53 protein-coding genes (1 of these 53 only partly in view) are annotated in these 56,688 nt (G+C 73.3%); 36 read left to right on the forward strand and 17 right to left on the reverse strand.

Translation table 11 applies throughout. The features are described 5' to 3' along the window. Positions 1-1,097 carry the 3' portion of an HNH endonuclease signature motif containing protein gene (locus tag BLU42_RS02065; protein ID WP_172825733.1) on the forward strand. Its footprint begins 259 nt before the window's first position, so only the last 1,097 of its 1,356 coding nucleotides appear in the window; its start codon lies off the left edge, out of view; it ends in the stop codon at positions 1,095-1,097. Positions 1,098-1,135: 38 nt separating this feature from the next. On the opposite strand, the gene BLU42_RS21565 is transcribed toward BLU42_RS02065, so the two are convergent. Next, positions 1,136-2,401, reverse strand: a complete 1,266-nt coding sequence (locus BLU42_RS21565) for an LCP family protein (protein ID WP_091072970.1) — start codon at positions 2,399-2,401, stop codon at positions 1,136-1,138. 172 nt (positions 2,402-2,573) lie between these two features. Here BLU42_RS21565 and BLU42_RS02075 point away from each other — a divergent pair, with 172 nt between their 5' ends. Both BLU42_RS02075 and BLU42_RS02080 read left to right on the forward strand, forming a co-directional pair. After that, positions 2,574-4,106 carry an LCP family protein gene (locus tag BLU42_RS02075; protein ID WP_231918401.1) on the forward strand — a complete coding sequence of 511 codons (1,533 nt, stop codon included), beginning with the start codon at positions 2,574-2,576 and terminating at the stop codon, positions 4,104-4,106. A 58-nt stretch (positions 4,107-4,164) separates the two neighbouring features. Continuing rightward, the gene (locus tag BLU42_RS02080; protein WP_091072973.1) at positions 4,165-5,160 is read left to right on the forward strand and encodes a glycosyltransferase family 2 protein; all 996 of its coding nucleotides are present in this window, start codon (positions 4,165-4,167) and stop codon (positions 5,158-5,160) included. 24 nt (positions 5,161-5,184) lie between these two features. On the opposite strand, the gene BLU42_RS02085 is transcribed toward BLU42_RS02080, so the two are convergent. Then, positions 5,185-6,132, reverse strand: a complete 948-nt coding sequence (locus BLU42_RS02085; protein ID WP_231918402.1) for a zinc-binding dehydrogenase — start codon at positions 6,130-6,132, stop codon at positions 5,185-5,187. Positions 6,133-6,250: 118 nt separating this feature from the next. On the opposite strand from BLU42_RS02085, the gene BLU42_RS02090 reads away from it, so the two are divergent. The 13 genes from BLU42_RS02090 (at position 6,251) to BLU42_RS02150 (ending at position 20,417) form a co-directional block, all read left to right on the forward strand. After that, positions 6,251-6,886 carry a TetR/AcrR family transcriptional regulator gene (locus BLU42_RS02090; RefSeq protein ID WP_091072978.1) on the forward strand — a complete coding sequence of 212 codons (636 nt, stop codon included), beginning with the start codon at positions 6,251-6,253 and terminating at the stop codon, positions 6,884-6,886. Positions 6,887-7,142: 256 nt separating this feature from the next. Next, positions 7,143-7,532: a tautomerase family protein gene (locus BLU42_RS02095; protein WP_091072981.1), complete on the forward strand. Its 390-nt coding sequence runs from the start codon at positions 7,143-7,145 to the stop codon at positions 7,530-7,532. A gap of 112 nt (positions 7,533-7,644) precedes the next feature. Beyond that, on the forward strand, positions 7,645-8,721 hold the full coding sequence (iolC, locus tag BLU42_RS02100) for a 5-dehydro-2-deoxygluconokinase (protein WP_091072984.1): 1,077 nt from the start codon (positions 7,645-7,647) through the stop codon (positions 8,719-8,721). 8 nt (positions 8,722-8,729) lie between these two features. Continuing rightward, positions 8,730-9,641 (forward strand): Cgl0159 family (beta/alpha)8-fold protein, encoded by a 912-nt coding sequence (locus BLU42_RS02105; protein WP_091079107.1) that lies wholly within the window; start codon positions 8,730-8,732, stop codon positions 9,639-9,641. Continuing rightward, positions 9,638-10,519: a 5-deoxy-glucuronate isomerase gene (iolB, locus tag BLU42_RS02110; RefSeq protein WP_091072986.1), complete on the forward strand. Its 882-nt coding sequence runs from the start codon at positions 9,638-9,640 to the stop codon at positions 10,517-10,519. Before BLU42_RS02105 ends, iolB begins: the two co-directional genes overlap by 4 nt. Continuing rightward, complete coding sequence (gene iolD / locus BLU42_RS02115) at positions 10,520-12,421, forward strand: 3D-(3,5/4)-trihydroxycyclohexane-1,2-dione acylhydrolase (decyclizing) (RefSeq protein ID WP_091072989.1); 1,902 nt, start codon at positions 10,520-10,522, stop codon at positions 12,419-12,421. 47 nt (positions 12,422-12,468) lie between these two features. After that, complete coding sequence (locus tag BLU42_RS02120; RefSeq protein ID WP_091072991.1) at positions 12,469-13,386, forward strand: TIM barrel protein; 918 nt, start codon at positions 12,469-12,471, stop codon at positions 13,384-13,386. After that, complete coding sequence (locus tag BLU42_RS02125; protein ID WP_172825734.1) at positions 13,383-14,393, forward strand: Gfo/Idh/MocA family protein; 1,011 nt, start codon at positions 13,383-13,385, stop codon at positions 14,391-14,393. Before BLU42_RS02120 ends, BLU42_RS02125 begins: the two co-directional genes overlap by 4 nt. Next, the gene (locus BLU42_RS02130; RefSeq protein ID WP_091072993.1) at positions 14,390-15,280 is read left to right on the forward strand and encodes a sugar phosphate isomerase/epimerase family protein; all 891 of its coding nucleotides are present in this window, start codon (positions 14,390-14,392) and stop codon (positions 15,278-15,280) included. The genes BLU42_RS02125 and BLU42_RS02130 overlap by 4 nt, the downstream gene beginning before the upstream one ends. A gap of 56 nt (positions 15,281-15,336) precedes the next feature. Beyond that, positions 15,337-16,830, forward strand: a complete 1,494-nt coding sequence (locus BLU42_RS02135; RefSeq protein WP_091072995.1) for a CoA-acylating methylmalonate-semialdehyde dehydrogenase — start codon at positions 15,337-15,339, stop codon at positions 16,828-16,830. A gap of 75 nt (positions 16,831-16,905) precedes the next feature. Beyond that, positions 16,906-17,934 (forward strand): LacI family DNA-binding transcriptional regulator, encoded by a 1,029-nt coding sequence (locus BLU42_RS02140; protein WP_091072998.1) that lies wholly within the window; start codon positions 16,906-16,908, stop codon positions 17,932-17,934. A gap of 107 nt (positions 17,935-18,041) precedes the next feature. Then, the gene (locus BLU42_RS02145; RefSeq protein WP_091073000.1) at positions 18,042-19,232 is read left to right on the forward strand and encodes a Gfo/Idh/MocA family protein; all 1,191 of its coding nucleotides are present in this window, start codon (positions 18,042-18,044) and stop codon (positions 19,230-19,232) included. A 183-nt stretch (positions 19,233-19,415) separates the two neighbouring features. Further along, a complete protein-coding gene (locus tag BLU42_RS02150; protein WP_091073003.1) occupies positions 19,416-20,417 on the forward strand; it encodes a sugar phosphate isomerase/epimerase family protein in 1,002 nt (333 codons plus the stop codon). A gap of 15 nt (positions 20,418-20,432) precedes the next feature. Here the strand turns inward: BLU42_RS02150 and BLU42_RS02155 are convergent, their stop codons facing one another. Continuing rightward, the gene (locus tag BLU42_RS02155; RefSeq protein WP_091073005.1) at positions 20,433-21,230 is read right to left on the reverse strand and encodes an IclR family transcriptional regulator; all 798 of its coding nucleotides are present in this window, start codon (positions 21,228-21,230) and stop codon (positions 20,433-20,435) included. 165 nt (positions 21,231-21,395) lie between these two features. On the opposite strand from BLU42_RS02155, the gene BLU42_RS02160 reads away from it, so the two are divergent. The 3 genes from BLU42_RS02160 to BLU42_RS02170 are packed head-to-tail and all read left to right on the forward strand — an operon-like array spanning position 21,396 to position 23,792. Beyond that, a complete protein-coding gene (locus BLU42_RS02160) occupies positions 21,396-22,811 on the forward strand; it encodes a sugar porter family MFS transporter (protein ID WP_091073008.1) in 1,416 nt (471 codons plus the stop codon). A 38-nt stretch (positions 22,812-22,849) separates the two neighbouring features. Next, complete coding sequence (locus BLU42_RS02165) at positions 22,850-23,209, forward strand: universal stress protein (protein ID WP_091073010.1); 360 nt, start codon at positions 22,850-22,852, stop codon at positions 23,207-23,209. 34 nt (positions 23,210-23,243) lie between these two features. After that, a complete protein-coding gene (locus BLU42_RS02170) occupies positions 23,244-23,792 on the forward strand; it encodes an acyl-CoA thioesterase (protein ID WP_091073013.1) in 549 nt (182 codons plus the stop codon). A 60-nt stretch (positions 23,793-23,852) separates the two neighbouring features. Here BLU42_RS02170 and BLU42_RS02175 read toward each other — a convergent pair whose 3' ends face one another. Continuing rightward, positions 23,853-24,254: a universal stress protein gene (locus BLU42_RS02175; protein WP_091073016.1), complete on the reverse strand. Its 402-nt coding sequence runs from the start codon at positions 24,252-24,254 to the stop codon at positions 23,853-23,855. Positions 24,255-24,759: 505 nt separating this feature from the next. Between BLU42_RS02175 and BLU42_RS02180 the strand changes: the two genes are divergently transcribed. From BLU42_RS02180 to BLU42_RS02190, 3 genes are all read left to right on the forward strand, one after another. Beyond that, entirely contained in the window at positions 24,760-25,752 is a 993-nt protein-coding gene (locus tag BLU42_RS02180; RefSeq protein WP_091073018.1) for a substrate-binding domain-containing protein, read from the forward strand. A gap of 68 nt (positions 25,753-25,820) precedes the next feature. Further along, positions 25,821-26,885 (forward strand): ABC transporter permease, encoded by a 1,065-nt coding sequence (locus BLU42_RS02185; RefSeq protein WP_091073020.1) that lies wholly within the window; start codon positions 25,821-25,823, stop codon positions 26,883-26,885. 3 nt (positions 26,886-26,888) lie between these two features. After that, the gene (locus tag BLU42_RS02190; protein WP_091073022.1) at positions 26,889-27,704 is read left to right on the forward strand and encodes an ATP-binding cassette domain-containing protein; all 816 of its coding nucleotides are present in this window, start codon (positions 26,889-26,891) and stop codon (positions 27,702-27,704) included. Between the two features lie 164 nt (positions 27,705-27,868). On the opposite strand, the gene BLU42_RS02195 is transcribed toward BLU42_RS02190, so the two are convergent. Next, the gene (locus tag BLU42_RS02195) at positions 27,869-28,171 is read right to left on the reverse strand and encodes a TfoX/Sxy family protein (protein ID WP_197680583.1); all 303 of its coding nucleotides are present in this window, start codon (positions 28,169-28,171) and stop codon (positions 27,869-27,871) included. A gap of 79 nt (positions 28,172-28,250) precedes the next feature. Here BLU42_RS02195 and BLU42_RS02200 point away from each other — a divergent pair, with 79 nt between their 5' ends. Next, positions 28,251-28,523: a hypothetical protein gene (locus BLU42_RS02200; protein WP_091073024.1), complete on the forward strand. Its 273-nt coding sequence runs from the start codon at positions 28,251-28,253 to the stop codon at positions 28,521-28,523. Between the two features lie 18 nt (positions 28,524-28,541). On the opposite strand, the gene BLU42_RS02205 is transcribed toward BLU42_RS02200, so the two are convergent. Further along, positions 28,542-29,252, reverse strand: coding sequence for a TIGR03089 family protein (locus BLU42_RS02205; RefSeq protein WP_157719724.1), 711 nt, complete (start codon positions 29,250-29,252; stop codon positions 28,542-28,544). An 85-nt stretch (positions 29,253-29,337) separates the two neighbouring features. Between BLU42_RS02205 and BLU42_RS02210 the strand changes: the two genes are divergently transcribed. Beyond that, positions 29,338-30,417 carry a mannose-1-phosphate guanylyltransferase gene (locus BLU42_RS02210; RefSeq protein WP_091073029.1) on the forward strand — a complete coding sequence of 360 codons (1,080 nt, stop codon included), beginning with the start codon at positions 29,338-29,340 and terminating at the stop codon, positions 30,415-30,417. Between the two features lie 306 nt (positions 30,418-30,723). Here BLU42_RS02210 and BLU42_RS02215 read toward each other — a convergent pair whose 3' ends face one another. From BLU42_RS02215 to cofD, 3 genes are all read right to left on the reverse strand, one after another. Then, complete coding sequence (locus tag BLU42_RS02215) at positions 30,724-31,545, reverse strand: DUF3105 domain-containing protein (RefSeq protein ID WP_091073031.1); 822 nt, start codon at positions 31,543-31,545, stop codon at positions 30,724-30,726. Between the two features lie 225 nt (positions 31,546-31,770). Further along, positions 31,771-32,685, reverse strand: a complete 915-nt coding sequence (locus BLU42_RS02220; RefSeq protein ID WP_091073034.1) for a coenzyme F420-0:L-glutamate ligase — start codon at positions 32,683-32,685, stop codon at positions 31,771-31,773. Next, on the reverse strand, positions 32,682-33,665 hold the full coding sequence (cofD, locus tag BLU42_RS02225) for a 2-phospho-L-lactate transferase (protein ID WP_091073038.1): 984 nt from the start codon (positions 33,663-33,665) through the stop codon (positions 32,682-32,684). Before cofD ends, BLU42_RS02220 begins: the two co-directional genes overlap by 4 nt. 49 nt (positions 33,666-33,714) lie before the next feature. Here cofD and BLU42_RS02230 point away from each other — a divergent pair, with 49 nt between their 5' ends. The 4 genes from BLU42_RS02230 to BLU42_RS02250 all read left to right on the forward strand — a co-directional run bounded on the left by BLU42_RS02230 (position 33,715) and on the right by BLU42_RS02250 (position 40,635). Next, a complete protein-coding gene (locus BLU42_RS02230) occupies positions 33,715-34,404 on the forward strand; it encodes a hypothetical protein (protein ID WP_157719725.1) in 690 nt (229 codons plus the stop codon). Between the two features lie 496 nt (positions 34,405-34,900). Further along, positions 34,901-35,155 (forward strand): WhiB family transcriptional regulator, encoded by a 255-nt coding sequence (locus BLU42_RS02235; protein ID WP_197680721.1) that lies wholly within the window; start codon positions 34,901-34,903, stop codon positions 35,153-35,155. 366 nt (positions 35,156-35,521) lie between these two features. Then, the gene (locus BLU42_RS02240) at positions 35,522-38,860 is read left to right on the forward strand and encodes a glycosyltransferase (protein WP_091073046.1); all 3,339 of its coding nucleotides are present in this window, start codon (positions 35,522-35,524) and stop codon (positions 38,858-38,860) included. Next, entirely contained in the window at positions 38,860-40,635 is a 1,776-nt protein-coding gene (locus BLU42_RS02250) for a DUF5719 family protein (RefSeq protein WP_157719726.1), read from the forward strand. The genes BLU42_RS02240 and BLU42_RS02250 overlap by 1 nt, the downstream gene beginning before the upstream one ends. A gap of 53 nt (positions 40,636-40,688) precedes the next feature. On the opposite strand, the gene BLU42_RS02255 is transcribed toward BLU42_RS02250, so the two are convergent. Then, the gene (locus BLU42_RS02255) at positions 40,689-41,129 is read right to left on the reverse strand and encodes a metallopeptidase family protein (protein WP_091073052.1); all 441 of its coding nucleotides are present in this window, start codon (positions 41,127-41,129) and stop codon (positions 40,689-40,691) included. A 70-nt stretch (positions 41,130-41,199) separates the two neighbouring features. On the opposite strand from BLU42_RS02255, the gene BLU42_RS02260 reads away from it, so the two are divergent. The 5 genes from BLU42_RS02260 (at position 41,200) to BLU42_RS02280 (ending at position 44,856) form a co-directional block, all read left to right on the forward strand. Next, entirely contained in the window at positions 41,200-41,562 is a 363-nt protein-coding gene (locus tag BLU42_RS02260) for a DUF3499 domain-containing protein (protein WP_172825841.1), read from the forward strand. Positions 41,563-41,638: 76 nt separating this feature from the next. Continuing rightward, on the forward strand, positions 41,639-43,000 hold the full coding sequence (manB, locus tag BLU42_RS02265) for a phosphohexomutase domain-containing protein (RefSeq protein ID WP_091073056.1): 1,362 nt from the start codon (positions 41,639-41,641) through the stop codon (positions 42,998-43,000). A gap of 19 nt (positions 43,001-43,019) precedes the next feature. Further along, positions 43,020-43,511 carry a hypothetical protein gene (locus BLU42_RS02270; RefSeq protein WP_091073058.1) on the forward strand — a complete coding sequence of 164 codons (492 nt, stop codon included), beginning with the start codon at positions 43,020-43,022 and terminating at the stop codon, positions 43,509-43,511. A 72-nt stretch (positions 43,512-43,583) separates the two neighbouring features. Next, positions 43,584-43,790 (forward strand): Trm112 family protein, encoded by a 207-nt coding sequence (locus BLU42_RS02275; protein WP_172825735.1) that lies wholly within the window; start codon positions 43,584-43,586, stop codon positions 43,788-43,790. A 37-nt stretch (positions 43,791-43,827) separates the two neighbouring features. Then, the gene (locus BLU42_RS02280) at positions 43,828-44,856 is read left to right on the forward strand and encodes an SIS domain-containing protein (RefSeq protein ID WP_091073062.1); all 1,029 of its coding nucleotides are present in this window, start codon (positions 43,828-43,830) and stop codon (positions 44,854-44,856) included. 8 nt (positions 44,857-44,864) lie between these two features. Here BLU42_RS02280 and BLU42_RS02285 read toward each other — a convergent pair whose 3' ends face one another. Continuing rightward, on the reverse strand, positions 44,865-45,956 hold the full coding sequence (locus tag BLU42_RS02285; protein WP_091073067.1) for a saccharopine dehydrogenase NADP-binding domain-containing protein: 1,092 nt from the start codon (positions 45,954-45,956) through the stop codon (positions 44,865-44,867). Positions 45,957-46,047: 91 nt separating this feature from the next. Between BLU42_RS02285 and BLU42_RS02290 the strand changes: the two genes are divergently transcribed. The 3 genes from BLU42_RS02290 (at position 46,048) to ahcY (ending at position 49,337) form a co-directional block, all read left to right on the forward strand. After that, positions 46,048-46,626: a TetR/AcrR family transcriptional regulator gene (locus tag BLU42_RS02290; RefSeq protein WP_091073069.1), complete on the forward strand. Its 579-nt coding sequence runs from the start codon at positions 46,048-46,050 to the stop codon at positions 46,624-46,626. Between the two features lie 178 nt (positions 46,627-46,804). Then, positions 46,805-47,827 carry a cation diffusion facilitator family transporter gene (locus tag BLU42_RS02295; protein ID WP_407940246.1) on the forward strand — a complete coding sequence of 341 codons (1,023 nt, stop codon included), beginning with the start codon at positions 46,805-46,807 and terminating at the stop codon, positions 47,825-47,827. A 73-nt stretch (positions 47,828-47,900) separates the two neighbouring features. Continuing rightward, the gene (gene ahcY, locus BLU42_RS02300; protein WP_091073074.1) at positions 47,901-49,337 is read left to right on the forward strand and encodes an adenosylhomocysteinase; all 1,437 of its coding nucleotides are present in this window, start codon (positions 47,901-47,903) and stop codon (positions 49,335-49,337) included. 237 nt (positions 49,338-49,574) lie between these two features. On the opposite strand, the gene BLU42_RS02305 is transcribed toward ahcY, so the two are convergent. The 6 genes from BLU42_RS02305 to BLU42_RS02330 all read right to left on the reverse strand — a co-directional run bounded on the left by BLU42_RS02305 (position 49,575) and on the right by BLU42_RS02330 (position 56,576). Beyond that, a complete protein-coding gene (locus BLU42_RS02305) occupies positions 49,575-51,419 on the reverse strand; it encodes a putative nucleotidyltransferase substrate binding domain-containing protein (protein ID WP_091073075.1) in 1,845 nt (614 codons plus the stop codon). 76 nt (positions 51,420-51,495) lie between these two features. Continuing rightward, positions 51,496-52,215, reverse strand: a complete 720-nt coding sequence (locus BLU42_RS02310; RefSeq protein ID WP_091073078.1) for an SDR family oxidoreductase — start codon at positions 52,213-52,215, stop codon at positions 51,496-51,498. 75 nt (positions 52,216-52,290) lie between these two features. Further along, a complete protein-coding gene (locus BLU42_RS02315) occupies positions 52,291-53,334 on the reverse strand; it encodes an NADP-dependent oxidoreductase (protein ID WP_091073080.1) in 1,044 nt (347 codons plus the stop codon). Further along, positions 53,331-53,978, reverse strand: a complete 648-nt coding sequence (locus tag BLU42_RS02320; protein ID WP_091073082.1) for a TetR/AcrR family transcriptional regulator — start codon at positions 53,976-53,978, stop codon at positions 53,331-53,333. The genes BLU42_RS02315 and BLU42_RS02320 overlap by 4 nt, the downstream gene beginning before the upstream one ends. Before the next feature lie 127 nt (positions 53,979-54,105). Then, a complete protein-coding gene (locus BLU42_RS02325) occupies positions 54,106-54,963 on the reverse strand; it encodes a glutamate ABC transporter substrate-binding protein (RefSeq protein ID WP_091073084.1) in 858 nt (285 codons plus the stop codon). Positions 54,964-55,001: 38 nt separating this feature from the next. After that, complete coding sequence (locus tag BLU42_RS02330) at positions 55,002-56,576, reverse strand: amino acid permease (RefSeq protein ID WP_091073087.1); 1,575 nt, start codon at positions 56,574-56,576, stop codon at positions 55,002-55,004. Positions 56,577-56,688 lie beyond the last annotated feature (112 nt).

Below are 56,688 nucleotides of genomic sequence, written 5' to 3' on the forward strand. Positions count from 1 at the left end.
TGACTTCGGCGCTGCGCCTGTCGCGGGGCGAGGCGGCCCGGCGGGTGCGGGCTGCCGAGCAGCTCGGGTCACGGCGCTCGGTGACCGGGGAGCCCCTGGCGCCGCTGCGGCCCGCGCTCGCCGCGGCACAGGAGGCCGGGGACGCGAGCCCGGAGCAGGTCGACGTGTGCCTGCGCGCCCTCGCGACCGTCGATCATCGTGGCTTCGACCCGGTCGAGGTCAGCGCGGCGGAGGAGCTGCTGGCCGGGTTCGTGGTCGCGTTCGCCCCGAAGCCGCTCGCCGACCTGGCCCGGCAGGTGGTCGAGCGGGTCGACCCGGACGGGACCCTGCCCGCCGACGAGGTCGACGCCGAGCGGCGCCACCTCACCCTTCGGACCGCTCGGGACGGGATGTGCGTGGGCGAGTTCCGGCTGACCCCGACCCTCGGGGCGAAGCTGAAGGCGGTCCTCTCACCCTTGGCGGCACCGCGGAACAGCGTGGTGGGTGAGGTCGATGGCCGGTCGGTGACCGAGGTCGACCCGCGCCACCACGGCCAGCGCCTGCACGACGCCCTTGAGAACGTGTGCGACCGGCTGCTGCGCTCGGGAACGCTGCCCGACTCCGGCGGCACACCGACGAGCGTGATCGTCACGGTCGGGCTCGACGAGCTGCAGCAGCGCACCGGCACGGGAGTCACGAGCGACGGGAATCGTCTGAGCGCGGCCGCGGTAGCGGACCTCGTCGAGCAGTCCGTCGTCCACCCCGTCGTCGTCGAGGCGAAGGGCGTCGTGCTCTCGATGGGACGGACGAGTCGGCTGGCGACACCGGGTCAGACGATGGCGCTCATCGCGCGAGACGGTGGGTGCAGCTTCCCGGGCTGTGAGCACCCACCGGAGTGGTGCGAGCGCCACCACGTCGTCGCGTGGGTCGACGGGGGCCGTACGGATCTGGACAACCTGACCCTGCTGTGCCGCTACCACCACCGACAGTTCCTGGCCCGGGGCTGGACGTGCCGGATGATCGAGCGGCTCCCGACCTGGACCCCACCACGATGGGTCGACCCGCAGCAGAGACCGTTGCGCAACACCCGCATCACCACACGCCACCTGGTCTGCTGATGCGGAGCCGCACTGCTGCCGTGCGTGTGGAGACTCCGCTACTGAGCGAACTTGGCGAGCTTGGAGGTGTCGCCCTTGGCGATCTGGCCGAACATGTCGTCCGCCTTCGACGCGTCCCACAGCACCGCCGAACCCACCGGCGAGGCGTAGCCCGGGTTGGCCACCGGGACGGTGAGGGTCAGTCCGTCGCCCGCGGAGACGGTGCGCAGCGCGAGGCCGGCCCGCGCCGTGTCGACGATCGTGGTGTCGTCGCCGACCTTGACCGCGGAGGCGGTCGCGGTCGACAGCTCCCAGTAGCGGCTTGGGTTGAGCACGGTCGCCGGCGAGGCGGCCTTCGCGGCGACGGCCGACAGCATCGCGCGCTGCCGCTCGACGCGGCCGAGGTCGCCGCGGGGGTCGGCCTTGCGCATCCGGACGTAGCCGAGGGCCGTCGTCCCGTCGAGGGTCTGGCAGCCCTTCTTGAGGTCCAGGTGGGAGTCGCGGTCCTTGATCGCCGACGGGATGCACATCCGGATGCCGTCCAGCGCGTCGATGACCCCGACGAAGCCCCCGAACCCCACCTCGGCGTACCCGTCGACCCGCAGGCCGGTGGCCTGCTCGACGGTCTGCACCAGCAGCTCGGGGCCGCCGATGGCGTACGCGGCGTTGATCTTGTTCTGCCCGTGCCCGGGGACCGTGACGTAGGAGTCGCGCGGGAGCGAGATGAGCACCGGCTTCCCGGTCGGCGGAGCGTAGACCAGCATGATCGTGTCGGTGCGCTGACCCGCGACGTCGCCGGTGCCGAGCTTCTTCTGCTGCGCCTTGGAGAGCCCCTCGCGGGAGTCGGAGCCGACCAGCAGGAAGGTCTCGCCCGGCTGCTCACCCGGCCGCTTGCCGCTCGGGGTGTCGTCGACCCGGCCCACCTGGTTCCACGCGTACGCGGGCACCCCCACGAGCCAGACGAGCGCGACGAGCAGCAGGACCAGGAGCGTGCGGAGGACGGTCCGTACCGGGCGCCGGCGACGCGGCCGCTTCGCGCCCCCGCCCGCGGGGACCCCCGGACCGCCCGGCCCGACCGGACCCGAGGGGCCGTACGGGTCGCCCGGTCCGCCGGGCTGCACGGGGCGGCCAAAGGGGGACGGGTACGCCGGCGGCACCGGTCGGGCGGGAGCCGGGGGAGCGGCGACGGAGGAGCGCGGCGGCACCCCGCCGGCGCGGCTCTCGGGCGGCGACGGCAGGGGCATGACGCGCGTGGGCTCGGGCTCCGGCCGGCTGCGCTCGCGCCCGTAGAGCCAGTCCAGGTCGTCCTCGCGGCGGCTGGGCATGACCTCGAGGCTACCGGCGCGGGGGTGCTCCGGCGTCAGACCGCGGGCCCTCCCGGAGGCAAGCCGCGTCGGACCGGCGTGGCACACCCAGGGCTGGCCCGATGCCTGCCCATACTGACGGACGGCCCGCTCCGGCGGTCCGTCCACGCCGTCGGCAGAGAGGCTCCACCCGGTGTCCAGCACCTTGACGCCCGAGCGCGAGGCCCACCTCGACGAGTCCCTCGACGGCGCCGAGCGCGACCGTCTGATCACCGACTCGCTGCAGACCTCGCAGCGCCGAGCCGAGGGGGTCAAGCTCCGTCGCGGGCTGACCTTCCTGCTCATGACCCTCGTGCTGCCGGGCTCGGCGCAGGTCGCCGCCGGCAACCGCCGCGTCGGCCGCTTCGCGCTGCGCATCTGGGCGGCGATCTGGGTCCTCGCCCTGCTCACCGCGCTCTTCCTGCTCGCCTGGCACACCGCGGCGATCACGGTGCTCACCGGCTCCGCCACCCTGCGCGTGGTGCAGGTCGCGCTCGTCGTGCTCGGCATCGGCTGGGCGCTGCTCTTCCTCGACGCGTGGCGGCTGAGCAACCCGCCGGACCTCGCCCGGCGCCACCGTCTCGGCTTCGCGCTGCTGAGCCTGGGCCTGGCCTTCGCCGTGGCGGCGGGCCTGGTCGCCTCGGCCAACGTCGTCTCCGCCCAGCGTGAGCTCGTCAGCACGGTGTTCGCCGGCGGTGGTGACGAGGCGGCCAAGGACGGCCGGATCAACGTGCTGCTCATGGGCGGCGACGCCGGCGCGGACCGCACGGGGCTGCGACCCGACAGCATGACGGTGGCGAGCATCGACCAGGTCACGGGCCGCACGGTCCTGGTCAGCCTGCCGCGCAACATGGAGCGCGCGCCCTTCCCGGCGTCGTCGCCGATGCACGCGAAGTTCCCCGACGGCTTCCGCTGCGCCGACCACAGCTGCATGCTCAACGCGGTCTACACCTATGCCTCGGAGCACAAGAACCTCTACCCGGGCGTGAAGAACCCCGGGGCCCAGGCGACCAAGGAGGCGATCGAGGGCGTCACCGGCCTGACGATCAACTACTGGGCGCTGATCGACCTCAAGGGCTTCGAGGACCTCGTCGACGCGGTCGGCGGCATCACGATGGACGTCTACCGCAAGGTCCCGATCGGCGGCGGCCACGCCAAGCTCTACGGCTACGTGGAGGCGGGCAAGGACCGTCACCTCGACGGCCGCGAGGCGCTCTGGTTCGCCCGGTCGCGCTCGGACTCCAGCGACTACGACCGCATGGTCCGGCAGAAGTGCGTGATGAACGCGATGCTCAACCAGCTGGACCCGATGACCGTGCTGACCAAGTTCAACGGCATCGCCTCGGCCAGCAAGGAGATCGTCGCCACCGACATCCCGAGCTCGCAGATCTCGACGATGCTCGACCTCGCGCAGAAGGCGAAGTCGAAGCCGGTCGGCAGCATCGCCGTCGTCCCGCCGCTGATGAAGGACTCCAGCAACCCGAACCTGCCGAAGATCCGCGCGGCGATCGGCGACCAGATCGCGAAGTCCGAGGCGATGGACCAGCCCAAGCCGTCGGCCTCGGCGGCACCGGCGGGCGGGGCCTCCACCAGCGCGCCGAAGAAGAGCAGCACCAGCGCGAGCTCGTCGGACCCGGGCAAGAAGGGTGCCGACACCTCCAACCTGTCGAAGGTCTGCTCGGCCTGACCTCGGCAGGGGGTAGAGGACGGTCAGGCGCGGCAGGCACGACAGGCGGGGTGGAGCGATGAGCAGGGACTGGCCCGGCGTCAGCGTCGTCATGCCCGTGCTGAACGAGGAGCGCCACCTCGGCGCGGCGGTCGCCGGCGTGCTGGCCCAGGAGTACGCGGGTGAGCTGGAGGTCGTGCTGGCCGTCGGCCCGAGCCGGGACCGCACCCGGGCCATCGCCGACGCCATCGCGGCGGAGGACCCGCGCGTGACCGTCGTCGACAACCCGGCGGCACGGACGCCGCACGCGCTGAACCTGGCCATCGGCGCCGCGCGGCACGACGTCATCGTCCGGGTCGACGGGCACGGCATGCTCGCCGACGGCTACGTGCGCCGAGCGGTGGAGCTGCTGGAGGAGACCGGCGCCGCCAACGTCGGCGGGGTGATGGACGCGCAGGGCTCGACGCCCTTCGAGGAGGCCGTCGCCGCGGCGTACACGACGAAGCTCGGGCTCGGCGGCAGCGCGTTCCACCTCGCGGAGTCGCAGGCCGGCCCGGCTGAGACGGTGTTCCTCGGGGTCTTCCGCCGCGAGGCGCTGCGCGCGGTCGGCGGCTTCGACGAGACGATGCACCGCGCCCAGGACTGGGAGCTGAACCACCGCCTGCTGGCGAGCGGCCGGCTCATCTGGTTCTCCCCGGAGCTGCGGGTGACCTACCGGCCCCGCTCGAGCGTGCGGGCCCTGGCCAAGCAGATGTACGACACCGGCAAGTGGCGTCGCGAGGTCATCCGCCGCTACCCCGACACCGCGAACGTGCGCTACCTCGCCCCGCCGGTCGCGACGCTGGCCATCGCCGCCGGCACGGCGGCCGCGCTGGTGGGTTCGCTGACCGGCTCACCTCTGCTCCGGCTCGGCTGGGCCGCGCCGGGCGGGTACGCCGCCGTGATCCTCGGCGGGTCGGCCGTCACCGCGCGCTCGATGTCGGACGCCGCCCGCGTACGCCTGCCGCTGGTCCTCGCCGTCACCCACCTGTCCTGGGGTGCCGGCTTCCTCGTCGGCCTGCGCCGTCGGCCCTGACCGCCTGCCCGAGAGCCGGTGGCCTCAGGGCACCAGCACGATCCGGCCGAAGACCGAGCCCTCGTCCATCCGGCGGTGGGCCTGCGCCGCGGCCTCCAGGGGCAGCACGTCGTGGACCACGGCGTGGAGCTCGCCCCGCGCCGCAGCGTCGAGGGCCTCGGCACGGGCCGCCCGCAGGTCGGCCCGCGCGACGGTGTCCAGGCTGAAGGTCGAGAACGACCGCGACTGCCGGAACGCGGCCAGCAGGCGCGCGCCGAAGTCGGCCGGCGGCATGCCGCCCACCACGCCGACCAGGACGTGGCGCCCGTTCGGCGCGAGGCGGTCGAGGAAGTCCGGCAGGTCGGGTCCGCCTACGACGTCGACGACCAGGTCGTACGCCGCAGGCCCGTCGCCGGCGCCGCGGCGATCGAGCACGTGGGTCGCGCCCAGGGCGCGCAGCCGCTCGCCGCGGGCGGGCGAGGACGTGGTGACCGCCACCGCGGCGGCGCCGGCCCGGACCGCGAGCTCGACGGCCGCGATGCCGAGGCTGCCCGCCGCCCCGCGCACGAGCACCGACCCGCCGGGTGCGGCGTGCCCGTGGGCCAGCGCGAAGCGGGCGACGGGGACGGCGCTGCCGAGGGTCACGGCCGCGACCGCACCCAGCCCCTCCGGGAGCGGGACGACGTCCTCGAGGCGGGCCAGGGCGCGCTCGGTGTAGCCCCCGCCGGTCCCGGTGAACGCCCACACGCGCCGTCCCACCCAGGTCGGGTCGACCCCGGCACCGACGGAGACCACGGTGCCTGCGACCTCGCTGCCCGGGACGAAGCCGGGGGAGAACCCGAGCCCGCCGATCGTGCCGCGCCGGATGACGGCGTCGACCCCGCCGACGCCCGTGGCCTCGGTCGCGACCAGCACCTGGTCCTCGCCGGGCGCCGGCTCCGCGACCTCCACCACCTCCAGCCCGTCGGGGTCCCCGAAGCGTCTGACCTGCACCGACCGCACCGCTGCCTCCGTCCTGCCACCCGGCTGCCGGGGTGGCTACGCTGCGACCGTAGGTGGACGCACCCGTCCACTTGGTCAAGCGAGGACGATCGGGCGGCGGACGCCTCAGATGCTGCGGGCGGACGCCCGCGACAACCGCGACCGGGTGCTGTCGGTCGCGCGGACCCTCTTCGCCGAACGGGGCCTCGGCGTCACGATGCGCGAGGTGGCGAGGAGGGCCGAGGTCGGGCCCGCGACGCTCTACCGGCGGTTCCCGACGAAGCAGGAGCTGGTGGACGCCGTCTTCGCCGACGAGGTCCGGGCCTGCCGGAGGATCGTCGAGGAGGGCTGCGCCGACCCGGACGCGTGGCGCGGCTTCTGCTCGGTGGTCGAGGGGCTGAGCGTGCTGAACGTGCGCAACCAGGGCTTCGTCGCCGCGTTCACCTCGGTCAGGCCGGACGTCGAGGTGTTCAGCGCGCACCGGGCCTCGTCGCTGCGGATGCTCGACGGCCTGGCCCGCCGAGCCCAGCGGGCGGGCCGGCTGAGGCCGGACTTCGTGCTCGACGACTTCGTCCTCGTGCTCCTCGCCAACCGCGGGATCGCCGCCGTCGCGGGCGTGGAGCGGGACGCGGCGGCCCGCCGCTTCGCCGCCCTGGCGCTCGAGGCGTTCAGCGCCTCGGGCGGGACCCGGCTGCCCCCGGCCCCGAGGCTCGTCGCCGGTGCCGTTCGTACACGAACAGGACCGGACCCAGCACCGCGAAGGTGATCAGGAAGCCGACGATGCCGACGTAGACGCTGTCGGTGCGCCAGACGACGTACGCGCCCACCGACGCGCAGACCAGGGACAGCAGCCAGAGCCGCCCCTGCTGGGCCAGCTCGCGTCGTCGTCCGGGGTCGAGCTCCATGCGGCTCCTTCGGCGTCGTCCCGGCGGTCGCCGGGCCCCCGATCGTACGGGGCGGCCTTGAACCCCCCGCGCTGCTCCTGCTAGTTTGTCCGAACAAACTTCGGGAAGGGGCGGGCCGTGCCGCTGGTCAGGATCGACGTCGTCGAGGGTCGGGAGCCGGCCGCGCTGCGCCGCCTCGCCGACGTGGTGCAGGAGGTGCTGGAAGAAGTCTTCGCGGCCCCGCCGCTCGACCGCTACCAGGTCGTCGACGAGCACCCGGCGCGGAACCTGATCCTGGCCGACACCGGGCTCGGCTTCCAGCGCACCGACGACCGCGTCCTCGTCCAGGTCTTCCAGCAGGGCCGCACCGACGAGCAGAAGCAGGCCCTGTACGCCCGCCTGGCCGAGCGACTGAAGGCCGAGTGCGGCCTGGCACCGACCGACCTGGTGGTCTCGGTGGCCGCCAACACCCGGGCCGACTGGTCCTTCGGGCTCGGTCGGGCGCAGTTCCTCGAGGGCGACCTCTGAGCCGCTGCGCGCTCGTGACCATTTGTCAGGACAAAGCGTTGACACTGTCAGCGCCGACCCGTAGCGTCGGGCACGTCGACCGACCGCACGTCGGAGAACTCGAAGGAGAGCGATGACCAGCCAGTCAGCCCTGCCCCAGCAGCCGGCGGGGGAGTCGACCGGGCCGGTCGACGGCGCCGAGCTGGAGGTGCTGACCTTCGGCCGCGCGGGCGTCGACATCTACCCGCTGCAGGTCGGTGTCGGCCTCGAGGACGTGGAGAGCTTCGGCAAGTACCTCGGCGGCACCTGCGCCAACGTCGCCGTCGCCGCCGCGCGCTTCGGCCACCGCACCGCGATCATCACCGGCGTCGGGGACGACCCCTTCGGCCGCTTCGTGCGCCGCACCTTCCGCGAGCTGGGCGTGACCGACGAGCACGTCGTCACCAACCACACGTACGCGACCCCGGTGACCTTCTGCGAGATCTTCCCGCCGGACGACTTCCCGCTGTACTTCTACCGCAAGCCCACCGCCCCGGACCTCCAGGTGACGCCGGCCGACATCGACCTCGACGCGGTGCGTGCGACGCGGCTGATGTGGCTGTCGGTCACCGGCTTCAGCGAGGAGCCGAGCCGCGAGAGCCACTTCGCCGTCCTGGACGCGCGGGCCGGCGCTCGCCAAGCACAGGGCACGTGGACCGTCCTCGACCTCGACTACCGCCCGATGTTCTGGGAGACCCCGGCGCACGCGACGGAGCAGATCCAGCGCGCCCTGCCGCACGTCACCGTCGCGGTGGGCAACCGCGAGGAGTGCGAGGTCGCCGTCGGCGAGACCGAGCCCGAGCGCGCGGCCGACGCCCTGCTCGCCGCCGGCGTCGAGCTCGCCGTGGTCAAGCAGGGCCCCAAGGGCGTGCTGGCCAAGACCCGCTCGGGCGAGCGCGTCGAGGCCCCGCCGATCCCGGTCCGGCCGCTCAACGGCCTGGGCGCGGGCGACTCGTTCGGCGGTTCGCTGATCCACGGCCTGCTCGAGGGCTGGCCGCTGGAGAAGGTCCTGCGCCACGCGAACGCCGCCGGGGCGATCGTCGCCAGCCGGCTCGAGTGCTCCACGGCCATGCCGACGCAGGAGGAGATCGAGACGCTGCTCGCGGGTGGCGACCCCAACGAGCGCCTCGCCGACTCCCTCGCGGTGCACTTCGCCGGGGCCGGGCGGTGACCGCGACGATGGACGGGACCAGGGCCACCGACCGCGCGGGCTCGCGCTTCGTGTCCTCGGTCTCCGAGATCTCCGAGGTCCGGGCCCGCGAGCCCCAGCGGATCGGCGAGCTGCTCGCCTCCCGCGAGCGGCGCGACCTCTTCGGCGCCGAGGGCCAGCTGATGATCGTCGCCTGCGACCACCCGGCCCGCGGCGCGCTCGGCGCCTCCGGGCGGCGCAACGCCATGGCCAACCGCGTCGAGCTGCTCGACCGGCTCGCCACCGCGCTGGCCCGCCCCGGGGTCGACGGGCTGCTCGCCACGGCCGACATCGCCGAGGACCTGCTGCTGATGGGCGCGCTCGAGGGCAAGCTCGTCTTCGCCTCGCTCAACCGCGGCGGGATCCAGGGCGCCTCCTTCGAGATGGACGACCGCGCCACCGGCTACGACGTCCGCGGCACGCTCGAGGCCCGCTTCGACGGGCTCAAGATGCTCACCCGCATCGACCTCGACGACCCGGGCACCGTGGCCACGCTGGAGACGCAGGGGCGTGTGGTCACTGAGTGCAACCGGGCCGGCCTGGTCGCCATGGTCGAGCCCTTCATGTCGCGCCGCGTCGGCGGCAAGGTCGTCAACGACCTGAGCCCGGACGCCGTGATCAAGTCCGTGGCCATCGCCTCCGGCCTGGGCGCCTCCAGCGCGTACACGTGGATGAAGCTGCCCGTGGTCGACGAGATGGAGCGCGTCATGGACGCCACCACCCTCCCGACCCTGCTGCTCGGCGGCGACCCGGAGGGCTCGCCCGACGAGACGTACGCCTCCTGGTCGGCCGCGCTCGCGCTGCCGTCGGTCCGCGGCCTCGTCCTGGGCCGCACCATGCTCTACCCGGCCGACGACGACGTGGCCAAGGCCGTCGACACCGCCGTGGGGCTGCTGCGATGACCGAGCTCTACCTCCCGGCCGGCACGGCCGGGCACGGCGCGTACGAGCTCGAGGTCACGCCGGAGTCGGCGGGCTGGGGCTACTCCGGCCTGCGCGTGGTCGCGCTCGACGCGGCCGAGGAGCACCACTTCGACACCGGTGCCGACGAGGTCGTCGTCGTCCCGCTCAGCGGCGGGGCCACCGTCGACGCCGACGGCAGCCACGTCGACCTCACCGGACGCGCGGACGTCTTCGCGGGCCCGACCGACTTCGTCTACCTGCCGCCGGGCACCACGGTCACGCTGCACAGCGAGCGCGGCGGCCGCTTCGCCCTCTGCTCCGCCCGCACCGACCGGCGCCTGCCCGTCCGCTACGGCGCGGCGTCCGAGGTGCCCGTCGAGCTGCGCGGGGCCGGGCGCTCGAGCCGCCAGGTGCGCAACTTCGGCACCCCGGACAACCTCGACGCGGGCGCGATCATCGCCTGCGAGGTGATCACGCCGGACGGCAACTGGTCGTCGTACCCGGCGCACAAGCACGACGAGGCCTCCGAGCACGAGAGCGAGCTCGAGGAGATCTACTACTTCGAGGTCGCCGCCGGCCCGCAGGGCCAGCCGGGTCTCGGCTTCTTCCGGACCTCCTCCTCGCCCGGCCACCCGATCGAGATCACCGAGGAGGTGCACGACCGCGACGTCGTGCTCGTCCCGCACGGGTGGCACGGGCCCGCGGTCGCGGCTCCCGGGCACGCGATGTACTACCTGAACGTCATGGCCGGACCGCCGCACCTCGGTGCGGAGCACGGCCGGGCCTGGCTGATCAGCGACCACCCCGACCAGACCTGGGTCCGCTCCGCGTGGGCGGACCAGGAGGTCGACCCGCGACTGACCCAGGAGGGGTCCTAGATGGCAGAGAAGGTGAGGATGACCGTCGCCCAGGCGACGATCAGCTTCCTCGGCGCGCAGTACAGCGAGTCCGACGGGGTCGAGCAGAAGCTCTTCGCCGGCTGCCTCGGCATCTTCGGCCACGGCAACGTCGCCGGGATCGGCCAGGCGCTGCTGCAGGCCGAGCTGGAGACGCCCGACCTGCTGCCGTACGTGCTCGGGCGCAACGAGCAGGCCATGGTGCACACCGCCGTCGCGTACGCTCGGATGAAGGAGCGTCGCCAGACCTGGGTCGTCTCGACCAGCGTCGGCCCGGGTGCGACCAACATGCTCACCGGTGCCGCGCTGGCGACGATCAACCGGCTCCCGGTGCTGCTGCTCCCGGCCGACACCTTCGCCGACCGCTCCGCGTCCCCGCTGCTGCAGGAGCTCGAGCAGCCGTACGCCGGCGACGTCACCGTGAACGACGCGTTCCGGCCCGTCTCGGTCTACTTCGACCGCGTCTGGCGCCCCGAGCAGCTGCCCGCGGCGCTGCTGAGCGCGATGCGCGTGCTCACCGACCCGGCCGCCACCGGCGCGGTGACCGTCTGCTTCCCCCAGGACGTGCAGGCGGCTGCCTACGACTGGCCGGCCGATCTGTTCGAGCGTCGCGTCTGGCACATCGCCCGGCCGCTGCCCGAGCGCGCCGTGCTGCAGCAGGCGGCCGACCTGATCCGCGCGGCCGAGCGCCCGCTGGTCGTGGCCGGCGGCGGCGTGCACTACTCCGGCGCCACCGACGCGCTCGCGGCCTTCTGCGAGGCCACCGGCATCCCCGTCGGGCAGACCCAGGCCGGCAAGGGCACGCTCGTCTTCGACCACCCGCAGTGCCTCGGCGCCATCGGCTCCACCGGCACCACGGCGTCGAACGCGGTCGCCGCCGAGGCCGACCTCGTGATCGGCATCGGCACCCGCTACTCCGACTTCACGACGGCGAGCCGGACGGCCTTCCAGCACCCGGGCGTCGGCTTCGTCAACATCAACGTCGCCGGCCTCGACGCGGTCAAGCAGTCCGGGCTCTCGGTCGTCGCCGACGCCCGCGAGGCGCTCGACGGCCTGACGGCGCTGCTCGAGGGCCACCACGTCGACCAGGCCTACGTCGAGCGCTACACCGCGCTCGACGCCGAGTGGGAGGCCACGGTCGAGCGCGTCTACGCCGAGACCGAGACGCCGGAGGGGCTGCTCACCCAGAACGCCGTCATCGGCACCGTCAACGAGGTCTCCGACCCCCGCGACGTCGTCGTGTGCGCCGCCGGCTCGATGCCCGGCGACCTGCACAAGCTGTGGCGCACGCGGGACCCGAAGGGCTACCACGTCGAGTACGGCTACTCGTGCATGGGCTACGAGGTCGCCGGCGGTCTCGGCGTCGCGATGGCCTGCCCGGACCGCGACGTCTTCGTCATGGTCGGCGACGGCTCGTACCTGATGATGGCCACAGAGCTGGCCACCGCGGTCCAGGAGCACGTCAAGGTCATCACCGTCCTCGTGCAGAACCACGGCTACGCCTCGATCGGCGCGCTCTCGGAGTCGCTCGGCTCGCAGCGTTTCGGCACCCGCTACCGCGAGCGCGGCGCCGGTGGCCGCCTGGACGGGGAGCTCCTGCCCGTCGACCTCGCCGCCAACGCCGCCAGCTTCGGCCTCGAGGTCCTGCGCGCCACGACCAAGGCCGAGCTCGCCGACGCGATCAAGGTCGCCAAGGCCGGCAGCGACCCGGTCGTGATCTACGTCGAGACCGACCCCTTCGTCGACGCCCCGAGCTCGGAGTCGTGGTGGGACGTCCCGGTCAGCGAGACCTCGACGCTCGACTCGACCCGGCAGGCCCGCACGACGTACGAGGAGCACAAGGCGCGCCAGCGCCTGTTCCTCACCCCGCCGCGCACCTCCTGATCCCGACCCACCCGCACGCACCTCCACCGCAGAAGGAGCACCACGCAGTGCCTGGCAAGCTGACCATCGGAACCGCCCCCGACTCCTGGGGCGTCTGGTTCCCCAGCGACCCCGAGCAGGTCTCGGCCGACGTCTTCCTCCGCGAGGTGGTGGAGGCGGGCTACGAGGCCATCGAGCTCGGCCCGTACGGCTATCTGCCGAAGGATCCGCAGGAGCTCGGCGAGACCCTCGAGAAGCACGGGCTGAGCGTGCTGGCGGGCACGGTGTTCTCGCACCTGCACCGCCCGAGCTCGTGGGACGCGGTGTGGAAGCAGGTCACCGACGTCGCCGCGCTGACGAAGGCGGTCGGCGGCGAGCACATCGTCGTCATCCCCGACGTCTGGCGCGACCACAAGACGGGCGCCAACCTGGAGAGCCGCGACCTCACCGACGAGCAGTGGACGGCGCTCACCGAGGGCCACGACGAGCTCGGCCGACGGATCCTCGAGGAGTACGGGCTGCACGTGCAGTTCCACAGCCACGCCGACAGCCACGTCGGCTACCAGCCCGACATCGAGCGGTTCCTGGAGTCGACGAACCCGGAGTACGTCAACCTCTGCCTCGACACCGGCCACGTCGCCTACTACGGCGGCGACTCGGTGGAGCTGATCACCAAGTACCCCGAGCGCATCGGCTACGTGCACCTCAAGCAGGTGAACCCGACGGTGGTCGCCGAGGTCCTCGACAAGGACCTGTCCTTCCCCGAGGCCGTCCGGATGGGCTCGATGATCGAACCGCCCCTCGGCGTGCCGGACATGCCGCCGGTCCTCGACGCACTGGCCGCCCTGGGCCGGCCGATCAAGGGGATCATCGAGCACGACCTCTACCCGACCACGCCCGAGGTCCCGCTGCCGATCGCCAAGCGCACCCGTACCTACCTGCAGTCCTGCAGCAGCGCCGACATCGACCTGGGAGACCGCTCGTGAGCGACCTGCAGCGTGATCTGAGGATCGCCGTCCTCGGTGTCGGGATGATGGGTGCTTTCCACGCCGACGCCCTGGCGACCCGCACCAAGGGTGCGCGCGTCGTCGTGGTCAACGACTTCGCCGCGGAGAAGGCCGCGGAGGTCGCGGCCAGGGTCGGCGCACGCGTCGTCGAGGACCCGATCGCCGCAATCAACGCCCCCGAGGTCGACGCGGTCCTCATCGCGACGCCCGGCAAGGCGCACGCCGAGCAGGTCCAGGCGTGCCTCGCCGCGGGCAAGCCGGTGCTGTGCGAGAAGCCGCTGACCACCGACGAGGAGTCCTCGTACGCGCTGGTGCAGGCCGAGGCAGCGGTGGGCCGGCCGCTGGTCCAGCTCGGCTTCATGCGGCGTTTCGACGCCGAGTACGCCGCGCTGAAGGACCTGATCACCTCAGGCGGCCTCGGCAACCCGCTGCTCGTGCACTGCACGCACCGCAACCCGGCCGTGCCGGACTTCTTCAACTCCGAGTTCATGGTGCGCGACTCGGTGGTGCACGAGGTCGACGTCGCCCGCTTCCTGCTCGACGAGGAGATCACCTCGGTGCAGGTGCTGCGCGGCGTCGCGACGTCGTCGGCCCCGGAGGGCACCTGGGACCCGATGATCGTCGTCTTCGAGACCGAGTCCGGCCGGATCGTCACCGACGAGATCTCCGTGCGCACCGGTGTCGCGTACGAGGTTCGCACCGAGGTGGTGGGCGAGACCGGCAGCGCCATGATCGGCCTCGACCAGAGCCTGGTCCGCACCAGCACCGACGGCCGGTGGGGCGGTCAGATCACTCCCGGTTTCGTCGAGCGCTTCGGGCAGGCCTACGACACCGAGCTGCAGCGCTGGGTCGCTGCGGCGAAGCAGGGCACGATCGACGGTCCCGGTGTCTGGGACGGCTACGCGGCGGTCGCGGTCTGCGAGGCCGGCGTCAAGGCCGTGCAGACCGGCGAGAAGGTCGCGGTCGCCCTGAAGGCCAAGCCGTGAGGCTCGCGCTCGACGCCCAGATGTTCTTCGCCGACGCGAGCGTGTACGAGCTGCCCGACATCGCGGCGTCGCTGGGCTACTCCTGGATCGAGCTGTCGCCCAAGGACGACTTCATCCCGTTCTTCCGGCACCCGCGAATCGACGACGCCGGCGTCCGGAAGCTCAAGAAGGTCGCCGCCGACGCGGGGGTCGGCTTCGCGTCGATTATCCCGCTGAACCGCTGGGCCGGGCCGGACGAGGACCAGCGCCAGGCCGCCGTGCGGTCCTGGAAGCGGGCGATCCAGATCGCCGTGGACCTCGAGGTCGACATCCTCAACTCCGAGTTCAACGGGCGTCCCGAGGACCCGGAGACGGCCGAGGCGATGTTCCTGCGGTCGATGGACGAGCTGCTGCCGATCCTCGAGCGCGAGGGCGTCCAGCTGGTCCTGGAGCCGCACCCGGACGACTTCATCGAGGACGGCCTCGACGCGGTCGGGATGGTCAAGGGTCTGAACCGCGACTGGCTCGGCTTCCTGTACTGCACGCCGCACGCCTTCCACCAGCGCCACAGCCCGACCTCGATCATCGAGGCGGCCGGTGAGAAGGTGCGCTACGTGCACCTCGCCGACGCGTTCGACCACACGGCGTCGCACGGCCTGCGCTACATCACCAACCCGCCCGGCAACGCCGTCCGCGTCCATCAGCATATGGAGGTCGGGCGCGGCGAGGTGCCGTACGACGAGGTGTTCGCGGCCCTGGCGTCGGTCGGCTTCGACGGCGTGGTGAGCAGCTGCGTCTTCGGCTTCGAGGAGGACGCCCGCGCGATCTCCGAGCGCCAGCGCGACGCCGCCGTCGCCCTGGTCGAGAAGCACTTCGGCACTGGCACGGCCGCCACCCTCACCCGCTAGCACCACCACCCGGACGAACCAGCACACCCGACGAGACAGGCAAAGGAAACCCTGCGATGGCCACCACCCTCCACCACTGGCTGAACGGCGCGACGTACGAAGGCTCCGGCGGCCGCTTCAGCGACGTCACCAACCCGGCGACCGGCGAGGTCAGCGCCCAGCTCGCGCTGGCGTCCGAGGAGGACGTGAACGCGGTCGTCGCGGGCGCCGCGGCGGCGTTCCCCGCGTGGCGCGACACCTCCCTGGCCAAGCGGGTGCAGATCCTCTTCGCCTTCCGCGAGCTGCTGAACGCCCGCGCCGACGAGCTCGCCGCGATCATCACCAGCGAGCACGGCAAGGTCCTCTCCGACGCGAGGGGCGAGGTCGCCCGCGGCCAGGAGGTCGTGGAGTTCGCCTGCGGCATCCCGCACCTGATCAAGGGCATGTTCACCGAGAACGCCTCCACCAAGGTCGACGTCCACTCGGTGCGTCAGCCGCTGGGCGTCGTGGGTGTCATCAGCCCGTTCAACTTCCCGGCCATGGTGCCGATGTGGTTCTTCCCCCTCGCGATCGCCGCCGGCAACACCGTCGTGCTCAAGCCGAGCGAGAAGGTCCCGACCGCCGCCCTGTTCATGGCGCAGCTGTGGAAGGAGGCCGGCCTGCCCGACGGCGTCTTCAACGTGCTCAACGGTGACAAGGTCGCCGTCGACGGGCTCCTGACGCACCCGGACGTGCAGTCCATCAGCTTCGTCGGCTCCACCCCGATCGCGCGCTACGTGTACGAGACCGGCACCCAGCACGGCAAGCGCGTCCAGGCTCTCGGCGGGGCGAAGAACCACATGATCGTGCTGCCCGACGCCGACCTCGACCTCGCCGCCGACGCGGCCGTCAACGCCGGCTACGGCTCGGCCGGGGAGCGCTGCATGGCGATCTCGGCGGTCCTCGCCGTGGGCGAGATCGGCGACACCCTGGTCCAGAAGATCAAGGAGCGGACCGTCGGCCTGCGCACCGGCGACGGGACCCGCGGCTGCGACATGGGCCCGCTGGTCACCTCGGTCGCGCAGCAGCGCGTCGCCGGCTACGTCGACGCCGGCGAGGCGTCCGGCGCGACCATCGTCGTCGACGGCCGTGACCCCGAGGTCGACGCCGACGGCAACGGCTTCTTCGTCGGCCCGACGCTGTTCGACCACGTCACCACCGACATGAGCATCTACACCGACGAGATCTTCGGCCCGGTCCTCTCGGTCGTGCGCGTCGACTCGTACGCCGACGGCCTGCAGCTGATCAACGACAACCCGTACGGCAACGGCACCGCGATCTTCACCAACGACGGCGGCGCCGCCCGGCAGTTCCAGAACGAGGTCAAGGTCGGCATGATCGGCATCAACGTGCCGGTCCCCGTGCCGATGGCGTACTACTCGTTCGGTGGCTGGAAGAACTCGCTGTTCGGTGACACCCACGCCCACGGCGTCGAGGGCGTGCACTTCTTCACCCGTGGCAAGGTCGTCACCAGCCGTTGGCTCGACCCGAGCCACGGCGGCATCAACCTGGGGTTCCCCCAGAACGCCTGATCTCAGGCGCCCGCGACCCGACCCGGACGCCCGGGCCGGGTCGCGGTGCCTCACGGGCACCCAGTCAGGAGCTCGATGACCAGCACCGGACCAGGGACGCCGCCCGCCCGGACGGGGCGCCCGACGATGCTCGACGTGGCCGAGGCGGCCGGGGTGTCCCGGGCGCTCGTGTCCATCGTCTTCCGAGGAGCACCCGGCGCGAGCGAGCAGTCGCGCGCACACGTCATGGAGGTCGCCGACCGGCTCGGTTTCAGCCCCAACCGGTCCGCGAGCCTGCTCAAGCTGCGTCGCAACCGTCATCTCGGTGTGGCGATGGACGTGCGCAGCACCTTCCACGCCGAGCTCGTCGAGGGCATCCAGGCAGCGGCCGACAGCGCCGGCTACGAGGTCGTGCTCTCGGCCGTCACGTCGGGACGTCCGGAGGAGCGCGCGGTGTCGACGCTCCTGGACTTCCGGTGCGAGGCGCTGCTCCTGCTCGGGACCGGCCTCGACGACGATGCGCTGACCGAGCTGGCCCGCCGGGTGCCGCTGGTGCTCGTCGGTGGGGCCCGGGCGCGCGGGGCGCTGGACGTCGTGCGGTCGTCCGACGAGCGCGGGTCCGGGCTCGTGGTCGACCACCTCGCCACGCTCGGCCACCAGCGGCTCGTCCACGTCGACGGCGGGCCGACGTGGACGAGCACCGAGCGACGTCGCGGCTTCCGCCGCGCCCTGGACCGTCACGGGCTCCGGGAGGTGACGGTACTGAGCGGCGGGAACGACGAGGCCGCCGGAGCCCGGGCGGCCGAGCGGCTGCTCGACGCCGAAGAGCTGCCCACGGCGGTCTGCGCCTACAACGACCGGGTCGCGATCGGGGTGCTGGAGCGTCTGGGTCGCGCCGGCGTGACGGTGCCCGACGACGTCTCGGTCACGGGCTACGACGACACCGCGTTCGCTGGCCTGCTCGCCATCGACCTCACGTCGGTCAACCAGGAGGCGCAGCTCCAGGCCCGGGGTGCCGTCGAGGCAGCGGTCGAGCGGCTCGACGGTGGTCGGTCGGAGGTGGCGGAGCGGGTGTTCGAACCCCGCCTGGTCGTCCGCGGCAGCACCGCGCCGCCGCGGGGCTGACGCCGGGCGAGACCTTGACAGGACAAACCCCGGGCACTAGCGTCAGCCGAACTAGACCGATCTAGTCCGCGACCACCGTCGCGGGCGCCGCTCGAAGGAGAGCCCGGATGACCCTCGGTGTCGCCGTCATCGGCGCTGGCATGGCCGGACGCGCGCACGCGTCCGCCTACCGCGTCGCCCCCACGCTGTACGCGTCCACGCTGCCCGACCTGCGCTACGTCTCGATCGGTGACCTGAGCCCCGAGCTCGGCGCGGAGGCCGCGAAGCGGTTCGGCTACGAGCGCAGCGACACCGACTGGCGCGCGATCGCCGAGAACCCCGACATCGACGTGGTCAGCGTCGTCGTCGCGAACTTCCTGCACCGCGAGATGGTCGAGGGGCTGGTCGCGGCCGGCAAGCACGTGCTCTGCGAGAAGCCGCTCAGCGACAGCCTCGACGACGCCCGGGCGATGGCCGACCTGGCGCGGGGCGCGGACACGGTGGTCCGCGTCGGCTTCACCTTCCGTCGGGCGCCCGGCGTCGCGATGCTGCGCCAGCTCGTCAACGACGGCACCCTGGGCAACGTCCAGCACGTCGACGTCCGCTACTACTGCGACTACGCCGCCGACCCGTCAGGCCCGATCAGCTGGCGCTTCAAGGGCGGTCCGGGCACCGGGGCGCTCGCCGACGTCGGCAGCCACGCGGCGTACCTGGCCGAGTTCGTCGCCGGGGACATCTCGGAGGTCAGCGGCGGCCGGTTCACCACGGCGATCAAGGAGCGCCCGGTCGCGCTCGGGGTCGTGCAGCGGGTCGGGAAGGTCGAGGTGAGCGACCAGCGCGAGCCGGTCGAGAACGACGACTACGCGAGCTTCAGCGCCCAGTTCGCCTCCGGCGTCGGGGTGGTCGAGGTCTCCCGCGTCGCAGCCGGCCACCCGAACGGCCTGGTCATCGAGGTGTACGGCGACAAGGGTGCCGCGGTGTGGGACCTCGAGCGGGCCGGGGAGTTCCAGCTGGTCCTCAACAGCGACCCGTCGGCAATCCGCGGCTTCCGCCGCGTCGTCCTCGGTCCGGAGGCGCCGTACTTCGGCGGCGGTCTGGCCATGGACGCCCAGGGCGTCGGGGTCGGGCAGAACGAGGGCTTCAACTTCCAGGCGCGCGCGTTCCTCGAGGAGGTCGCCGGGCTCGACGAGTCCGCGTCGCTGCCGCGCTGCGCCACCTTCGACGAGGGCGTCCACAACATGGAGATCCTCGCCGCCGTCGCCGAGTCCGCCGCCCATGGCGGAGCCGGCGTCGCCGTGCCGCCCGCCCGTACCTCCTGACCCACCCCACCCCGACCTAGACCCACCCCCGACCCAAGCCCACCCCCGACCCAAGCCCACCCCCGACCCAAGCCCACCCCCGGCGGTGGCCACTGGTCATCTCCGGCCCCGGACCGGCCTCCGTAACGGCCGGAAGTGCCCAGTTGGCCAACGGGGGTCCAGCAGAGCGACGAAGGAGTCCCCATGAAGTTCGGCGTCTACAACGCGGTCCTGCACGACCGTTCCCTGCCGGAGGCGATCGAGGTCGTCGCCGGTCTCGGCCTGACCGGGATCGAGCTCAACTCGGGCGGCTTCCTGCCGGCCGTCCACATCCCGACGTTCGACGACATCCTGACGTCGGACACGGCGCGCGACGACTTCCTCGGCCAGTTCGAGGGCACCGGCGTCGAGATCGCCGGGCTCAACTGCAACGGCAACCCGCTGCACCCCACGAAGGCGATCGGGGACGCGCACGCGGAGGACATCCGGCGCAGCATCCGGCTGGCCAACCGCCTGGGGCAGCACCGGGTCGTGACCATGTCCGGACTGCCGGGCAGCGAGCCCGGGGTGAAGCAGCCCACCTGGGTCGTCAACGCCTGGAACTCCGCCGCCCTCGACGTGCTCGAGCACCAGTGGGCCGTGGCCGAGACGTTCTGGCGCGAGATCGACCGTGAGGCGGCCGACCTGGACGTCAAGGTCGCCCTGGAGCTGCACCCGCAGAACATCGTCTTCAACCCGGCCGGCATCCGCGAGCTGGTCGAACGCACCGGCGCCACGCACCTCGGCGTCGAGCTGGACGCGTCGCACCTCTTCTGGCAGTGGATGGACCCGGTCGCCGTGGTGCAAGACCTCGGTCCGCTGGTCTTCCACGCCGCCGCCAAGGACGTGCGGATCAACCCGGCCGCTGCAGTCTTCGGCGTGCTGGACAACCGGTTCCGCAAGCTGTCGCCGGACGAGCCCCGCACCAACCTCGGGGGCGACGAGTGGGCGAACGAGTGGCCGAAGGAGGCCGCGTGGGACTTCGTCGCACTCGGTCGCGGCCACGACGCCGTCTACTGGTCGACCTGGCTCGCCGCCCTGCACGCCGTGGACCCCGACATGCTCGTGAACATCGAGCACGAGGACACCAGCCTCGGCCGCATCGAGGGCCTCGAGGTCGCGTCCGGCGTGCTGCTCGACGCCGCTCGTCGCGCCGGGGTCGCCTGAGGTCGGCGCGCCGGGCTAGCCCGGTACCGGCGCCGTGGCCGCGGTGCGTGAGCCGAGCCGGGCGGACATCTCGGAGGCCGTACGCAGCAGCGCGCTGACGTGCTCGCTCCGAAGGGGCACGACGTCCTCCCTGATCCCGCCCAGGCTGATGGCGCCGACGACGCGCTCGTGGTGGCCGAAGACCGGGGCACCGATCGCGGCGACGCCCACCGTGCTGTCGCCGTCGGAGATCGCGTACCCACGCGCCCGCGTCGCGGCCAGGTCGGCCCGCAGGTCCTCCTCGCCGGTCAGGGTGGCGGGCGTCCTGGCCGTGAGTCCCGCCCGGAGGAGCCCAGGCAGGAGGGCGATCTCGTCGAAGGCGAGCAGGGCGCGCGGCGCACCGCCCATGTGGAGCGGTTGCGAGCCGCCGATCTCCAGCTCGAGGACGCGGATCCGCGCCCCGACGGTGACCCGCTCGAGGCAGACCGCGTCAGTGCCCGAGGCCACGACGAGGTACGTGGTCTGCCCGGACTCGATCGACAGCCGCGTCAGCAGGGGAGGGGCGACGCGCGTGACGTCCAGGCTCTCGACGAGGACCGAGCCCGTCTGGAACGGCCGGATGGTCAGCCGGAAGGTGCTGGTGGGCGTGCGTTCCAGCCAGCCCCCGACCTGCAGGGTGTTCAGCAGGCGGTGCGTGGTCGACTTCGAGTAGCCGGAGCGCCGGACGAGCTCGGCCAGGGACAGCTCGGGCTCCCCGGTGCGGAAGCACTCGAGCAGCCGCAGGGCGCGCAGCACGGACTCGACGACCGGTCCGCCTCGGTCGGTGCGATCCATGGGGCTGCTCCTTGCTCGTTCGCTGCCGACGTTCTACCACTCCTGCGCTCCTTGACCTCCGGCTCGCGACGAAATAGCGTCCCGTAGGAGGGGACTGCGTTCCGTACAGCGGAACGCCGAGGTGGCATCCCTCGACGTGTCAGCGCTGACGGAAGGACCTGCACCATGGCCCACGACACCACCTCGCCGGCGGTCGGGCTACCACCCGACACGAAGGGGCCCCACTCCTCCCGGCTGGGCCTGGTCGCCGTCGTCGCCACCTTCGGCGGTCTGCTGTTCGGCTACGACACCGGCGTCATCAACGGCGCGCTGGAGCCGATGAAGTCCGACCTCGGGCTCACCTCCGTCACCGAGGGCCTGGTCGTGTCCATCCTGATCTTCGGGGCCGCCATCGGCGCGATCGTCGGCGGCAGGCTCTCGGACCTGCGAGGTCGCCGGAACAACATCCTGCTCATCGCCCTCGTCTTCATGATCGGGACGCTGGGCTGCGTGCTCAGCCCGAGCTGGCCGGTGCTGGCGTTCTTCCGGCTCGTCCTCGGCCTCGCCGTCGGGGCGGCGTCGGCGACCGTGCCGGTCTACCTGTCCGAGATCGCCCCGTACGAGCGGCGCGGCAGCATGGTCACCCGCAACGAGGTCATGATCGTGAGCGGGCAGTTCGCCGCCTTCATCATCAACGCGGTCATCTTCCAGGTCTGGGGCGAGCACGAGGGTGTGTGGCGCTTCATGCTGGCGGTCGCGGTCCTGCCGGCGATCGCCCTCTTCGTCGGCATGCTGCGCATGCCCGAGAGCCCGCGCTGGCTGGTGCTGAAGGAGCGTGACGCCGAGGCCCTCGACGTGCTCAAGCAGGTGCGCTCCGAGGGCCGGGCCGAGGCCGAGATGGCCGAGGTGCGCGCGCTCGCCGACGAGGAGCGTGCCTCCCAGACCGGCGGCGCGTCCGACCTCGGCGTGCGCTGGATCCGGCGCCTGATCTTCATCGGCGTGGGGCTCGGGGTGTTCCAGCAGCTCACCGGGATCAACTCGGTCATGTACTACGGCACCCAGCTGCTGACGCAGTCCGGCTTCTCCGCCTCCGCCGCGATCATCGCCAACACGCTCAACGGCCTCTTCAGCGTCCTCGGCATCACGGTCGGGCTGCTGCTGATGAACCGCATCGACCGGCGCAGGATGCTGCTGGGCGGCTTCACCCTGACCACGTTCTTCCACCTGCTGGTCGGGCTGTCGGCCCTGCTGCTGCCCGACGGGCAGGCCAAGGCGTACTTCATCCTGGTGTTCGTCGTGCTCTTCGTGTTCTCGATGCAGGGCACCATCGGACCGCTGGTGTGGCTCATGCTGGCCGAGATCTTCCCGCTCAAGATCCGCAGCTTCGCGATCGGCCTGTGCGTCTTCATGCTGTGGATCGCCAACGCCGTGGTCGCCCTCGGCTTCCCGACCGTCGTCAGCGCCCTGGGCATCGCGCCCACGTTCTTCATCTTCGCCGGGCTCGGCGTGCTGGCGCTGATCTTCATCTACACCCAGGTCCCCGAGACCCGTGGCCGCTCGCTGGAACAGCTGGAGGACCAGTTCCGCACGCAGTACAGCTGAGCCTCCCACCCGTCGCCCTCGTCACCCGTAAGGAAGCCGTGAGCATTCTCGTCGCTGTCGCGGACAGCAAGGAGGGCCGGCAGGCCCTGGTCACCGCCGCCGCCGAGGCTCAGCAGCTCGGCACCGACCTCGTCGTGGTCAACCTCGCGCTGAGCGCCCTCGACACCACCTCGATACCCCCGACGGTCGGGCACGAGCTCGTCGAGCGGCACGGGCGCGACGACGCCGATCCCGTCGAGGCGGTCCTGGACGCGCTCGAGGCCCGCCCGGGCGTGACGCGGCTCGTCATCGGGCTGCGCCGTCGCTCGCCGATCGGCAAGGCCGTGCTCGGCAGCACCGCGCAGCGGCTGCTGCTGGAGTCGCCCGTCCCGGTCCTCGCGGTCAAGGCCGCCCGGTAGCGGTGCACAGCCGAGACGACGCCGGAGGAGCACGATGACGACGCAGGAGCAGCACGGGTTCGCGGGCCTCGCGGACGGCGTCGACGACGACGTCTTCTACGAGGTCGCGCCCGTCTCCGGGAGACGGGGGCAGGGCTCGGCGGTGCCGGCCACCGCGTCCGAGCACGCCGACATCAACTTCTACACGCGGAAGTGGATCAAGCCCGAGGACCTCAACGCCAACGGCACGTTGTTCGGCGGCAGCCTGCTGCGGTGGATCGACGAGGAGGCGACGATCTACACGATCGTGCAGCTTGGCAACCCCCGGGTGGTGACCAAGTTCATCTCCGAGATCAACTTCGTCAGCTCCGCCCGGCAGGGCGACCTCGTGGAGATGGGGTTGCGCGCCACGGCCTTCGGCCGGACGTCGATCACCATGCGGGCGCGGGTGCGCAACATGGTGACCGGGGCGTCGATCCTGACGATCGAGAGGATCGTCTTCGTCAGTCTCGACGAGAGCGGCGAGCCTGCGCCCCACGGGTTCAGCGAGATCACCTACGAGCGGGACCGGTTCTCGCCCCGTGGCGCCGCACCCACGGCGTAGCGCGGCGTCGAGCGGTGCCGCGAGGAGACGGCCCGACGGCCGAGCGGGCCCCGCTGGGGCTCAGCCCCTGTCCTTCACCACGAGCACGGGCACGTCCGCCTGCAGGATGAGCGTCTGGGTCACGCTCCCGAGCAGGAACTTGCCGACGGGGGAGCGGCGTCGCGCGCCGATCACGAGGACCTCGGCGTCGATCGTCTCCACGAGCCCGAGGATGGCGCTGGCGACGTTCTCCTCGCCGGTCGCCAGGTGCAGCTCCCACTCCACGTCCAGCCCGGACTCGCTCAAGATCCGGTCGACCTCGTCCGAGATCCCGGAACGGTTGGCCGCGGCGATGTCGAGGTCGAGCGACTCGACGACGTGCAGGACCGCGAGACCGGTCTGGCGCATGGATGCCTCGCGGGCCGCCTCGGCGAGCGCGATGCGGCTGGTGGAGGAGACCTGGTGGGCGACGGCGACGGTCATGGACGACCTCCGGCTAGGACGGTTCCCGCGGGTGCGGACCCTTTGTCAGGTCAATGTAGCGAACAAGTGCGCAGGAGCGCTCCTGCCAGCCGCATGGGCAGCCGAGGAGCGCGGCAGAAGGCTCGAAAAGAATGTCTTGACAAAGGTTGAGCCACGCCTCTACGGTCGCGGTACGCAACCCAGCCGCTCGTGCCACACGAGCGGACGGGGAAGGTCAAATCTCAAGGGAGAGTGCGTGACCTCGACTGCAGCCACGGGCGGTGCCTGGGGAGCGACGGACCTCCGTCGTCGGTCCCAGCACCGCGCCGAGGCCGTGGAGAACTCTCGCTCTCCTGCTCGGTGGCACCGAGCCCCTCGCGGTGCTCCACGCCTCCTGCTCGTGCACGCCCGGCGCCAGTACGGTCCGGCTGCGCGACGAGTGCCCGACCGGCTCCTGTCCGACCCCGCCCAGCGGCAACCAGATCACCAGACGACGGGCCAGACCCGTCCACGGAAGGAATCACAGATGATCCCTCGCAGAACTCGCGTCGGGCTGAGCCTCGTCGCAGCGACCACCGCGCTCGTCCTGACCGCCTGCAGCGGAGGGGGCGCTCCTGAGCCCGCTCCCGCGGGCAGCGCCGGCGCCGGAGGCGGTGGCAACAGCGGCTACACCTTCGCGATGGTCACCCACGAGACCCCGGGCGACACGTTCTGGGACAAGATCAAGGCCGGCGCGCAGCAGGCGGCGACCGACACGGGCTCCACGCTGAAGTACTCGAACGACCCCGATCCCGCCAAGCAGTCCACGCTCATCCAGAACGCCGTGGACTCGAAGGTCGACGGGATCGCGACGACGCTGGCCACCCCGGACGCGCTCAAGGGTGCGGTGCAGAGCGCCAAGGCGGCGAACATCCCGGTGGTCGCCTTCAACTCCGGGATCGACCAGTACAAGGACGTCGGCGCCCTCATGTACTTCGGCTCGGACGAGACCCTCGCCGGCCAGACGGCCGGCCAGCGGATCGCGGCGGCCGGGGCGAAGCACCCGCTGTGCGTGATCCAGGCGGCCGGCTCGGTCGCGCTGGAGGCGCGGTGCGCGGGCGTCAAGAACGGCGTCGCCGGCACCGAGAACCTCCAGGTCAACGGCGCGGACGACTCGTCGGTCGTCTCGAGCCTCCAGGCCAAGCTGAGCGAGGACAAGTCGATCGACTACGTCGTCACGCTGGGTGCCCCGATCGCCCTCGACGCCATCAAGGCGATCGACCAGTCGAGCAGCTCGGCCAAGCTGATCACCTTCGACCTGAACGCCGAGGCCGCCCAAGACATCAAGGACGGCAAGATCCAGTTCTCGATCGACCAGCAGCCGTACGTGCAGGGCTACCTCGCGATCACGTCGCTCTACCTGAACAAGAAGAACGGCAACGACATCGGCGGCGGCAAGCCGACCCTGACCGGCCCGTCCTTCGTCGACAGCAGCAACATCGACGTCATCCTCCCGTTCACCAAGAACAACACCCGCTAGCACTCGGACGGGAGGCCGCCCGACCGGCGGCCTCCCACCCGGGCCCTCTTCGACACGGAGACCACCGCATGAGTCAAACCGTCAAGACCGCACCGGCCGGTGCACCGGCTGAGGCGTCGAACCGCGTCAGCCTCGGACTCTCGAACCGGTTGCTCGCGCGCCCCGAGGTGGGTGCGGCCGTGGCCGCGATCGTGATCCTGATCTTCTTCCTGATCATGGCGCCGGCCTTCCGGTCGCCCGCCTCGTTCTTCACCGTGCTCTACCAGGCCTCGACGATCGGCATCGTGGCCGTCGGCGTGGGCATGCTGATGATCGGCGGCGAGTTCGACCTGTCCGCCGGCGTCGTCCCGGTCTCGGCCGGGCTGGTCAACGCCATGTTCTGCTACAACCTCGGCGTCAACCTCGTCGTCGGGGCGGTGCTGTCGCTCGTCTTCGCCCTGCTCGTCGGGTTCCTGAACGGCTACCTGGTGATGAGGACGGGAATCCCGAGCTTCCTCATCACCCTCGGCACGTTCTTCGTGCTGCAGGGGGCGAACCTCGGCGTCACCAAGCTGGTGACGGGCTCGGTGTCGACGCCCAACATCAACCAGATGGACGGCTACGCCTTCCTGCACCTGGTCTTCGCCTCCAGCTTCAAGCTGGGTCCGGTGACCGTGTGGGGGACCGTGATCTGGTGGCTGCTGTTCGTGGCGCTGTCGGCGTACGTCCTCCAGCGGACCCGGATCGGCAACTGGATCTACGCCGTCGGCGGCAACGCGGCCAGCGCCCGCGCCGTGGGTGTCCCGGTGACCCGCGTCAAGATCGGCCTCTTCATGGCCACGTCGTTCCTCGGCTGGTTCATCGGCATGCACAGCCTCTACAACTTCAACACCCTCCAGGCCGGCAACGGCGTGGGCAACGAGTTCCTCTACATCATCGCCGCGGTGGTGGGCGGGACGCTGATGACCGGTGGCTACGGCAACGCCTGGGGCGTGGCGATCGGCGCCTTCATCTTCGGCATGACCAGCCTCTGCATCGTCTACGCCGGCTGGGACCCGAACTGGTTCAAGGCCTTCCTCGGCGTGATGCTGCTGCTGGCCGTGCTGGTCAACCTCTACGTCAAGAAGCTCTCCACCACGCGAAAGGTGGGCTGACACATGACCGACACGCTGCAGGAGCACGCGGACCCGGAGCTGACCGAGGGCGAGTCGCTCATCGAGATGCGGGACGTGGGCAAGACGTACGGCGCCATCCGGGCGCTGAAGGGCATCAACCTCACGGTGAACGCGGGCGAGGTGTCCTGCGTCCTCGGTGACAACGGCGCCGGCAAGTCGACCCTGATCAAGATCATGGCCGGCCTGCACCCGCACAACGAGGGAGAGATGCTCGTCGACGGCCAGCCCGTGCACTTCGGCTCCCCGCGGGAGTCGCTCTCGCACGGCATCGCGACGGTCTACCAGGACCTCGCGGTGGTCGGCCTCATGGAGGTGTGGCGCAACTTCTTCCTCGGCTCCGAGATGACCGGCAGCAAGTTCCCGCTCTCGGGGCTCAAGGTCAAGGACATGAAGCGCATCGCCGACGAGGAGCTGCGCAAGATGGGCATCGTCGTCAAGGACATCGACCAGCCCATCGGCGAGCTGTCCGGCGGCCAGCGTCAGTGCGTCGCCATCGCCCGTGCCGTGTACTTCGGCGCCCGGGTGCTGATCCTCGACGAGCCGACGGCGGCGCTCGGGGTGAAGCAGTCGGGCGTGGTGCTGAAGTACACCGCGGCCGCCCGCGACGCCGGGCTGGGTGTCGTGTTCATCACCCACAACCCGCACCACGCCTACCTGGTCGGCAACCACTTCATCATCCTCAAGCTCGGCCAGGCGGTGCTCGACAAGCACCGTTCCGAGGTGGGGCTGGACGAGCTGACCCGGCAGATGGCCGGGGGCGACGAGCTCACCGAGCTCAGCCACGAGCTGCAGCGCTGACGTCGGCGCCTCCCCGCCCGAGGTCACGCACCCGAGCGGTGCCCGTTCACCGTCCCGAGACGTCCAGGACTGGGGACGGGTGCCGCTCGCGGCGTTGCTAGAGCGTTCGCGCTACCGGCGGGGAGCGTCGCGGGCGGCGGTGACGCCCCTCTCGACCCAGGCCGTCAAGGCCTCGTCGTCGGCGAGAGCGGCGGGGTCGACGTCGACCCAGCTGCGCGAGGGCGGCCGGCCATCCGCATCGGCTCGACGCCGTCGGCCTCGGTCAGCTTCTCCTGCTCGCCTGGGTGGACACGGACGAGGAGGCCGCCGCCCGAACCCGCGCAGACGGCGAGGTGCCCGGCGACCATGAACCCCAGCCCGCCGAACATCGGCTTCTCGTCGACCATCCCGAGGTCGTCGTCGCGCTCGTCGTCCCAGCCGCCGAGCACCGCGCGCAGGCGGTCGGCGAGGTCGCGGTCGTACGGCACCCGCCCAGTCTGGTGCCCCGTCGGCGTCCGGAGGCCGGGGTTAGGTTCGGGGTCTCACCAGACGATGCGAGGAGACGACGTGCCCGAGCCGTACGACGAGGTCATGGAGCCCGACGAGGACCCCGGCCTGCACCACGACCGCCGCGTCAAGGGCGGTATGCCCCTGCGCGAGGACGACGACGCGCTGGAGCGCGCGGTCGAGGAGGACCGGGTCGCCGCCGGGCTGTCCGACTACGCCGAGGCCGACGTGCCGCCAGCGACCGACCTGCCCCCGGAGGGCACGTCGGAGCGTGTGATCAGCGCCCAGGAGGGCCTGCTCGGCGACACCAGCGTCTCCGACCGGCAGGACTGAGCCCGTACGCCGTCCTCCTCAGCTGGGGAGGACGACGTCCACGCGCTCGGTCGCGGCGATCCCGGCGACGCGGGCGGGGTCGGGCGTGCCGCTGACCACGACCGACGAGCCGCCGTCGCGCAGCGGGACGACGAGCGCGTCGCGCACGGTCTCCCAGGCCCCGCCCGCGGTGACCAGCACCCGGCGGGCGTCGGCCGGGTCACCGGCGAGCAGGTCCTGCTGGGTCAGCGAGCGGGTGTCGTCGCGCCAGGCCGGGGCGTCGCCCGTGACCGGCAGGCCGGACCACTGGTCCGGCTGGCCCCGCACCTCCGTCGCGAAGTCGACGACGCCCGCCGGCAGGTCACCGATCCCGAGGCCGAGCGGGTGCAGCGAGCAGGCGACCACCTCGGTCCCACCCGTGCCGGCCCCGGGGGTCGGGCCGGTCACCAGCAGGGCGGCCTCGTCCGGCCGCCCGAGCGTGACGGTGGCGCCGACCTGCCAGCAGGACAGGGCCCACACCAGCGTCATCCAGTGGCCCGGGTGCTCCCGCGCCACGTCCAGCTCGACGAGGGCGCCCGGCTCGAGCAGCAGCTCGTCGGTCAGCAGGTTGCTGGTCTTGGCGACCCAGTTCGCCGTGGTGGTGGCCGACAGCTCGACCCGGGTGCCGTCGCCGAGGTCGTAGCAGGTGACGAGCGGGGCCGAGCCGTCGCTGCGGACGCGGCGGGCGAGCAGGTCGGCGATGAGCGGCACGGGCGGAGCGTACCGGTGCGCGGACGCCCCGCCGACGGCGTTCGCGTGGCCGTCCGGAGGGTGCGGTTCCCCTAGCCTTGCGCCCATGCGTTTCGTCCTGATCGTGGCCGGCGGTTCCGGCAAGAGGCTCTGGCCCCTGTCGCGGCAGGGCATGCCGAAGCAGCTGCTCAAGGTCGTCGGCGGCAAGAGCCTGCTGCGCCTGGCGTACGAGCGGGTCGAGGGCCTGGTGCCCGCGGAGAACATCCTCGTGTGCACCGGGCGCGACTACGCGCAGACCGTGGCCGCGGACCTCCCGGAGCTGCCGGCGGAGAACATCCTCGGCGAGCCCGAGGGCCGCGACTCGCTCAACGCCGTCGCCTGGCCCGCGGCGATGCTCGCCGCCCGCGACCCCCAGGCCGTCGTCGCGGTCGTCACCGCCGACCAGATCATGAGCCCGGTCGAGGCCTTCCAGGACGCGTTGCGCGAAGGCTTCGCCGTGGCCGAGGAGGGCCCGGACACCCTCGTGACGTTCGGCGTCGTCCCCACCTCGCCGCACACCGGCTACGGCTACCTGCACCGCGGCGAGACGCTGGCCGCGCACCCCGACGTCTGCACGGTGCGCGCCTTCCGCGAGAAGCCGGACCGCGACGTCGCCGAGCACTACCTCGCCAGCGGCGAGTACTGGTGGAACTCCGGCATGTTCGTCTGGCGCGCGGCGACCCTGCTGCGCCAGCTCGAGGTGCTGCAGCCCGAGACGTACGCGGCCGTCACCCGCCTGGCCGCCGAGCCGGAGCGGCTCGGCGAGATCTACCCGGGGCTGCAGAAGATCAGCGTCGACTACGCCGTGATGGAGCCCGTGTCCCAGGGGCAGGGGACCGCACGCGTGGTCGCCGTCCGCCTGCCGATCACCTGGCACGACGTGGGCGGGTTCACGGCGCTGGCCGAGCACCTGCCCCAGGACGACCGCGGCAACGTCACGCAGGGCGTCAGCGTCCTCGTCGACGCCCACGACAACCTGGTCATCAACCAGTCCGAGGACGGCCGCCTCGTCGCCGTGGTCGGGCTGTCGGGGATGGTCATCGTCCAGACGCCGCAGATCACCCTGGTCTGCCCGTCGAGCGAGGCCGAGCGCGTCAAGGAGCTCGTCGCCCAGGTGACGGACCAGCTCGGCACGACGTACGCGTAACGCTGTGCCCTCGGTCGTCGCTCCGCTCCGACGCGCCCGGTGCTCTGGTCCGACGCCTTCCTCCCTGCTCCGTCCGTCCAGGCGTCGGCGCACCGGTCGGCGGTGGTCCGCCTTCTAGCCGTGGTGGTCGAGGGACCCGTGGTCGAGTCCCTGCCCTCGCCGACCGCTGCGCCGACGCCTGGACGACCGCAGCACGACGTCGCCCCTTCCGCGGACCTCAGCCGAGGCAGGGAGCAGGCGGCGTCATGCGGAGGGAGGAAGGCGTCGGACCAGAGCAGCGGGCGCGCCGGAGCGGAGCGGAGGCAATCAAGCCCCGTTGGGCTCGGGGCTGCTCGCGACCGGGTACTTGGCCATGAAGTCGGCGATCGCCTGGCCGCTGACCTTGGTGCAGGACTGGCGCACGCCCTTCTGCTGGGTCTGGTCGGCCGGGTTCTGCGGGTTCGCCGTCCAGCGGGCGAGGACCATGTCCTTGCCCTCGGGGAAGGTGCCGTCGGCGCTCGAGTAGGGCGCGGCGATGAACTTCTGCGACGGGTCGTAGGTCTCGCTGCCGAAGGTGCCGGCCGCCTGGCGCAGGGCGTTGACGTCCTCGGTCGAGGCGTCGGCGCGGTACCAGGCGATGGTGTAGCCGTGCTCGAGGTTGTGCACGAGCGTCTCGAGCTGGGGCCGGTCGTCCTCGGTGTAGAAGTGCTTGGTGAAGGCGGCGGGCGAGGGGTAGTGCTTGCCGGAGTCGGGCGGGGACTGGTCGTAGGTGACCTTGGTGCCCTCGGCCACGTGCTCCTGGTTGCCCGTCGCCTGGTTCTCGCTCACGGGGTCGCAGCCGGCGTCGGCGAGCGTCGCGCCCAGCCCGGCGAGCCCGGCGGCCGTGGCCTTGGTGTCCTTGGCCACGAGGTAGATCGGGTAGGCCAGCAGGGCCGCGGCGACCACGACGCAGATCCCGAGCAGCAGCACGGTGCGGCGGCGCTGCTCGGCCTTGCGGGCCTTCTCGAACGAGGCGAGCCGGTCGCGCCGGTTGCCGCCGCCGCCCTTGCCGCCGCCGGCCCCCGTGGCGCCCTTCTTCCCGGGCTTCGGCGGGGCGCCGCTGCCGTCGGACCGGCCGGAGGAGGGCTTCGGCAGGGGCGCGTGGGTCATGTCGGCTCCTTGGGGGCGCGGCGGGCGAGCGCGGCTCGCGGGTCGGGCCTGGGGGCCCAGCGGGGACTGCGTCGGGTGCGTCGGGGGACGACCTGGACGCCGATGTTAGTCGGCGAGGCTGTGCCCGGCACCGTCCGCGCGCCGCGGCCCTGCCGGTCCGTGCCCGGCCCGCGCCGTATGAGCGTCGGCTCAGGCGTTCACCCAAGCCTTCACCCGGGCGTCGGCTCAGGCGTCGCGGCGGTGCAGGTCGGCGACCAGCAGCCGTTCGACGAGGGCGGCGGCGGCGGGTTCGAGGTCCTCGCCGCCGGGACCGTCCAGCAGCGCACGCGCCCGTGCCTCGCGGGGGAGGTCGAGCAGCTCCTCGTAACGGCCCGGCTGCCCGACCGCCTCCAGGACGGCGGCGAGCACGGCCTCCTGGCTGCCGTGGCCGAACATGTCCTGCGCGGGATCGCGCGCCAGGTCGCGCGCGGTGCCCGCGTCGTCGCCGACGAGGTGGGCGAGCCCCCGGACGAGCGCGACCGGGCGCCCGGCGAGCTTGGTCTTGACCAGGTCCGCCGCGGAGGCCAGCTCGTCGGCCAGCGCGACGGCGGTGACGTGCAGGTCGTTGCCGTAGGTGTCGGTGCGCCCGGCGTAGTCCTCGACCACGCGGACGCCGGCGGCGCCGATGGCGACGTCGGTCTGGCCGAGGCGCCAGGCCCGCCCGAGGGTGTCGGAGACGACGACGCCGACGTCCACCCCGGCGCGCTCGCGGAGGGCGGACCGGATGCGGGCGGCGCTGGCGTCGGGGTCGACGGGGAGCAGCAGGACCCGGCCGGGGTCCACGTTGGAGTTGTCGACCCCCGCAGCGGCGAGCACCAGGCCGTTGCGGTCGCGGACGATCCGGGTGGGGCCGCGACGGGCGAGGGTGTGCACGGCCGCCTCACGGATGGCGGACTCCCGGGCCTCGGCCGGGACGGAGCGGCCCTCGCTCTTGCTCACGACCTTGGACGTGACCACGAGGACGTCCCCGTCGCGCAGCGGGCCCGCCGGGTCCCCGGCCGCGGCGTCGAGGACCAGGGCGGCGAGGTCGTCGCCCGGGTGGACCTCGCCGATCCCGCCGAGCGCCAGGACGCTGACCTCGGCCCGGCCGGGTCCGGTCACGCCGCGACCCGCTCCACGGCCCGGCGCACGAAGGCCGCCGTCGCGTCGGGGCTGCTCATGACCAGGTCGTCGACGAGGGCGCGCAGCCCGGCCGCCTCGACGGCCCCCACCGAGGTCTCGTCGCCGGTGTCCATGACCCAGGCGTCGAGCACGCCGTCGGAGCCGCCGGCGCGGGAGCCGTAGTGGCGCCCGACCGCACCCGCGTCGACCTCGACGCCGATCGCCGGGAGCAGCCGGTGGGCCATCCCCAGGACGGGGGCGCCGTGCAGGATGCCGGCGAAGCCGAGGACCGGGGCGGACGTGGAGCGCAGCGCGGCCCGGATGCCAGGCACGGCCAGGATCGGGCCGATGGAGACGACCGGGTTGCTGGGTCCGACGAGCACCAGCTCGGCGCCCGCCAGGGCCTCCTCGACCCCGGGGGCCGGTCGCGCCTCTTCGATGCCGACGCGCGTCACGGCGAGGGCCTCGGGCTCGGCCCGCAGCCGCACCCAGTACTCCTGGAAGTGCACCGCACGCCGCCCCTCGGCGGCCTCGGGGTCCGGGACGTCCACCCAGGTCTCGACGGGGTCGTCGCTCATCGGCAGCAGCCGCAGCGCCGGGTCGTGCGCCCACCAACGGGCGCAGAGCCGCCTGGTGACCTCCGACAGCGGCACCCCGGCCGCGAGGAGCTGCGTACGGAACAGGTGCGTGCCGAGGTCGCGGTCGCCGAGGCCGAACCACGTGTTGTCGGCGCCGTACGCCCGCAGCTCCTCGACCGCCCGCCAGCTCTCGTCGACGCGGCCCCAGCCGCGCTCGGTGTCGCCGCCGCCGCCCAGGGTGTACATGAGCGTGTCCAGGTCGGGACAGATCCGCAGCCCGTGGAGGGTGATGTCGTCGGCAGTGTTGCCGATCACCGTGATGTCGGCGTCGCCGTACGCCCGCCGCACCCCCTGGGTGAACCGGGAACCTCCGACACCGCCCGCGAGCACCACGATCCGCACCCGCGCAGTGTTCCACCGCGGCGGGAGCCCGCGCCGTACGCTGCTGCGCGTGGACCGGCTGACGAGGCTGCGGGCACCGCTGGCGGTCGTCGCCCTGGCGGCGCTGACGCTCGTCGCCCTGGCCCGGGTCGTCCTCGGGCTGTCGGAGGTCGGGGCCGGTGGCTCGACCGCGGTCGCCGCGGCCCGGCTCGCGCCCAACGGCAGCGACGGCGCGCTCACCGTCCTCGTCGGCGTGCTGGTCGCCGCCTGCGCGGTCGGCCCGGAGGTCCCCGTACGCCGACGGCTTGCGGTTTGGGGTGCGGTGCTCACCGCCGTCTCGCTGGTGGCCACGGTCCTGGCGCTCTCGCTGACGAGCGTCGCGGTCGCCGGCTGGAGCCTGGTCTGGACCATCCCCGACGTCGTGGTACCGGTCGTCGTCGGGCTCGGGCTCGTGGCCCTGGCCCGACCCGCACCGGAGGCCCCGCCCGCCGCGGGGGAGCCGGCCGCGCTCGAGCAGGAGCCGGAGCAGGAGCCCGAGCCCGATCCGGAGCTGCAGCCGTCCTGGACGCCCGACGCCGCGGCCGGGGCCGTCTGGCGTACGGCGGGGGAGGCCGCGAGCGGAGCCCCCGCGAGCGGCTGGGGCTCGCAGGAGGCGTCGCCCTGGGCGTCGCCCGAGCGCTGGTCGACCACCGGACCCGTCGAGGACGGGCGTGCGAACGGTCCCGTGGACGACGCTCGCCCCGACCCTGCCGACAGGTAGGTTGCGGCGCTGATCCGGGGCCTGCGGCCGCGGCAACCTACCGCTCGCGGAGCTGAGGGCGGGGGTTCTGGGGATCGGGCGAGGACTCCGCCGGCCGGTCGGAGCGCCTCCGGAGCGGCGCGGGGCGGACCTGGCGAGGACGCCGGACGGATGCGCGTCGAGCGGTGGCCTGCAGCGCTCTTCAGGCGCTTGGAGGCGCGGCAACCTACCGCTCGCGGGGTCCGTCCTGGACGACTGATCAGTATCTTCAGCCCCAGTGGTAACAGGCCCGCGCCACGCCGGCCTGATGCATTCTTGCCGTCCTCACAGGTATTGACAGGGATGTAATTTCACGTATGTTGTTCGGCAAGCGATCGCCGGTCCGGAGGTCCTCCCGGTGCTGTAGCAGCGGGTGGGAGCACGGGTCGACGACGTGCCAGGCAGCAAGGCGGCCCGCGAAGTCCGCCGGACCTGGTCCACACGCTCGGGGTCGAGGAGGCGGGTCGTGAACGATCTGATGTTGCTGGTGGAGGGCGAGGAGACCGACGAGGGTCTGCTCGGGTGGCAGGAGCGCGCGCTCTGCGCGCAGACGGACCCGGAGGCCTTCTTCCCGGAGAAGGGCGGGTCCACCCGCGAGGCCAAGAAGGTCTGCCTGACGTGCGACGTCCGCGGGGAGTGCCTGGAGTACGCGCTCGCCAACGACGAGCGCTTCGGCATCTGGGGCGGGCTGAGCGAGCGCGAGCGGCGCAAGCTCAAGAAGCGCGCCGTCTGAGGCTCGCCCTCACGGTCCGTCGCGGCTCTCGGTCGCCGTCGAGGACACCCGTCGCGGCGCTGGGCGCCACCGACCCCACCGGGTGTCCGCCGGGGCCCGGCCGCGTTCGGCCACCCGCTCCACGGCCCGTCGCCCGCCTCGTCGGCTTGGGCCACGGAGCGGGGTTGCACGTAGAGTGACGTGTCACCCACAAGGGTGACCCACGCGTGGCCCGCCCTCTCGGCGGGAGCGGTGCGCCGCCCGTCGCGGACGCCCACGGTGGTCCGGTGAAGAGCTCGGGAGTGTCGTCGGTGTCGTGGTCCGTGGGCGCTGAGGCCGGCCCCCGTCTCCGCCGGGCACCGGCACCGCTCGGGCGCACGGACGACCGTGGCTGAGCGCGTCCGCCGCGCCCCCTCCGGGCTGCGCACCCGGACCACCGACCTCGGCTGGAACGACCTGCCGCCGGCGGCGCCGGGCGGTGAGGACGAGAACCCCTGGGCCTGGGCCGCGCACGAGCCCGAGGAGGGGGAGCGGGTCGACGTCTCACGCTTCGACGTCACCGCCGTCCTCGTCTGCTTCGACGCCGCGCGCTGGCTCCCGGCGACGCTCGACGGGCTCCGCCGGCTCGACGTCCGCCCGCAGCGCCTCGTCGCGATCGACAACGGCAGTTCCGACAACACGCGCGCGCTGCTCGAGCAGGCGCAGGCCGAGGGCGTGCTGGACGCGGTCCACGTCGGCAAGAAGACCTTCGGCTTCGGTCAGGCCGTGACCGCGGCGCTGCGCCAGGACCGGCTGGCCCGCACGGGGTCGGCCGACACCCAGACGATGGAGCGCCGCCTCGACGAGGCCGGCTCCCCGGACTGGGCGCGCGACCACCGCTGGCTGTGGCTGCTGCACGACGACGCGGTGCCGGCGCCCGACACTCTCTACCGCCTGCTCGCCCACGTGGCCACCGAGCGCGGGATCGACGTCACCGGCCCCAAGCTGCTGCTCCCGCGACGCCGGCAGAGCAACCACCAGCTGAGCGAGGTCGGCGTCACGATCTCCGGCACCGGGCGGCGCGAGCTGCTGCTCGACCGGGGCGAGATCGACCAGGGCCAGCGCGACCAGCCGGCCGAGCGCCTCGGCGTCTCCACCTGCGGGATGCTCGTGCGCACCGCGGTCTGGCGCGACCTCGACGGGCTCGACCCGGCCGTGCCGGTCTTCCGCGACGGGGTGGAGTTCGGCTGGCGCGCCCACCTGAACGGCTACCGCGTCGTCACCACCCCCGACGCCGAGATGACGCACCGCCAGGTCGGACGCGCCGGGCTGCGCCCGCGCGGGCTGGGCGGGCGGCACCCGGGGGCCCTGGACCGCCTGCTCGGCATGACCGTCGTCGCCGGCCACGCGCCGGCCCGGGCCCTGCCGCTGGTCTGGCTGCGCCTCGTGCTGAGCTGCCTGCTGCTGGCCGTCGGCTACCTCCTGGGCAAGGCGCCTGGGCGCTCGCGCGACGAGCTGGCCGCCATGGCGACGTTCGTCGCGCACCCCGGCCGGCTGCGGGCCCTGCGCCGGCGTACGGCCTCCATCGACCCCGCGCCCGGCACCGCCGAGGTCGTGCGGACCCTCCGCCCACCGTGGTGGTCGAGCCTGCGCATCCTCGCCGAGACCCTGGGCGGCGCCCTCTCGGAGCGCTACGCCTCCGTCGCCGGCGAGGTCGACTCCGCCTCGATCGACGAGCTGACCACCGACGAGTTCAGCTCGGTCTCCGACGAGGGCTCGCGCCACCCGTGGCTGAGGCCCGGCGTCCTCCTGCTCGGCGCCGCGGTCGTCGCCGCGCTCGTCGCGGCCCGCGGGCTGGTCGGCACCGGTTCGCTGGTCGCCCCCGCGCTGCTGCCTGCGTACGACTCCCTCGGCGCCCTGTGGTCGGCCGTCTGGCAGCCGATCCCCGGCGCCCCCGGGCAGGTCGCGCCGCCGTGGCTCGCGATCACCGCGCTCGGCTCGACGGTCACGCTCGGTCAGCCCGAGTGGTTCACGACGCTGCTGGTCTGCGGCGTGGTGCCGCTGTCGCTCCTGGCCGTCTACCCGGTGACGCTGCGCCTCCTGGTCGACCGGCGGCTCCGCCTGTGGTGCGCGGCGACGTACGCGCTGCTGCCCGTGCTGCTCGGCGGCACCAACCAGGGGCGCCTCGAGCTCAGCGTCTTCAGCATCGGCCTCCCGCTGCTGGTGATGGCCGTGCGGTCCCTCGTGCTGCGCCGGGTCCGCTCCTTCGAGGCGTGGCGCGGCGGCTGGGCCGCCGGCGTCGTGCTCGTCGTGCTGTCCGCCTTCCAGCCGGCCGTGATGCTCCTGGCCCTGGTGCTCGGGATCGGCGGCGCCGTCGCGCTGCGGCGCACGCCCCGCAAGATCGGGCGGATCGGCATCGCGCTGGGCCTGCCGCTCGTGGTCTGGCTGCCCTGGTGGCCGACGGTGATCCTCGCCCCCGGCCGGCTGCTGGTCGGTCCCGACGCGGCCCTCGACGGGGCCGGTCCCGCACCCGACGCGCTCGGCCTGCTCCTCGGCCGTGGCCTCGGGCAGGGGCTCCCGCCGCTGTGGGTCGGTGCGGTCGTGCTCGGCATGGTCTGGGCCGTCGCCCTCTTCGCCCTCGTGCGCCGCCCGGCCGACCGCGTCGTGCTCGCCGCCTGGGCGACCGCCGCCGCCAGCCTGCTGCTGGCGCTCGTCGCCTCGCGGCTGCTCGTCGAGGTGCCGCCGCTCGGGACCGAGGTGCGTCCCTGGGTGGGCGCGCTGCTGCTCGTGACCTTCGCCTCGCTCCTGCTCGCCGGGGCCGTGGGCTCGGACGGGCTGTCGGGCGAGGTGTCGGGACGCAGCTTCAGCTGGGTCCAGCCCGCCGCCGTCCTCGCGGGTGCGGCCGTCACCCTGGTCGCTCTGGGCGGTGCGGCCTGGTGGGTGTGGGCCGGCGCCCGGGGGCCCGTCGAGCGCGCCTCGCTGGACGTCCTGCCCACCTACGTCCGGGTGGCGATGACCTCCGACGCGCAGCCCCGCGTGCTCGCGCTCGACCTCACCGGCGACCGGGTCGGCTTCAGCGTGCTGGCCGGCGACGAGGGCGCGTCGCGCCAGGGCGACGCCGACCGGGGCTTCGCCTTCGGCGGCTCGAAGGCCGCCCGCGACGACGTCACCGACGCGGTGTCGCGCCTGGCGGCCGGCTCGGCCGACGCCGACGTCGCCCAGCGACTGCGCCGCCTGGGCGTGGGCTACGTCGTGGTCCGCGGCGCCGACGACGAGCAGCGCGCCCGGATCGGCAACACCCCCGGCCTCGGTACGGCCAGCGGCACGGGGTCGACCGTGGTCTGGCAGCTCGACCCGGCGGTGAGCCGGGTGGCCGTCGTTCCGGCCGACCCCGCTGGCGGTGACGACGACGTCCCCGTCACCCGTGCCCCCGTCGCCGTGCCCCCGGGCACCGGCGAGCGGCACCTCCTGATCGGCGAGGCCGCCGACCCGCGCTGGCGCGGCGAGCTCGGCGGTGCCCCGCTCCCGCGGGTCGTCGACGGCTGGCAGGAGGGCTTCGTCGTGCCCGCCGAGGGCGGCACGGCGGTCTGGCGCCTCGACAGCGTCGCGCCCTGGCTGCTCCCGGTCCAGGGGGTCGTCCTGCTGGTCGCCCTCGTCCTCGCCGCCCCCGGCATCCGCCGTCCCGACGTGCGCGACCCGGCCCTGTCGGCCCGGCGCGCCGCGACCCTCAGCGAGGTGGGCGCCTGATGGCCCGCGCCAGCCGGCCGGTCGGCGCCCTGCGCCGCGGCCTGACCGTCGCCCTCGTCCTCCTCGTCCTCGCCGGGGTCGTCGTCGCCGGGGCGCTGCTGCGGCCCCAGCAGCCCGACGCCCGTGAGGTCGTCACCGTGGCCGCGGGCCAGGCCGACGCCGTCTGCACCGTGGGCAGCGTGACCACCGAGGGCGCCACGCCGACGCCGACGCCCGGCGCCGACCCGACCGCCGCCGCGACCCCGGTGCCGGGATCGCCGGCCACCCCGGCCTCGCCGACGGCCAGCGCGACCGCGCCGCAGACGCCCGTCCCGACGCCGGGTGCCACCCAGACCGGGGTCCCGACGACGCCGGGCTCGCCCGACGCGTCCAGCACGCCGGGTGCCACGTCCCCCACGAGCGGGGCCACCCCGGGCGCCACCCTCCCCGGCACCACCCTCCCGAGCGCGACGCCCGGGGGTGCCCCCACGGTCGCCCCGCTGCCCAGCTCGACGGCGGAGGCCACCTCGGGTGACGTCGTGGTGGTCGCGTCGGGACCGACGGACACCGGCACGACCGGGACCGACGGCCGCGCGACCCTCGCACCCCTCACCGGCGGCCAGGCCACGGTGACGGTCGACCGGCAGGGCCGCGGCGCGACGCTGCAGCGTGCCGGGTCCCCGGTGCTGCTGCAGGCCGAGGGCAGCATCGCCCCCACCGCCGTCGGGGCGGTGCTGAGCGCCACGTCCGACGGGCCGGAGGCCGGCCTCGCGGCCGCGCCGTGCCTGGTCGCCTCGACCTCGGCCTGGCTTCCGGGGATCGCGTCCGGCAGCGACGACCGCACCGAGCTCGTCATCAGCAACCCCGACGACGCCGGGGCCACGGTCGACCTCACCTTCTACGGCCGCAACGGCCGGGTGCCCGTGCCGGGCAGCCCGGGCGTCGACGTGCCCGCGCGCTCCAGCCGCTCGGTGTCGCTCTCGGCCCTGGTGGACGCCGACGGGCCACTCACCGTGGCCGTCTCGGCCACCGAGGGCCGGGTGGCGGTCGCCGCGCGCCGCATCCGTACGGACGGCGACAAGCCCGCCGGCGCCGACTGGGTCGTCCCGGCCGCGGCTCCCGCCAAGCAGGTCGTCGTGCCGGCCGTGCCCGGCGACGAGGGGGCCCGCGAGCTCGTCGTGACCAACCCGACCGAGCTGCGCACCACCGTCAACGTCTCCGTCCTCGGCCTGCAGGGCCCCTTCGCCCCGGCCGGAGCCGAGACGCTCGACCTCGCCCCGCAGAGCTCGGGGACGGTCCAGCTCGCCGACGGGCTCGCCGGGACGGGCTCGGGCGTCGCGCTCACCAGCGAGCAGCCGGTGACGGCCGCGGTCGTCTCCACGAGCTCGCGCAGCGACGCGCAGCCCGACGTCGCCGTCCAGCCCGCCTCGCCCGCACTCGTCCGCACCGGTGTCGCGGCGGTCGCCACCGCGCGGGACGCCGACTCCGAGCTCGTCCTGTCCAACGCCGCGACCAGCGACGTGAGCGTGCGCTTCTCGGTGCGCAGCCTCGACGGCGTCGAGCTGCGCGGCGGGGACATCCTGCTCGCGGCGCAGGGCAGCGCCACCCGCCGGCTCAGCGCCCCGGGCTCGTCCTACGTCGTGGTCACGGTGCCCGACGGCTCGTCGGTCACGGGCGGGGTCGACCTCACCGAGCCGGACGGCGACGTCGCGGGTCTGGCGTCCGTCCCGCTCGTGTCACCGGACACCTCCGGGCCGCCGCCGGTCGTGGAGCAGGACCCGGGCGCCGGTCGCTGACCCGCCGGCCTGGACGCGCGCGCCGCGCGTGCGGAGCGCGTACGGGGGAGGGTTCAGTCCTCCTCGTCCCCGAGGCCGTCGGGGTCGATCTCGTCCACGCTGCGCCCGGTGAGGGCGCTCAGCTGCTCGACCACGGTGCGGTAGACGAGGATCCGCAGCCCGCGACGACTCGCGGCGCGGTGCTCGAGCGGGCGGCGGTAGAGCACGACCTGGGCCCCGCGCGTCGGCGTCGCCTCGATCGCCGAGGCGAGGGGGACGCGGCCGTGCGCCCAGGACGGGTCGAAGGCGGGCACGTCCTCCACGCCCACGCTGGTGCCCGCGAGGGCCTCCGGGCACTGCCGGGCGACCCGCTCCACGGCCGCGCCGACGGCGTCGTCGAAGAAGGCGACCCGGGTCGCGGGCCGCGGCGGGAGGGCGGTGCGGACGCCCAGCGCGTTGGGCAGGGCGAGCGGGCCGCGCAGACCGCGCCCGTGGCGCTCGCGGCGGATCGACATGCCCGCCACTGTAGGGGCGCGGCGTGCGGGACGGACCCGCCGTTCGCGGTAGCGTCGCGGGGTGGTGGGGATGCGTCGGTGCTCGCGAGCGGGGTGCCCGTCGCGGGCGGTGGCGACCCTGACGTACGTCTACTCCGACTCGACCGCGGTCCTCGGACCGCTGGCGACGCGGGCCGAGCCGCACGGCTACGACCTCTGCGAGCAGCACGCGCACTCGCTGTCGGTTCCGCGCGGCTGGGAGGTCATCCGGCTGGCGAACGACGACGCCGCAGCCCACAGCGAGGACGACCTGCTCGCCCTCGCCGACGCCGTGCGCGAGGTGGGGCTGTCCTACGACGCGCCGCCGGCCGTCGAGGCCCAGCCGAGCCGACCGAACATCGTCGAGCTGCGTCGCCGCGGCCACCTCACGGTCCTCGCCGACCCCGACGCCTGAGCCGCCGGCGCGGCCGCGCGTCCTACCGTCCCCGTCGCGGAGCCGGAGGGGCCGTCGCGACCCTAGGATTCTCGGCGTGCTGAAGCCCGTCATCTTCAAGGCCAACGACATCCGCGGTATCACCGAGGGTGACGCGCCCGAGTGGGACGAGGCCGGCGCGTACGCCCTCGGCGGCGCCCTGGTCGAGGTGTTCGGCCTCGTCGGGCGCTCCCTGGTGCTCGGCCGCGACATGCGGCTCTCCGGCCCGCGGATGTCCGCCGCCTTCGTCGAGGCGGTCCTCGACGCCGGGACCGACGTCGTCGACGTGGGCCTGGCGAGCACCGACGAGCTGTGGTTCGCCTCGGGCCTGCTCGGCCTGCCGGGCGCGATGTTCACCGCCAGCCACAACCCCGGCGCGTACAACGGCATCAAGTTCTGCCACCCGGGCGCCCGGCCCATCGACCCCGCCGAGCTGGTGGCGATCGCCCGGCGCGCCTCGGCCGGCCCGGTGCCGCTCGCCCCGCTGCGCGGCTCGCGCTCCGAGAGTGACGTGCTGGGCGCGTACGCCGACCACCTCCACTCGCTGGTCGACCTGACCGGCATCCGGCCGCTGCGCGTCGTCGCCGACGCCGGCAACGGGATGGCCGGCCACACGCTGCCCGCCGTCTTCCCCGGTGGCGAGGGCGTGCCGCCGGTCGAGGTCATCGGGCTGTTCACCGACCCGGACGGCAGCTTCCCCAACCACCCGGCCAACCCGCTGATCCCGGAGAACCTCCTCGACGCGCAGGCGGCGGTGCGCGAGCGCGAGGCCGACCTCGCGCTGGTCTTCGACGGCGACGCCGACCGCTGCTTCATCATCGACGAGCGCGGCGAGGTGGTGAGCCCCTCGACCGTGACCGCCCTCATCGCCGCGCAGGAGCTCGACCGGCACCCGGGCTCGGCCGTGGTCATCAACAAGATCACCTCGCGCTCCGTGGCCGAGGTCGTGGCCGAGCACGGCGGCGAGACCGTCGTCACCAAGGTGGGCCACACGTTCGTCAAGGCGGCCATGGCCGAGCACGACGCGGTCTTCGGCGGCGAGCACTCCGCGCACTACTACTTCCGCGAGTTCTGGGGCGCCGACACCGGCATGCTCGCCGCGCTGCACGTGCTGGCGCTGGTCGGGCGCAGCCAGGCGCCGCTGTCGGAGCTGGCCGCGGGCTTCAGCCGCTACGCCGCCTCGGGCGAGATCAATTCCGAGGTCGAGGACCAGGCCGGCGCGATCGACGCGGTGGCCGCGGCGTTCGAGGGCCGCGGCGAGGCGGACCGGGTCGACGGCCTCACCGTGAGCGGGCCGGACTGGTGGGTCAACGTCCGTCCCTCGAACACCGAGCCGCTGCTCCGGCTCAACGTCGAGGCGCGCACCGAGGACGCCATGGCCGAGCTGCGCGACCGGGCGCTCACCGCGATCCGGGGCTAGGTCGGGATACGTTCCGGCCGTGCCGAGCCCCCTCGTCGTCCTGCTCCGCAACCACCAGGCCGGCGGGCGCGCCGCCCTCGACCTGTTCGACCGGGCCATCGCCGGCCAGCGGGCCCGGCCGTACGCCGACGGCCTGCGCGCGCTGCGCGACGAGTGCCGCGAGGACCTGGACTTCAACGAGTCGGTGATGCGCCGCCTCCGCGTGCAGGCCTCGCCGGTGCAGGTGCTCGGCACCCGTCTGACCGAGAGGGTCGGCCGGCTCAAGCCGAACGGCCGGGTCGTCGGGCGCAGCCCGATCAGCGACGTCGTCGAGCTCGAGGGCCTGATCGCCGCGGTCCACGTCAAGGTCGCGGGCTGGCAGGCCGCGCAGGCGGGGGAGTTCCTCACCGCTCAGGAGTCCGCGCGGCTCGAGGAGCTGGAGGCCCGCGCGCACACCCAGGCCGAGCGGCTGACGGCGATGCACGCCGAGGTCGCGGCCGACGTGCTCAGGGGTGCGGGCGCGCGCGGTTAGACTCGCCCGCGGTCCGACGGGCCGAGCGTGCTGCTGTCACCGAGCGTGACCGAGTCGAACGAGGAGGCACCCGTGGCGGTCGACCTGGCCCCGGAGCTGCTGGAGATCCTGGCCTGCCCCAACTGCCACGGCCCGCTGGCCGTCGACCACGAGCGCGACGAGCTGGTCTGCCAGACGCCCGACTGCGGGCTGGCGTACCCCGTGCGTGACGGCATCCCCGTGCTCCTGGTCGACGAGGCGCGTCGCCCCGGCGCGGGCCCGGTCGGCACGGACGCCTGACCGGCCCCGCGACGCCGACCGGCCGGACGACACCGAGATGACCGTCTTCGACGACAGCGCCCTCGACGACGCCGAGGCCCTGGCCGGGGCCGACGCGATCGTGCGCCGGCTGGCCGAGGCGGGTTCGCGCGTACGACGTGAGACCGCCGACGCCGACGAGCCGATCGACCGGCTGCGCGGGCTCCCGCGGCCCCGCGCGCTGGTCGCGGCCGGCACGGAGGCGCGCTTCCTCCGCGCGATCCTCGAGCCGGTGTGCCCGGTGCCGCTGGTCGCCTGGCCCCACCACGGCCTGCCCGGCTGGGTCGGGGCCCTCGACCTCGTGGTCGTCATGGCCAGCGACGTGGCGCCGCCCAGCGTGGTCGCGACCGTGCACGAGGCGGTGCGCCGCGGCGCGATGCTGCTGATCGCCTGCCCCGCGTCCTCGCTCGTGGCCGAGCACGCGGCGGGCTCGTCGACGATCCTGCTGCCCACCGCGACCGCCGACCCCTTCGCCGCGGCCGTCGTCGCGCTCGCGGCGCTGCACCGGATGGACCTCGGACCGGCCGTCGACCCCGAGGCCGTCGCCGCGACGATGGACGACGTCGCCCGCGACTGCTCGCCCTTCGCCGACGTCACCGAGAACCCGGCCAAGGACCTGGCGCTCTGCCTGGCCGACACCCAGCCGCTGGTCTGGGGCGGTTCGACGCTCGCCGCGCGCGCCAGCCGCCGGGTCGCCGAGGCCCTCCGTGCGGCCAGCGGCCGGGCGGCCCTCGCGGCCGACGCGGACGCGCTGCTACCCATCGTCGAGGCCACGACGGCGCGCGACCCCTTCGCCGACCCGTTCACCGACGAGCAGTCCGCCGACCGGCGGCCGTGCCTGGTGCTGCTCGACGACGGCAACTCGGCCCCGCTCGTCCGCGCCGACCACGGCCGCCTCGTCGCCGCCGCCGAGCGGGCCGACGTCCGCTCGAGCGTCGTCCAGCACGACCGCGGTTCCGAGGTCGAGCGGTACGCGGCGCTGCTGCAGACGGGCATGTTCGCCGCGGTCTACCTCTCCGTCGGCCTCGGGCGCACGTCCGAGGTCTGAGATCGGCCTCAGGGCGTCGAGCCGTCGGCGTCCACGTACGCCCCGCCCACGCTGGTCGCCAGCTCCGTGCCGAACAGGGCCACGGGGGTGAAGGCACCCGGTCGGCCCCCGCCGCTGGCGAGGCGACGGCACACCTCGGCCGCGAACGCGGTGGTCGCGACCTGGGCGTCGGGCAGGCGGAGCCAGCCCTCGCTCGTCGTGCCGTCGTCCCAAGTCACGGCCGCGTGCCCCCAGGAGTGGGCCCGCGGCGCCGGCCGGACGGGCAGCCGGACGGTCGCCAGCCGCCGGGCCGCGAGGCGGCGCAGGGGAGCGACGGTGAGCAGTCCGGCACCGAGCCGGAGGGCCGTACGGGCGCGGCCGGAGGGCGCCTCGCTGGACGCGCAGTCGACGGACGCCGCGCCGCTGGCCCGCTGCGCGGCGACGAGCTCTCCGAGCGGCATCAGCCCGGCGCGTACGCGGTCCCCGTCGGGCGTGACGAGCTCACGGACCTCGCCGCCGATGGAGGCGGGAGCGAGCCGGCCGTCGCGGACCCGGCGTCCGGCGAACCGCCCGCCGCCCGGCACGCCCGGCAGGCCCTCGACCAGGGTGCCGGCGAGCGCGTCGCCCACCGGCCCGCCGTCGGAGGCCAGCGACGGCAGCATCGTGGTCCGCACCAACACGGCCCGGCGGGTGCCGTCGCAGAGCCGGCTCACGACGCTCTCGGTCGCGGCCACCCCGAACCCCGCGCCGGTCACGAGGGTGCACCCCGCGCGCTCGGCCTCCGCCTGCCGCGCGAGCACCGCGGGCACCGCGGCCAGGTCGTTGGCGATGTCGACGTAGTGGCTGCCCGTGGCCAGGCAGGCGTCGACGAGGGGTGGGCCGCTCCGGGTGAAGGGGCCGACGGTGTTGAGCACGACGGACGGTGCCTCGGCCCGGACCGCTGCGGCCATCGCCTCCACGCCGTCCAGGGCCAGCGTCCGCCACCCCGCCGCGCCGGCCACCACGCGAAGGCGCTCCTCGTCGCGCCCGACCAGGACCGGTTCGACCCCGCTCCCCGCCAGGGCGGCCGCGACGCCCCGACCCGTCCGTCCTGTCCCTCCCAGGACCCAGACCTCCGCCATGACTGCTCCTCGTCCGTGATGATCGTGGTGATGACACGTCGTGTCGTCGTTCGGTTAGTATGGCACGGAGTGTCATCGCTAGGGTGAGCACGTGGGGAGGTGGGAGCCGGACGCGCGTGGCCGGCTCGAGCGGTCCGCGATGGAGCTGTTCGAGGAGCAGGGGTTCGCGGCCACGACGGTCCCGCAGATCACTGCCCGGGCGGGGCTCACGACGCGGACGTTCTTCCGCCACTTCGCCGACAAGCGCGAGGTGCTCTACGCCGGCGACGAGATCACCGCCTTCGCCCGGCGGCTCCTGGTCGAGGCGCCCCACGACCTCGATCCCGTCCGGCTCGTCGAGCAGGGGCTCCAGCAGGTCGCGGCCGAACGCTTCGACGGCCGCCGCGACGAGGTCCGGCGGCGTCGCGCGCTCGTCCGGACCGAGGCGTCGCTGCGCGAGCGCGACGCCCAGAAGCGCGACGACCTCGCTGCCGTCGTGCGACCGGCGCTGGAGGAGCGCGGTGCGGACCCGCTGACCGCCGCCCTCCTCGCCGAGCTGACCGTGTCCGTGCTCCACGTCGCGATCGACGCGTGGCTCGACGTCGACGACGGACGCACGTTCGGCGAGGTCGTGGGGTCGTGCTTCGAGCGGCTCAGGACCGTGCTGCCGGCCGCGCCACCCCCCGCCTGACCGTCGGGCGGCGCCCGAGCGGCGACTCTTACCGAGCGACGTACGCCACCGCGCGTACCTTCTGCGATCGCGCGCACCCTGCAGGGTGCGCATCGCGGAGCAGGGTGCGCCTCGTGGACGGGAGACAGAGCTGTACCTGGCGGAGGTACGGGTCAGGGCTGACCGGGCGGGCGCGACGGTGCGCCGCCCGGCCCGTCCTTCTGACAGGATCGGCGCCGTGAGTGCGGAGGGTGGGACCAAGGCCGTCGTGGCGGCGCTGACCGCGAACCTGGCGATCGCCGTCGTCAAGTTCGGGGCGTGGGCCCTGACGGGCGCCTCGTCGATGCTGGCCGAGGCGATCCACTCGGTCGCCGACTCGGGCAACCAGGTGCTGCTCCTGGTCGGTGGCAAGCGCTCCCGCAAGGACGCGACGCCGGAGCACCCCTTCGGCTACGGCCGCGAGCGCTACGTCTTCGGCTTCATCGTCGCCGTGGTGCTGTTCAGCGTGGGCGGCCTCTTCGCGCTCTACGAGGCGTACCACAAGTGGCACGAGCTTCACCTCGGTCACCCCGACGGCCTGCTCGACGGGCGCTGGTGGTGGGTGCCGCTGCTCGTCCTCGCCGCGGCCATCGTGGCCGAGGGCCTGTCCTTCCGCACCGCGGTGCGGGAGTCCAACAAGACGCGCGGCCGGCAGAGCTGGCCGAAGTTCGTCCGCTCGGCCAAGGCGCCCGAGCTGCCGGTGATCCTGCTCGAGGACTTCGCCGCCCTGATCGGCCTGGTCTTCGCCTTCGCCGGCATCGGCCTGACGATCCTCACCCGCAACGGGATCTTCGACGTGGTCGGCACCGCGCTGATCGGGCTGCTGCTGGTGGCCGTGGCGATCACGCTGGCGATCGAGACGAAGAGCCTGCTGCTGGGGGAGTCGGCCGGCCCGGCGTCGGTGCGCCGGATCGAGCAGGCGCTCGCCGGGACCGACGGCGTCGAGCGCGTGATCCACATGAAGACCATGCACCTGGGCCCCGAGGAGATCCTCGTGGCGGCCAAGATCGCGGTCAGCCCGACCGACCGGGCGACCGAGATCGCCGAGGTCATCGACCGCGCCGAGGTCGCGATCCGCGAGGCCGAGCCCATGGTGACCTCGCTCTACCTCGAGCCCGACATCTACCGCGCCGACTACGCCCCGGCGCCCCGTCCCGAGCGGCCGGCTCCCGCCGGGCACTGACGGCCCCGCCCGTCCGCCCGCACGCGCGTCCGTACGGCGCGGCGGACGCCCCCGCGCGACTAGGCTCGGGACCATGGACTACCGCGTCGCCGACCTCTCCCTGGCCGGGCTGGGCCGCCTCGAGATCAAGCTCGCCGAGCACGAGATGCCCGGCCTCATGGCGATGCGCGAGCGCTACGGCGACGCCAAGCCGCTCGCCGGCGCGCGCATCGCGGGTTCGCTGCACATGACGGTGCAGACGGCGGTGCTCATCGAGACCCTCGTCGCCCTCGGCGCGGACGTGCGCTGGGCGAGCTGCAACATCTTCTCGACCCAGGACGCCGCCGCCGCGGCGATCGTCGTCGGCGACGGCACGCCCGAGGCGCCCAACGGCGTGCCCGTCTTCGCCTGGAAGGGCGAGACCCTCACCGAGTACTGGGACTGCACCCGCGAGGTCCTGGACTGGCCGGGCGACGAGACGCCGAACATGATCCTCGACGACGGCGGTGACGCGACCCTGCTCGTGCACCTGGCGGTCGAGGCGATGAAGACCGGCGTCCGCCCCGAGGCGAGCGAGGACGACTCCGACGAGGTCAAGGTCCTCAAGGCGCTGATCAACCGCACCCTCGACGAGGGCCTCGACTGGATCGCCATCGCCAACGCGATCCAGGGCGTCACCGAGGAGACGACCACCGGCGTCCACCGGCTCTACGAGATGCTGCGCAACGAGAGCCTGCTGTTCCCGGCGATCAACGTCAACGACTCGGTGACCAAGAGCAAGTTCGACAACAAGTACGGCACGCGGCACTCGCTGATCGACGGCCTGAACCGCGCCACCGACGTCCTCATCGGCGGCAAGGTCGCCGTGGTCTGCGGTTACGGCGACGTGGGCAAGGGCTGCGCGGAGGCGCTCCGCGGCCAGGGCGCACGCGTGATCGTGACCGAGGTCGACCCGATCTGCGCGCTGCAGGCGGCGATGGACGGCTTCCAGGTCACGACGCTGGAGAACGCGCTGGCCGAGGGCGACATCTACGTCACCGCGACCGGCTGCAAGGACGTCATCACCGCCGACCAGATGAGCCGCATGCGCCCGCAGGCCGTCGTGTCGAATATCGGCCACTTCGACAACGAGATCGACGTCGCCGGCCTCGCCCGCCGCACCGACGTCGCGCGGGTGAACATCAAGCCGCAGGTCGACCAGTGGGTGTTCGACGCCGGGACCGACGACGAGCGCTCGATCATCCTGCTCAGCGAGGGCCGGCTGATGAACCTCGGCAACGCGACCGGGCACCCCAGCTTCGTCATGAGCAACTCGTTCACCAACCAGGTGCTGGCCCAGATCGAGCTCTACACCAAGCACGAGGACTACCCGCTGGGCGTCTACACGCTGCCCAAGCACCTCGACGAGCTCGTCGCCCGCCTGCACCTCGAGGCCCTCGGCGTCCAGCTCAGCGAGCTCACCGAGAGCCAGGCCGCCTACCTCGGCGTCCAGGTCGAGGGGCCGTTCAAGACCGACGAGTACCGCTACTGAGTCTTCTGTCTCCGCTCCGCTCCGACGAGGCGCGCGCTCTGGTCCGCTGCCTTCCTCCCTCCCGGGGACGACGAAAAGCGTGTCGTCCCCGCTCGGTCGTCCAGGCAGCGACGCGCGCGCCGGGCGCGCCAGCAGAAGACGCTCCCTGAGCCCGTCGAAGCGCTGTCCTGAGCTCGTCGAAGGGGGCCTCGGAGGAGTTGGCATCTCCGGCCGTCCGCCCGGGTAGGGCGCGGGCCGTCAGGAGACCGCCCACTCCTCCGCGGGGAGCCAGGCGGTCAGGTTGTCCATGCGCCGCTGGACGGCGGCGACCTCGCGGACGGCGGAGGCGATGACGCTGCGGTCGAGGGGCGAGAGGTGCTCCAGGCGGAGCACGTCCGTCGGCCGCTCGCCGCGCCCGACCTGGGCGAGCTGGGCCGAGAGCCGGATGCCCTGCAGCACCTCGAAGACCTCCGCGAGCGTGCGGGCCTGGGCAGCCGGCAGCATCTCGCTCGACCCGGACTCGCGCAGCCTCTCCGGCGTCGGCAGCACGGTCGTGCCCGCGCTGAGCGCGGCCCAGCGGGCGATGTTCGTGATCGGCAGCAGCGCGTGCGCCTTGATGTCGAACGTCTCCGGCCGCCGCGCCAGCAGGTCGCGCACCGAGCGCAGCCGGGCGCGGTAGGCCAGCGACTCCAGCAGCAGCAGCCGCATCGTCAGCGGGTGCGCCCGCAGGTCGCCGAACACGCGTGCCACGGCCGGCAGCCCGAGGTCGCCCCAGACCGGGCGGGCGTCGACGAGCAGCGACGTCATCATCGCCCCCTGGTCGCGCACCGGGTCGTCGAGCCAGCCTCGCGCGGCGGTGCGCCACGCGGCGTTGGTCCGCGAGAACTCCGGCCGGTACGCCGCCGCGCCGTGTCGGTCGTGGCCCAGCCCGGCCCGGCCGAGCAGCGCGTGCACCTCGCGGAACGCGTCCCGCAGCCCGGCAACGGCCTCTGCGGGCAGGTCGTCGGCGAAGGCCACCGCGGAGTCGACGTCGGAGGACAGGACGGCCTCGCGCCGCCCGTTGCTCCCGATCGACAGCCACGTGAAGCCGTCGGCCGGGAGCTCGGGCCGCTCGGCGAGGACGAGCTCGACCGCGCGCCGCACGCAGGCGTCGACGAGGGTGGAGTGCACGGCGAGGACGCGGGCCGACGCGAGCCCGCCGCGGGTGAGCTCGCCGAGGAGCACGGGGAGGCGCCGCCCGGTGGCGGCCAGGCTGTCGGCGTCGGGAGCGCGCCGCAGCTGCTCCTGCAGCCCGACGCCGGCGTTGCCGGGGGCGACGACGACGTCGCGGGGGGACACGACGCCGCGCAGGTCGCCGTCCCGGTCGGTCACCAGGACGTAGTCGGCCTCACGGTCGAGCAGCGCCACGACCGCCTCGATGACGGAGTCGCCGGGGTCGACGTGCACGGGGTCGTCGTCGACGACCGGACCGAGCGGTGCGTCGAGGGGGTAGCCGACCGCGACCACCCGCTCGCGCAGCAGCCGGTCGGTGAGCAGGCCGAGACGGCCGCCGCGCAGCCGGACGACGCAGTAGCCGTGCCCGTGCTCGGTCATGGCCTGGACGGCCTCGGCCACCGGGCGGCGCTCGTCGACGAGGAGCGGCTCGGTGCGGACCAGGTCGGCGACGGTGGAGTAGGTCGGCGGCTCGTAGCCGTGCAGCACGTCGGCGACCTCGGAGGCGAGGAAGCGGCTCCCGCCCGGCGAGGTGAAGGCGGGCAGCACCGCCGCCTCGGGCAGCCTGGCGACGGTCGAGGGCCGCAGCGCCACCGCCCGCGGCCCCACCGGCTGGCCCGTCAGCATCGCCGAGAAGCCGAACAGACCCCCGGGACCCACGCGCTCCTGGGCGGGTCCGGAGATCTGATCGCGATCGTTCCACAGCCCGACCCGGCCCTCCACGACGACGAACACCTCGACGGTGGGCTCGGCGAAGGCGTCGACGACGAGCTCGCCGGCGTACGCCCGCTCGAGCGTCGCCGCCTCGGCCAGCGTCGTCAGCGCGTAGCGGTCGAGGGTGTCGAAGGGCGGGTGCTCGGCGAGGAAGGCCCCGAGGTGCTCCGCGTCCACGCGGTCATGCTCCCACGGCCCTCCGGGACCGGGCCGCTGCGGAGGGACGCGGTCGCACGAGCGCCGACCGTACGGGTCAGGCGGACGCGCCGGCTTCTGCGAGCGCGGGGTAGCGGACCTCGACGGGCTGGGCGAGCGTGGCGCGGACGTCCCTGCTGAGCTGGTCGGCGAGCACCTCGGACGCGCCCGCCTCGAGCCCGTCGAGCACCTGGCGCACGACGACGGCCGGGTCGGACTTCGGCGCCGTGACGCCCGCGGTCATCTCGGTGTCGACGTAGCCGACGAACACCCCGACGACCTGGACGCCCCGTGGGGCCAGCTCGAGGCGCAGGGCGTCGGTGGCGCTCCAGAGGGCGGCCTTGGAGACGCTGTAGCTCCCGCCGAGCGCGAGCCAGGACAGCACGGAGGCGACGTTGACGATGGCGCCGCGGCGGGCGGCGACGCCGTCGGCGAAGGCCGCCGTGACGGCGAGCGGACCGAACAGGTTGACCTCGAGCTCGGAGCGGAGCCCCGCCTGCTCGGCGCGTAGCAGCGGGTCGGTGACCGAGATCCCGGCGTTGTTCACGACGACGTCGACGTCGGTGGCGGCCAGAGCCGCGGCGGCGACGGAGGCGGGGTCGGTGACGTCGAGGTGCAGCGGCACGACGCGCGGGTCGTCGAGGAGGACCTCTTCCGGCCGGCGGGCAGCGGCGTAGACGCGCGCGGCTCCGCGCTCGAGCAGCTGCTGGACGAAGGCCTGGCCGAGGCCGCGGTTGGCCCCGGTGACGAGGACGGTGGAGCCGTCGATGGTGGTCATGGGTGTGCTCCTGGATCGGGTGGTGGTGCGCGTGGGCCCCGGGCGACGGTGCCCGGGGTCGAGCGGGTGCGTGGTTCAGGGGACGGTGACGACGACCTTGCCCCGGGTGCGGCCGCCGGCGACCTGCGCGAGCGCGTCCGGGGTCTCGGCGAAGGGGTAGGTCCGCTCGACGGTCGGGCGGATCACGCCGGCGTCGACGAGCTCGGTGACGCGGCGCAGCTGCTCGCCGTTCGCCGACATGAACAGGAACGTGTAGCGGACGCCGCGCCGCCGGGCCACCGAACGGACCTTGCGGCTGGTGAGCGCGAGGACGGGGCGTAGCAGGGGGCGTCCTAGCTGGCTGGCGAAGTCGGGGTCCGGCGGGCCGGAGATGCCGACGACCACCCCGCCCGGCTTGAGGACGGTCAGCGAGCGGAGCACGCTCGGCGCGCCCAGTGGGTCGAGGACGGCGTCGTAGTCGTGCAGGCGGGCAGTGAAGTCCTCCGTGCGGTGGTCGACGACCTCGTCCGCGCCGAACGAGCGCACCAGGTCCGCGTTCGCCGCGCTCGCCGTCGTGGCCACGTGGGCCCCGAGGTGCTTGGCCAGCTGGATCGCCGTCGACCCCACCCCGCCGGTACCGGCGTGGACGAGCACGCGGTGACCGGGTCGGACGCCGGCCCGCACCACGAGCGCCTGCCACGCGGTCAGCGCGACGAGGGGCAGTGACGCGGCCTCGACCAGCGACACGGAGCGGGGGACCGGGGCGCAGTCGGCCTCCGCGACGGACACGCGCTCGGCGAACGTGCCGACCCGCCGCTGGTCGACGCGGGCGTAGACGGCGTCACCGACCGCGAACCCGCGGACCCCGGGACCGATCCGCTCCACCACCCCGGCCAGGTCGTTGCCGAGGGTGAACGGGGTGCGGTAGGGCAGCGGGACCCTGAACTCGCCGTGCCAGGTCTTGACGTCCAGAGGGTTCACCCCGGCGGCGGCGACCCGCACGAGCAGGTCCGTCGGGCCGACTCCGGGGGTCGGCCTCTCGCGGAGCTCGAGGGGGTGCTTCGCCCCGTACGCGGTGACCGTCCAGGCCCGCGTCGTGGCGGGGACGAGCTGGTCGTCGGGCCGGGTCGTCGGGCTCATGGTCGGCTCCCGGGTAGGTCGTCGCCCGTCGGGCCCGGACGGGTCCCGTCGCTGGTCGGGGCACCGACGGCCGGTCCGGCGAACGCGGCCAGGGCCTGCTCGGCGCCGTGCGCCAGGAGGGCGTCGGAGAGGCGACGGTCGGTGACCGCGCGGGCCAGCTGGAGCGTGCCGACCATGCCCGCGAAGGCGGCCAGCAGCCGCGCCCGGGCGTCGGGGCCCGCATCGCCGACGAGTCCGGCCAGCACCTCGCCCACCGCGACGACCTGGCTGGTGTACGCCTCGCGCACCTCCGCGCCGGCGCGGACGACGTCCTCGACGAGCGCGGCTGACGGGCACCCGGCCTCCGGGTGGTCGCGGTGGGTGGGGGAGAGGTAGCGACGGACGAGGTCCTCGACGCCCGCCCGCCCGGGCGCGAGGTCGGCCAGCGTCCGGCACTGGGTGGCGAGCTCGGCCTCGACCACGGTCGCGACGAGCGCCTCCTTGGACGCGAAGTGCGCGTAGAAGGCACCGTTCGTCAGTCCCGCGTCCGCCATCAGGGTGGCGACGCCGGAGCCTGCCACTCCGTCGGACTTCAGCCGTCGCGCGGCGGTGCTGACAATGCGTTCGCGGGTCGCCTGCTTGTGCGCGGCGCCGTACCTCGTCATCCGGACTCCTCCTTGTCCTCACATGCTTGACATTACGATCGTACTCCAATGACGGGAAAGCGAAGGCCGGGCCTTGAACGGACCCGGCCTTCGCGGTCGACGGCGCCTGGACAGCGCCGTTGCCGACTCAGTCGATCGTCGGCGGGTCTGGCAGCGAGTAGCCGGAGGGGCCGACGGTCTTCCTCAGCGCCGCCTCCCACGAGCCGTCGGAGACGTACTCCTTCAGCGCCGCGTTGACCTGCTCGACGCGCTGGCTGTCGCCCTTCTTGACCCCGATGCCGTAGCGCTCGGTCGAGAAGCCCTTGCCGAGCACCCGCAGCCTGCCCTTGTACTGCGGCTGGGCCGCGAAGCCGGCGAGGATCACGTCGTCGGTGGTCACCGCGTCGACGTCGCTCGAGGCGAGCGCCGCCACGCACTCGGAGTAGCGGGGCTTCTCCACCAGCGTGATGCGCCCCTTGTAGCGGGAGAGGACGTTGTCGGCCGACGTCGTGCCCGAGACGGTGCACAACGTCCGTCCGCGCAGGGTGTCCGGGCCGGTGATGTCCTCCTCGTTGCGCCGCACGAGGAGGTCCTGCGAGGCGTCGAAGTAGGGCCCGGCGAAGTCGACGACCTGCGTGCGCTCGTCGGTGATCGAGAAGGTCGACACGATCAGGTCGGCGCCGCCCGACTGCAGCAGCTGCTGGCGCTGATCACCCTCCGCCTCCACCCACGTGATGTTCGCGGACGGGACGCCGAGGGCTGCGGCCACGTAGGTCGCGGTCTCCACGTCGAAGCCGGTGTAGGTGTCGCCGTCCTTCATGCCGATGCCCGGCTCGTCGACCGGGATCCCGATCGTGAGCCGGCCGCCGCTCGAGGCGCCGGGCACGAGCGAGGGGGAGGCGTTCGGCTCCGCGGTGCCCCCGCAGCCCCCGAGGGCTGCGAGGAGGGCGGTGGACGCAGCCGCGACCGCGACCCGTCCCGGTCGTGCGGTGCGTGCTGCGTCCACCGTGGTGCTCCTTCGCTCCAGGGTCCCGCCGGCCGGGGTCAGCCGGCGGTGGTGGTGTCGTCCTGCTTGTCCCGGTCGAGGGCGTCGGGGGTGACGTCCGAGCCGTAGCGCGGGCCCTTCAGCGTCCAGACCGACTCGATGCGGCCGCCGGTGTTCGCCTCGACGCGCGGCTTGACCACGCGCCAGCCGATGGCCAGCGCGAGCGCGAGGAGCGGGATGCCGAATACGACGACCAGGAAGCTCGTCTTGTGCAGGAACTCGTCGGAGGCCTGCCAGCCCGAGACCGCGAGCCCGATCAGCACGAGCACCAGGAAGACGATCCCGACGTAGCTCGTGTACGGCGAGCCCGGGGCCTGGAAGGGGCTAGCCGGCACCACGCCGGCGTCGCTCAGCTTCCGCAGCCGGATCTGGCAGAGGAAGATCGTCCCCCACGTCCAGAGGATCATGATCGACGTCGCCTCGACCGCGATCTCGAAGGCGTCCGGGGTGAGGGCGTTGAGCACCGAGCCCAGGACGAAGACGATCGAGGTCATCAGGATGCCGGCGAAGGGGACGCCCGACTTGCTCATCTTGAGCGTGAACTTCGGGGCCTGCTTGCTCATACCCAGGCTGCGCAGCACGCGGCCGGTCGTGTAGAGCCCCGAGTTGAGGCTCGACATGGCCGCGACGATGAGGATCGCCTGGATCACGGCGCTCATCCAGCCGAAGCCGAGCCGCTCGAAGACGGTGACGAAGGGGCTGGTGCCGGCCTTGTAGTCCTGCGTCGGCAGCATGCAGACGAGCAGCAGGATCGAGCCGATGTAGAAGACCGCGATGCGGAAGATCACCGCGTGGACGGCCTTCGGCACCTCCTTCTCGGCGTCGGCCATCTCGCCGGCCGCGACGCCCACCATCTCGATGGCGGCGTAGGCGAACACGACGCCCGACATCACGAGGATCGGGCCGTACCAGTTGTAGTCGCCGCTGCTCGGCCAGAAGCCGCCCGGGTTGCTCCACAGATTCTGGAAGCCGGCCTTGTGCCCGCCGATCGACAGCCCGCCGATGACGACGACGAGGCCGACGACGAGGAAGATCACGATCGCGCCGACCTTGAGGATCGCCGCCCAGAACTCGAACTCGCCGAACGCGCGGGCCGAGAGCAGGTTGATCGACAGCACCACGACCAGGGACACCAGCACGGTGATCCAGGTCGGCAGCGTCGGGAACCAGTACTGCATGTAGAGACCGACCGCGGAGAGCTCGGCGATGCCGGTCAGCGCCCAGTTGAGCCAGTAGACCCAGCCGGTGACGAAGGCCCACTTCTCGCCGAAGAACTCGCGCATGTAGGACACGAAGGCGCCCGACGTGGCGCGGTGGAGCACGAGCTCGCCGAGCGCGCGCATCAGGAAGTACGCGATCACCCCGACGACGGCGTAGCTGATGATCAGGGCCGGGCCGGTGCTGTGCAGCCGGGAGGCCGAGCCGAGGAAGAGGCCGGTGCCGATGGCGCCGCCGATGGCGATCATCTGCACGTGCCGGCTCCCCAGCGTCTGCTGGTAGCCCGCCTGCTCGGCGTCGAGGCCGTTGCCGGCGGTGCCGCCGGAGGCCTCGGTGGGGTCCTGCGTCTGCGTCATGCGGTCGTCCTGGTGGCTCGTGACCTGCTCGGTCGGGTGGGGAAGCGGGACGTTCCTGTGGCGTGCGTACTTCCTGGCAGCCTCTCGAAGGAGTGCGTCCGTTGGCAAGGCT

This window comes from Microlunatus sagamiharensis (genome assembly GCF_900105785.1).
Taxonomy (GTDB): domain Bacteria; phylum Actinomycetota; class Actinomycetes; order Propionibacteriales; family Propionibacteriaceae; genus Microlunatus; species Microlunatus sagamiharensis.

Excerpts from the sequence above, each read along its gene's own strand:
- BLU42_RS21565 (WP_091072970.1), bottom strand. The coding sequence starts at position 2,401 with ATGCCCAGCCGCCGCGAGGACGACCTGGACTGGCTCTACGGGCGCGAG.
- BLU42_RS02080 (WP_091072973.1), top strand. The coding sequence starts at position 4,165 with ATGAGCAGGGACTGGCCCGGCGTCAGCGTCGTCATGCCCGTGCTGAAC.
- BLU42_RS02090 (WP_091072978.1), top strand. The coding sequence starts at position 6,251 with ATGCTGCGGGCGGACGCCCGCGACAACCGCGACCGGGTGCTGTCGGTC.
- iolC (WP_091072984.1), top strand. The coding sequence starts at position 7,645 with ATGACCAGCCAGTCAGCCCTGCCCCAGCAGCCGGCGGGGGAGTCGACC.
- BLU42_RS02105 (WP_091079107.1), top strand. The coding sequence starts at position 8,730 with ATGGACGGGACCAGGGCCACCGACCGCGCGGGCTCGCGCTTCGTGTCC.
- iolB (WP_091072986.1), top strand. The coding sequence starts at position 9,638 with ATGACCGAGCTCTACCTCCCGGCCGGCACGGCCGGGCACGGCGCGTAC.
- iolD (WP_091072989.1), top strand. The coding sequence starts at position 10,520 with ATGGCAGAGAAGGTGAGGATGACCGTCGCCCAGGCGACGATCAGCTTC.
- BLU42_RS02135 (WP_091072995.1), top strand. The coding sequence starts at position 15,337 with ATGGCCACCACCCTCCACCACTGGCTGAACGGCGCGACGTACGAAGGC.
- BLU42_RS02140 (WP_091072998.1), top strand. The coding sequence starts at position 16,906 with ATGACCAGCACCGGACCAGGGACGCCGCCCGCCCGGACGGGGCGCCCG.
- BLU42_RS02145 (WP_091073000.1), top strand. The coding sequence starts at position 18,042 with ATGACCCTCGGTGTCGCCGTCATCGGCGCTGGCATGGCCGGACGCGCG.
- BLU42_RS02150 (WP_091073003.1), top strand. The coding sequence starts at position 19,416 with ATGAAGTTCGGCGTCTACAACGCGGTCCTGCACGACCGTTCCCTGCCG.
- BLU42_RS02155 (WP_091073005.1), bottom strand. The coding sequence starts at position 21,230 with ATGGATCGCACCGACCGAGGCGGACCGGTCGTCGAGTCCGTGCTGCGC.
- BLU42_RS02160 (WP_091073008.1), top strand. The coding sequence starts at position 21,396 with ATGGCCCACGACACCACCTCGCCGGCGGTCGGGCTACCACCCGACACG.
- BLU42_RS02170 (WP_091073013.1), top strand. The coding sequence starts at position 23,244 with ATGACGACGCAGGAGCAGCACGGGTTCGCGGGCCTCGCGGACGGCGTC.
- BLU42_RS02175 (WP_091073016.1), bottom strand. The coding sequence starts at position 24,254 with ATGACCGTCGCCGTCGCCCACCAGGTCTCCTCCACCAGCCGCATCGCG.
- BLU42_RS02180 (WP_091073018.1), top strand. The coding sequence starts at position 24,760 with ATGATCCCTCGCAGAACTCGCGTCGGGCTGAGCCTCGTCGCAGCGACC.
- BLU42_RS02185 (WP_091073020.1), top strand. The coding sequence starts at position 25,821 with ATGAGTCAAACCGTCAAGACCGCACCGGCCGGTGCACCGGCTGAGGCG.
- BLU42_RS02190 (WP_091073022.1), top strand. The coding sequence starts at position 26,889 with ATGACCGACACGCTGCAGGAGCACGCGGACCCGGAGCTGACCGAGGGC.
- BLU42_RS02210 (WP_091073029.1), top strand. The coding sequence starts at position 29,338 with ATGCGTTTCGTCCTGATCGTGGCCGGCGGTTCCGGCAAGAGGCTCTGG.
- BLU42_RS02215 (WP_091073031.1), bottom strand. The coding sequence starts at position 31,545 with ATGACCCACGCGCCCCTGCCGAAGCCCTCCTCCGGCCGGTCCGACGGC.
- BLU42_RS02235 (WP_197680721.1), top strand. The coding sequence starts at position 34,901 with ATGTTGCTGGTGGAGGGCGAGGAGACCGACGAGGGTCTGCTCGGGTGG.
- BLU42_RS02250 (WP_157719726.1), top strand. The coding sequence starts at position 38,860 with ATGGCCCGCGCCAGCCGGCCGGTCGGCGCCCTGCGCCGCGGCCTGACC.
- BLU42_RS02255 (WP_091073052.1), bottom strand. The coding sequence starts at position 41,129 with ATGTCGATCCGCCGCGAGCGCCACGGGCGCGGTCTGCGCGGCCCGCTC.
- BLU42_RS02260 (WP_172825841.1), top strand. The coding sequence starts at position 41,200 with ATGCGTCGGTGCTCGCGAGCGGGGTGCCCGTCGCGGGCGGTGGCGACC.
- BLU42_RS02280 (WP_091073062.1), top strand. The coding sequence starts at position 43,828 with ATGACCGTCTTCGACGACAGCGCCCTCGACGACGCCGAGGCCCTGGCC.
- BLU42_RS02285 (WP_091073067.1), bottom strand. The coding sequence starts at position 45,956 with ATGGCGGAGGTCTGGGTCCTGGGAGGGACAGGACGGACGGGTCGGGGC.
- ahcY (WP_091073074.1), top strand. The coding sequence starts at position 47,901 with ATGGACTACCGCGTCGCCGACCTCTCCCTGGCCGGGCTGGGCCGCCTC.
- BLU42_RS02310 (WP_091073078.1), bottom strand. The coding sequence starts at position 52,215 with ATGACCACCATCGACGGCTCCACCGTCCTCGTCACCGGGGCCAACCGC.
- BLU42_RS02315 (WP_091073080.1), bottom strand. The coding sequence starts at position 53,334 with ATGAGCCCGACGACCCGGCCCGACGACCAGCTCGTCCCCGCCACGACG.
- BLU42_RS02320 (WP_091073082.1), bottom strand. The coding sequence starts at position 53,978 with ATGACGAGGTACGGCGCCGCGCACAAGCAGGCGACCCGCGAACGCATT.
- BLU42_RS02330 (WP_091073087.1), bottom strand. The coding sequence starts at position 56,576 with ATGACGCAGACGCAGGACCCCACCGAGGCCTCCGGCGGCACCGCCGGC.